General features: G+C 75.3%; 50 protein-coding genes (1 of these 50 cut by a window edge). 21 read left to right on the top strand and 29 right to left on the bottom strand.

What is annotated here, in order from left to right; all coding sequences use genetic code 11:
* Positions 1-2 carry a 2-nt sliver of an anthrone oxygenase family protein gene (locus tag AB0O91_RS33605; protein ID WP_363441369.1) on the bottom strand. It extends 598 nt beyond the left edge of the window, so a 2-nt sliver of its 600-nt coding sequence is all that appears in the window; the start codon is cut by the window's left edge — 2 of its three bases fall inside, at positions 1-2; its stop codon lies beyond the left edge, outside the window.
* A 484-nt stretch (positions 3-486) separates the two neighbouring features.
* Between AB0O91_RS33605 and AB0O91_RS33600 the strand changes: the two genes are divergently transcribed.
* From AB0O91_RS33600 to AB0O91_RS33585, 4 genes are read left to right on the top strand one after another with little or no spacing between them, the layout of a single operon-like run.
* Positions 487-1,884 (top strand): hypothetical protein, encoded by a 1,398-nt coding sequence (locus tag AB0O91_RS33600; protein ID WP_363441367.1) that lies wholly within the window; start codon positions 487-489, stop codon positions 1,882-1,884.
* Between the two features lie 44 nt (positions 1,885-1,928).
* A complete protein-coding gene (locus AB0O91_RS33595; protein WP_363441365.1) occupies positions 1,929-3,194 on the top strand; it encodes a MoxR family ATPase in 1,266 nt (421 codons plus the stop codon).
* Complete coding sequence (locus AB0O91_RS33590; protein WP_363441364.1) at positions 3,194-4,540, top strand: VWA-like domain-containing protein; 1,347 nt, start codon at positions 3,194-3,196, stop codon at positions 4,538-4,540. The genes AB0O91_RS33595 and AB0O91_RS33590 overlap by 1 nt, the downstream gene beginning before the upstream one ends.
* 23 nt (positions 4,541-4,563) lie before the next feature.
* Complete coding sequence (locus AB0O91_RS33585; protein WP_363441362.1) at positions 4,564-5,067, top strand: hypothetical protein; 504 nt, start codon at positions 4,564-4,566, stop codon at positions 5,065-5,067.
* Positions 5,068-5,080: 13 nt separating this feature from the next.
* Here AB0O91_RS33585 and AB0O91_RS33580 read toward each other — a convergent pair whose 3' ends face one another.
* The 8 genes from AB0O91_RS33580 to AB0O91_RS33545 form a co-directional block, all read right to left on the bottom strand.
* Entirely contained in the window at positions 5,081-7,906 is a 2,826-nt protein-coding gene (locus AB0O91_RS33580) for a condensation domain-containing protein (protein WP_363441360.1), read from the bottom strand.
* Complete coding sequence (locus tag AB0O91_RS33575) at positions 7,903-9,690, bottom strand: non-ribosomal peptide synthetase (protein WP_363441358.1); 1,788 nt, start codon at positions 9,688-9,690, stop codon at positions 7,903-7,905. Before AB0O91_RS33575 ends, AB0O91_RS33580 begins: the two co-directional genes overlap by 4 nt.
* A gap of 65 nt (positions 9,691-9,755) precedes the next feature.
* Positions 9,756-11,558: a non-ribosomal peptide synthetase gene (locus tag AB0O91_RS33570; RefSeq protein ID WP_363441356.1), complete on the bottom strand. Its 1,803-nt coding sequence runs from the start codon at positions 11,556-11,558 to the stop codon at positions 9,756-9,758.
* Between the two features lie 26 nt (positions 11,559-11,584).
* On the bottom strand, positions 11,585-12,760 hold the full coding sequence (locus AB0O91_RS33565) for an acyl-CoA dehydrogenase family protein (protein ID WP_363441354.1): 1,176 nt from the start codon (positions 12,758-12,760) through the stop codon (positions 11,585-11,587).
* Positions 12,757-15,846, bottom strand: a complete 3,090-nt coding sequence (locus AB0O91_RS33560; RefSeq protein ID WP_363441352.1) for an amino acid adenylation domain-containing protein — start codon at positions 15,844-15,846, stop codon at positions 12,757-12,759. The genes AB0O91_RS33565 and AB0O91_RS33560 overlap by 4 nt, the downstream gene beginning before the upstream one ends.
* A 214-nt stretch (positions 15,847-16,060) precedes the next feature.
* Positions 16,061-17,323, bottom strand: a complete 1,263-nt coding sequence (locus AB0O91_RS33555) for a non-ribosomal peptide synthetase (RefSeq protein WP_363441350.1) — start codon at positions 17,321-17,323, stop codon at positions 16,061-16,063.
* Positions 17,324-17,363: 40 nt separating this feature from the next.
* Positions 17,364-18,764, bottom strand: a complete 1,401-nt coding sequence (locus AB0O91_RS33550; RefSeq protein ID WP_363441348.1) for an MFS transporter — start codon at positions 18,762-18,764, stop codon at positions 17,364-17,366.
* A 410-nt stretch (positions 18,765-19,174) separates the two neighbouring features.
* Complete coding sequence (locus tag AB0O91_RS33545) at positions 19,175-20,272, bottom strand: PP2C family protein-serine/threonine phosphatase (RefSeq protein ID WP_363441346.1); 1,098 nt, start codon at positions 20,270-20,272, stop codon at positions 19,175-19,177.
* Between the two features lie 351 nt (positions 20,273-20,623).
* On the opposite strand from AB0O91_RS33545, the gene AB0O91_RS33540 reads away from it, so the two are divergent.
* Positions 20,624-21,493 (top strand): SDR family oxidoreductase, encoded by an 870-nt coding sequence (locus AB0O91_RS33540; protein ID WP_363441345.1) that lies wholly within the window; start codon positions 20,624-20,626, stop codon positions 21,491-21,493.
* 96 nt (positions 21,494-21,589) lie between these two features.
* Here AB0O91_RS33540 and AB0O91_RS33535 read toward each other — a convergent pair whose 3' ends face one another.
* Complete coding sequence (locus AB0O91_RS33535; RefSeq protein WP_363441343.1) at positions 21,590-22,252, bottom strand: maleylpyruvate isomerase family mycothiol-dependent enzyme; 663 nt, start codon at positions 22,250-22,252, stop codon at positions 21,590-21,592.
* Positions 22,253-22,323: 71 nt separating this feature from the next.
* Between AB0O91_RS33535 and AB0O91_RS33530 the strand changes: the two genes are divergently transcribed.
* Positions 22,324-23,265, top strand: a complete 942-nt coding sequence (locus tag AB0O91_RS33530) for a LysR family transcriptional regulator (protein WP_363441341.1) — start codon at positions 22,324-22,326, stop codon at positions 23,263-23,265.
* Between the two features lie 120 nt (positions 23,266-23,385).
* Positions 23,386-23,733 (top strand): VOC family protein, encoded by a 348-nt coding sequence (locus AB0O91_RS33525; protein WP_363441339.1) that lies wholly within the window; start codon positions 23,386-23,388, stop codon positions 23,731-23,733.
* Between the two features lie 58 nt (positions 23,734-23,791).
* Here AB0O91_RS33525 and AB0O91_RS33520 read toward each other — a convergent pair whose 3' ends face one another.
* On the bottom strand, positions 23,792-24,943 hold the full coding sequence (locus AB0O91_RS33520) for an erythromycin esterase family protein (protein ID WP_363441337.1): 1,152 nt from the start codon (positions 24,941-24,943) through the stop codon (positions 23,792-23,794).
* Positions 24,944-25,049: 106 nt separating this feature from the next.
* Here AB0O91_RS33520 and AB0O91_RS33515 point away from each other — a divergent pair, with 106 nt between their 5' ends.
* Positions 25,050-25,820 (top strand): MerR family transcriptional regulator, encoded by a 771-nt coding sequence (locus AB0O91_RS33515; RefSeq protein WP_363441335.1) that lies wholly within the window; start codon positions 25,050-25,052, stop codon positions 25,818-25,820.
* Positions 25,821-25,893: 73 nt separating this feature from the next.
* Here AB0O91_RS33515 and AB0O91_RS33510 read toward each other — a convergent pair whose 3' ends face one another.
* The 3 genes from AB0O91_RS33510 to AB0O91_RS33500 form a co-directional block, all read right to left on the bottom strand.
* Positions 25,894-26,352 carry a DUF5959 family protein gene (locus AB0O91_RS33510; RefSeq protein WP_363441333.1) on the bottom strand — a complete coding sequence of 153 codons (459 nt, stop codon included), beginning with the start codon at positions 26,350-26,352 and terminating at the stop codon, positions 25,894-25,896.
* A gap of 273 nt (positions 26,353-26,625) precedes the next feature.
* Complete coding sequence (locus AB0O91_RS33505; protein WP_363441403.1) at positions 26,626-27,471, bottom strand: AfsR/SARP family transcriptional regulator; 846 nt, start codon at positions 27,469-27,471, stop codon at positions 26,626-26,628.
* A gap of 217 nt (positions 27,472-27,688) precedes the next feature.
* The gene (locus AB0O91_RS33500; protein WP_363441331.1) at positions 27,689-28,363 is read right to left on the bottom strand and encodes a ScbR family autoregulator-binding transcription factor; all 675 of its coding nucleotides are present in this window, start codon (positions 28,361-28,363) and stop codon (positions 27,689-27,691) included.
* 462 nt (positions 28,364-28,825) lie between these two features.
* On the opposite strand from AB0O91_RS33500, the gene AB0O91_RS33495 reads away from it, so the two are divergent.
* Both AB0O91_RS33495 and AB0O91_RS33490 read left to right on the top strand, forming a co-directional pair.
* Positions 28,826-29,803, top strand: a complete 978-nt coding sequence (locus AB0O91_RS33495) for a ScbA/BarX family gamma-butyrolactone biosynthesis protein (RefSeq protein ID WP_363441329.1) — start codon at positions 28,826-28,828, stop codon at positions 29,801-29,803.
* A gap of 233 nt (positions 29,804-30,036) precedes the next feature.
* Positions 30,037-30,576: a DUF5959 family protein gene (locus tag AB0O91_RS33490; RefSeq protein ID WP_363441327.1), complete on the top strand. Its 540-nt coding sequence runs from the start codon at positions 30,037-30,039 to the stop codon at positions 30,574-30,576.
* Between the two features lie 7 nt (positions 30,577-30,583).
* Here the strand turns inward: AB0O91_RS33490 and AB0O91_RS33485 are convergent, their stop codons facing one another.
* On the bottom strand, positions 30,584-31,909 hold the full coding sequence (locus AB0O91_RS33485; protein WP_363441401.1) for an MFS transporter: 1,326 nt from the start codon (positions 31,907-31,909) through the stop codon (positions 30,584-30,586).
* A 200-nt stretch (positions 31,910-32,109) separates the two neighbouring features.
* Positions 32,110-32,556, bottom strand: a complete 447-nt coding sequence (locus tag AB0O91_RS33480) for a MarR family transcriptional regulator (protein ID WP_363441399.1) — start codon at positions 32,554-32,556, stop codon at positions 32,110-32,112.
* A gap of 195 nt (positions 32,557-32,751) precedes the next feature.
* On the opposite strand from AB0O91_RS33480, the gene AB0O91_RS33475 reads away from it, so the two are divergent.
* Positions 32,752-33,417: a response regulator transcription factor gene (locus AB0O91_RS33475; RefSeq protein WP_363441325.1), complete on the top strand. Its 666-nt coding sequence runs from the start codon at positions 32,752-32,754 to the stop codon at positions 33,415-33,417.
* 66 nt (positions 33,418-33,483) lie between these two features.
* On the opposite strand, the gene AB0O91_RS33470 is transcribed toward AB0O91_RS33475, so the two are convergent.
* From AB0O91_RS33470 to AB0O91_RS33460, 3 genes are all read right to left on the bottom strand, one after another.
* A complete protein-coding gene (locus AB0O91_RS33470) occupies positions 33,484-34,893 on the bottom strand; it encodes a sensor domain-containing protein (protein ID WP_363441323.1) in 1,410 nt (469 codons plus the stop codon).
* 130 nt (positions 34,894-35,023) lie between these two features.
* Entirely contained in the window at positions 35,024-36,415 is a 1,392-nt protein-coding gene (locus AB0O91_RS33465; protein ID WP_363441322.1) for an FtsX-like permease family protein, read from the bottom strand.
* A gap of 5 nt (positions 36,416-36,420) precedes the next feature.
* Positions 36,421-37,206, bottom strand: coding sequence for an ABC transporter ATP-binding protein (locus AB0O91_RS33460; protein ID WP_363441320.1), 786 nt, complete (start codon positions 37,204-37,206; stop codon positions 36,421-36,423).
* A gap of 333 nt (positions 37,207-37,539) precedes the next feature.
* Between AB0O91_RS33460 and AB0O91_RS33455 the strand changes: the two genes are divergently transcribed.
* The 4 genes from AB0O91_RS33455 to AB0O91_RS33440 all read left to right on the top strand — a co-directional run bounded on the left by AB0O91_RS33455 (position 37,540) and on the right by AB0O91_RS33440 (position 40,517).
* Positions 37,540-38,412: a 2-dehydropantoate 2-reductase gene (locus tag AB0O91_RS33455; RefSeq protein ID WP_363441319.1), complete on the top strand. Its 873-nt coding sequence runs from the start codon at positions 37,540-37,542 to the stop codon at positions 38,410-38,412.
* A gap of 138 nt (positions 38,413-38,550) precedes the next feature.
* Positions 38,551-39,165, top strand: a complete 615-nt coding sequence (locus AB0O91_RS33450) for a DUF6817 domain-containing protein (RefSeq protein ID WP_363441317.1) — start codon at positions 38,551-38,553, stop codon at positions 39,163-39,165.
* 109 nt (positions 39,166-39,274) lie between these two features.
* Positions 39,275-39,673 carry a hypothetical protein gene (locus tag AB0O91_RS33445; protein WP_363441315.1) on the top strand — a complete coding sequence of 133 codons (399 nt, stop codon included), beginning with the start codon at positions 39,275-39,277 and terminating at the stop codon, positions 39,671-39,673.
* A 157-nt stretch (positions 39,674-39,830) separates the two neighbouring features.
* Entirely contained in the window at positions 39,831-40,517 is a 687-nt protein-coding gene (locus AB0O91_RS33440; protein WP_363441313.1) for a transcriptional regulator, read from the top strand.
* 72 nt (positions 40,518-40,589) lie between these two features.
* Here AB0O91_RS33440 and AB0O91_RS33435 read toward each other — a convergent pair whose 3' ends face one another.
* From AB0O91_RS33435 to AB0O91_RS33415, 5 genes are all read right to left on the bottom strand, one after another.
* Positions 40,590-41,258, bottom strand: a complete 669-nt coding sequence (locus AB0O91_RS33435) for a class I SAM-dependent methyltransferase (RefSeq protein ID WP_363441311.1) — start codon at positions 41,256-41,258, stop codon at positions 40,590-40,592.
* A gap of 74 nt (positions 41,259-41,332) precedes the next feature.
* Complete coding sequence (locus tag AB0O91_RS33430) at positions 41,333-41,842, bottom strand: hypothetical protein (protein ID WP_363441310.1); 510 nt, start codon at positions 41,840-41,842, stop codon at positions 41,333-41,335.
* 389 nt (positions 41,843-42,231) lie between these two features.
* Entirely contained in the window at positions 42,232-43,083 is an 852-nt protein-coding gene (locus AB0O91_RS33425; RefSeq protein ID WP_363441397.1) for a helix-turn-helix transcriptional regulator, read from the bottom strand.
* On the bottom strand, positions 43,080-43,598 hold the full coding sequence (locus AB0O91_RS33420; protein ID WP_363441308.1) for a DUF6879 family protein: 519 nt from the start codon (positions 43,596-43,598) through the stop codon (positions 43,080-43,082). Before AB0O91_RS33420 ends, AB0O91_RS33425 begins: the two co-directional genes overlap by 4 nt.
* Complete coding sequence (locus AB0O91_RS33415; RefSeq protein WP_363441306.1) at positions 43,576-43,803, bottom strand: hypothetical protein; 228 nt, start codon at positions 43,801-43,803, stop codon at positions 43,576-43,578. Before AB0O91_RS33415 ends, AB0O91_RS33420 begins: the two co-directional genes overlap by 23 nt.
* Before the next feature lie 69 nt (positions 43,804-43,872).
* Between AB0O91_RS33415 and AB0O91_RS33410 the strand changes: the two genes are divergently transcribed.
* Positions 43,873-44,088 (top strand): hypothetical protein, encoded by a 216-nt coding sequence (locus AB0O91_RS33410; RefSeq protein WP_363441304.1) that lies wholly within the window; start codon positions 43,873-43,875, stop codon positions 44,086-44,088.
* Between the two features lies 1 nt (position 44,089).
* Here the strand turns inward: AB0O91_RS33410 and AB0O91_RS33405 are convergent, their stop codons facing one another.
* Entirely contained in the window at positions 44,090-44,608 is a 519-nt protein-coding gene (locus tag AB0O91_RS33405) for a hypothetical protein (protein ID WP_363441302.1), read from the bottom strand.
* A 284-nt stretch (positions 44,609-44,892) separates the two neighbouring features.
* On the opposite strand from AB0O91_RS33405, the gene AB0O91_RS33400 reads away from it, so the two are divergent.
* Positions 44,893-46,065 (top strand): S1 family peptidase, encoded by a 1,173-nt coding sequence (locus AB0O91_RS33400; RefSeq protein ID WP_363441300.1) that lies wholly within the window; start codon positions 44,893-44,895, stop codon positions 46,063-46,065.
* Between the two features lie 7 nt (positions 46,066-46,072).
* On the opposite strand, the gene AB0O91_RS33395 is transcribed toward AB0O91_RS33400, so the two are convergent.
* Both AB0O91_RS33395 and AB0O91_RS33390 read right to left on the bottom strand, forming a co-directional pair.
* On the bottom strand, positions 46,073-47,293 hold the full coding sequence (locus tag AB0O91_RS33395; RefSeq protein WP_363441298.1) for an ROK family protein: 1,221 nt from the start codon (positions 47,291-47,293) through the stop codon (positions 46,073-46,075).
* Positions 47,294-47,566: 273 nt separating this feature from the next.
* On the bottom strand, positions 47,567-48,439 hold the full coding sequence (locus AB0O91_RS33390; protein ID WP_363441296.1) for an SDR family NAD(P)-dependent oxidoreductase: 873 nt from the start codon (positions 48,437-48,439) through the stop codon (positions 47,567-47,569).
* A 183-nt stretch (positions 48,440-48,622) separates the two neighbouring features.
* On the opposite strand from AB0O91_RS33390, the gene AB0O91_RS33385 reads away from it, so the two are divergent.
* From AB0O91_RS33385 to AB0O91_RS33375, 3 genes are all read left to right on the top strand, one after another.
* Positions 48,623-50,362: a SpoIIE family protein phosphatase gene (locus tag AB0O91_RS33385; RefSeq protein ID WP_363441294.1), complete on the top strand. Its 1,740-nt coding sequence runs from the start codon at positions 48,623-48,625 to the stop codon at positions 50,360-50,362.
* Between the two features lie 230 nt (positions 50,363-50,592).
* Positions 50,593-51,399 carry an SDR family oxidoreductase gene (locus AB0O91_RS33380; protein ID WP_363441292.1) on the top strand — a complete coding sequence of 269 codons (807 nt, stop codon included), beginning with the start codon at positions 50,593-50,595 and terminating at the stop codon, positions 51,397-51,399.
* Between the two features lie 36 nt (positions 51,400-51,435).
* Positions 51,436-52,320, top strand: coding sequence for a helix-turn-helix transcriptional regulator (locus tag AB0O91_RS33375; protein WP_363441290.1), 885 nt, complete (start codon positions 51,436-51,438; stop codon positions 52,318-52,320).
* 92 nt (positions 52,321-52,412) lie between these two features.
* On the opposite strand, the gene AB0O91_RS33370 is transcribed toward AB0O91_RS33375, so the two are convergent.
* Together AB0O91_RS33370 and AB0O91_RS33365 are read right to left on the bottom strand one after the other, a co-directional pair.
* The gene (locus tag AB0O91_RS33370) at positions 52,413-53,612 is read right to left on the bottom strand and encodes an aminotransferase class I/II-fold pyridoxal phosphate-dependent enzyme (RefSeq protein ID WP_363441288.1); all 1,200 of its coding nucleotides are present in this window, start codon (positions 53,610-53,612) and stop codon (positions 52,413-52,415) included.
* Positions 53,613-53,747: 135 nt separating this feature from the next.
* Entirely contained in the window at positions 53,748-54,113 is a 366-nt protein-coding gene (locus AB0O91_RS33365; protein ID WP_363441287.1) for a hypothetical protein, read from the bottom strand.
* A 436-nt stretch (positions 54,114-54,549) separates the two neighbouring features.
* On the opposite strand from AB0O91_RS33365, the gene AB0O91_RS33360 reads away from it, so the two are divergent.
* Positions 54,550-56,016 carry an LCP family protein gene (locus tag AB0O91_RS33360; protein WP_363441395.1) on the top strand — a complete coding sequence of 489 codons (1,467 nt, stop codon included), beginning with the start codon at positions 54,550-54,552 and terminating at the stop codon, positions 56,014-56,016.
* Positions 56,017-56,128 lie beyond the last annotated feature (112 nt).

The following is a 56,128-nucleotide window of genomic DNA, read 5'->3' as shown; positions in this document are numbered from 1 at the left end:
ATCGGTCATCCTTCGGTTCTCCCGGTCCCCACCCCTCGCGGGGACCACCCCGGCGCCCGGGGCGCCGGTGATCAACTGAACTGCCGTGTGGAGAACCACTGTTGAGTGTATTCCCCGCCACGCGTTCGGTACCTCACGCGTTCCGCGCGCCGATGCGGCGACCGCCCGCGCGCAGTCCGCGAAGTCCCTCGGCCCGCGCCCCGGCGCCGCCGAACCCCCGTTGTCCCGGTCGGAGGACATCGGCCACCCGTCGGCCCGGCCGGGCCCCGGACTCGGGGGCCGTACCTCCTCCGCCGTCCACCAGAACACACCGGGGCCGCTCCGGACCACCGACTTCGACCTGCCCTCCAGCACTCCTTGAGCACCCCGGCGGAACGGCGGCCCGAAAGGCGTGGCGCAGGGGCGGCAGCGGGGGCTATGCTCCCCGGCGATGAACACTTTCGCCTCTCACGAATCGGAGGTCCCGTCCGCGCAAGGTGAGTGCTGATGCACTCCCGCACCGCGAACGGGGACGACTCCCGGCTCTCCTTCTGGCGGCGCGTACGCGAGTACGCCGTGCCGCCCTCCATGATCGAAACCGCCACCGCACGCCGCCTCGCAGGCGACTGGGCCGGTGCCTGCGCCGCCGCCAACGTCGAGGTCGACCTCCGGCTGCGGGACGTCGCGCGCAGCCACGGTCGGCAACTGGCCGACCAGGTGGGCGAGGACCTGCGCCGCCTGGCACCGGACCTGCTGCGCTGGCACCTGCCCCGCACCGCGCCCGACGGGCTGGTGCGCGCCGGGCTGACCGTGCCGCTGGCCCGGTACCCCGGTGAGCGGCCGGTCCATCTGGTGGTCCGAACTCCGCCCGCCTGGGCCGAGTTCGGCCAGCGGATCGCCCTGTCGCTCCGGGACGGCTCCGACACCGGACCGGACCGGCACCCGTGCTCCCACCCCAGTCGCCGCTTCCGGCTCGACCTGCACCGGCACCTGTGGGACGCCGAGCGCAGCGGGGAGCTGGCGCTGCGCGCCGGGGCCGGCGTCGAGGTCGGGGCGGCGGACCGGACCGGACCACCCGGCATCCCGACCACCCTGCAGCCCGGCCTGCCCGACGACTCCCGGCAGCGCTGCGCGGTCGACCGGTGGGCTGCCGAGGCCGAGCTGCTGCTGCGGGCCGAGGGGCGCCCGGCCGGGCCCGTCGTGGTGCGGCTCGGGCACCGGAGGCGGTTGCTGCTCGGCCCCGGCCCCTGCCTCGAGGAGGCCACCGGGGACGTCCGGGGACTCCCGTTGCTGCCCGACGCCGCGACCTGGGCCCTGCCCGACCTCGACCTGCTGCGCGCCGGGGCGATCGAGCCAGACCGGCTGCATCCGCTGGTCGCGGCCGCGCTGGCGCCCGGGCACCGGGCCTCACCGGCATCCCAACCACCGCCCGGACAGAGGCTGGTGGACTGCCGGGGCGCCCGGCACCGGATCGCGGTGGTCGACGGGGTGCTCACCCCGCTCGACCACGACCCGGCGGAGCTGCGCCGCGAGGAGCTGCTGGTCGCGCTGTCCGGAACACCGGTGCCCTGCCTGCGCGCGATCGATCAGGCCCACCGGAATCCGGCCGAACTGGCCGGTGTGCGCGAGCGGTTGGACCACGGCGACACCGCCGGTGCGCTGGCCGTGGTCGAGGAACTGCTCGGCCCGCAGGCGGCACTGCGCGGCGGGCCGTTGCGGGACGAACTCGCGGCGGCCGCCGAGCGGCGGATCGCCTACGGCCTCTACCGGTCCGGGCTGACCCTCGACCAGCGGGTCGAGGCCCTCGACAGCAGGTACTCCTACCAGCTCTACCGCTTCGGCCTCCCCCGCCACGGCTCCGGCGGCTACCCCTTTCCGCGGCCCCCGCGTATCGCGACCCGCTGAACCCTCCCGACCTCCGACCTCCTGACCTCCCGAGGTGATCACCCATGCCCGTGTCCGTCACCCTCCCCATGCCCGCTCCCGGGGCCACCGCGCCGACCCGGCTCGACGTCGCCCGTCAACTGCTCGACCTGCTCGGCGACACCCGCACCGAGCCCCGCCCCGACAGCCGGCTGGAGGCCCTCACCCTCGCCGTCGCCGCCGACCTGCCCGTCCTGCTCTGGGGCGAACCGGGCATCGGCAAGACCGCGGCGCTCAACCACCTCGCCGAGGCCCTCGACCTGCCGCTCACCACCGTCATCGCCAGCGTCCACGAGCCCTCCGACTTCTCCGGCCTGCCGATCGTCGGTGACGACCCCGCGCAGCAGGGAGTCCCGCTGGCCCCGCCGGACTGGGCGGTGCGCCTGGTCCGGGCCGGGCACGGGCTGCTGTTCCTGGACGAGCTGTCCACCGCACCGCCCGCCGTCCAGGCGGCGCTGCTCCGCCTGGTCCTGGAGCGGCGCATCGGCTCGCTCCGACTTCCGCCGGGCGTACGGATCGTGGCCGCGGCGAACCCGCGCTCCTCGGCGGCCGACGGGTGGGAGCTGAGCCCCCCGCTGGCGAACCGCTTCGTCCACCTGCCGTGGGTGCACGACCACGAGGTGGTGGTGCGCGGGCTCGGCGGGGTGTGGCCGGTCGCCACCCTGCCGCGGCTCGACCCGGCGCAGCTGCCGGCGGCGGTCCGGCTGGCCCGCCGGGCGGTGTGCGGACTGCTCGCCGCCCGACCGGAGTTGGTGCACCGGCTGCCCACCGACGAGACCCGGCGGGGCGGGGCCTGGCCGTCCCCGCGGAGCTGGGACATGACGCTGCGGCTGATCGCCTTCGCCACCGCGGCCGGCTCCTCCCGGGAGGTGCTGTCGCTGCTGGTCCGGGGCACGGTCGGGGACGGTCCGGGGTTGGAGCTGATGGCGAGCATGGACCGGATGGACCTGCCGGACCCGGAGCAGTTGCTCGCCGACCCGGCGGGCGCGGTCCTGCCCGAGCGCGGTGACCTGCGCCAGGTGGTGCTGGACGGGGTGGTGGCGGCCGTGCGCAACCGGCCGGAGCGGGCCCGCTGGGACGCCGCCTGGGCGCTGCTGGTGCGGGCCATGGCGACCGGCGCGCCGGACGTCCTGGTCGTGCCGGCCACCACCCTGGCCTCGCTGCGCCGGGAGGACTGGGAGGTGCCGGAGTCGATCGAGCACCTCGCCTCCGCGGTGGCCCTGTCCCGCCGGGCCGACCGCGCCGCCGACCGGGCCACCGCGTACGACCGCGCCGCGGCACAGGGCCGCTGATGGGCGCGCGCACGACGCCGCTGGACGTCGGCCGGCGGATCAGGCCGAAGGTCGCCCGGCCCGTCTCCGTCCCCGGGGACTCCGGCCGGCACCCCGGGCCGCGGGCCGGCCGGGCCGACGGGACGGAGCTCCGCGCGCTGGACCGCGACAAGCTGTACGCCGCCCGGCTGCAGGCCGTCCGGGCCCGCCCCTACCTGGCGACCGCGCTGTTCGCGCTGCACCTGGTGGAGTCCCGGGAGGTGTCGACGATGGCCGTGGACCGCTACTGGCGCTGCTACGCCGCACCCGGGTTCGTCGACCGCACCCCGGTGGAGGACCTCGCCTCGGTGTGGGTGCACGAGGTGTCGCACCTGCTGCGCGGCCACCACGCACGCAGCGACCGGCTGGCCCGTGACCTCGGCCTGCGGGGCCCGGAGGACCGGCTGCGGATGAACATCGCCGCCGACTGCGAGATCAACGACGACGCCTTCGGGGACGGACTGGTCGTGCCCGCGGGCGCCGTCCTGCCCCGGCGCCTCAAGCTGCCGGAAGGGCAGCTGATGGAGGACTACGTCCGCGGCTTCGGCGTCGACCTGACCCGGGCGGACCTCGCCTGGCTGGACTGCGGCAGCGGCGCCGACGGCGTGGACCGCCCCTGGGAACTCGGGCCGGACGGCGCCCACGGGCTGACCCCGCAGGAGCAGGACGCCGTCCGCTTCCGGGTCGCCGAGGGCATCCGGGCCCGCCCCGGGAACGCCCCGGCGGGCTGGCGGCGCTGGGCCGAGGAGGCGTTCCACCCGCCGCAGCCGTGGCGGCAGTTGCTGGGCGCGGCGCTGCGCTCGGCGGTCTCCGGGCCGGGAGCGGGCGGGGACTACAGCTACGGCCGGCCGGCCCGCCGCTCGGTCGGCCTGCCGGGCGTGGTGCTGCCGAGCCTGCGGCGGCGCCCGCCCCGGGTCTCGGTGGTGATCGACACCTCCGGGTCGGTCTCCGACCAGGAGTTGGGCAGCGCACTGCTGGAGGTGACGGCGATCGGCCGGGCGATCGGCGGCCGCCACGACCAGGTGACCGTGCTGAGCTGCGACGCGGCCCCGCAGTCCGTCGGCGTGCTCTGCCGGGCGGCGGGCATCCCGCTGGTCGGCGGCGGTGGCACGGACCTGCGAGCGGGCTTCGCGGCGGCGTTGCGGACCAGGCCGCGGCCGGACGTCGTGGTGGTGCTCACGGACGGCCAGACCCCGTGGCCGGAGGTGGCGCCGGCCTGCCGTACGGTGGTGGGCCTGTTCCGGCGAGCGGTCCGGTACGACGAGAACGACGGCGAGTACCGGCCGGACCGGCCGCCGGCCTGGGCCCGGGTCGTCCCGATCGGATGAGCCGGGCAGGAGGAGGCCTTCCCGTGGACCTGCGCGGTGCGACCGCGGATCCCGACGAGCACGTGCGGCTCGCCCACTACCGCCGGGCCCTCGCCGAGGCGGCGCCGCAGGACGCGGCCGCGGTGGTGGCGCGGGTGCTCGCCGATCCCGATCCGGCGATGGCCGGCGGCGCGGTCTGCGAGTACCTGGACCGGCGGGCGGCGGAGCTCCTGACCGGTCCTGAGTTCCCTTCCTGGAAGGACGGGTCGGCCGTGGCGGCGGCGGCCGACGCGTTCGCCGTACGGCGGCTGGACGAGTGGGCGCTGCTGCGGGCGATGACCCTCGGTGAGCCGTGGGCGGAGGAGCGGTTGCTCGCCGCCTCGAACTGGTTGCAACTGCACGCCGCCGGAACGTGCCCGGCGCGGGCCTGCCTGACCGTCCTGGCCGAGCACGGGCGGACCCGCCGGATCCGCGCCCTCGCCGCAGGCCGGCTCGGCACGTCCCGACGGCCGGGCGGAGGGGCGTCGCGCCGCTCCGCCCGGCCGTAGGGGCCGGCCGGGGTCAGCCGACCATGGCCGCCAGCACGCTGTGCCAGTCCTCCCCCGGTTCGGGCCGCAGGGCCGCCGCGAGGGTCTCCGCCCGGTAGTGCCACGGACGCCGCAGCTCGGGGTCGGCGTCCGGGCGCAGGTCCAGGGTGCTCTCCGAGCCGAGCAGGCGGATCAGCTCGGCGCTGAACTCCGCCCAGGAGACGTGCCCGGTGATCGCGTTGACGATCCGCCCGGCGGCCGGGCCGTCGGGCTGGGCGCACGCGGCGAGGGCGCGGGCCAGGGCGGCGGAGTGCACCCAGGCGGCGCCGTTCCACTCGTCCTGCTCGCCCGGGGCGGGCAGGACGACGGGCCGGCCGGCCAGGGCGGCCTGGTAGAGCTCGCCGGTGGAGCCCCAGCGGAGCTGGTCGCGCAGGCGGTGGTGCGGGCCCCAGACGATCGGGGCGCGGACCACGGTGGCCGGGCCGTGGCCGGTGGCCTCGGCGGTCTCGAACAGCATCCGCTCGCAGTCCAGTTTGGCCTGCCCGTACGCGGTGACGGGCGCGCCGCTGGGGCCTCCCTCGGCGACGTCGGTGCCGGCCGGGCGCCCGTAGGCGTCGATGCTGCTGACGAAGACGAACGGGCCGCCGGTCCAGCCGTCCAGCAGGGTGCGCATGGCGGCCGTGTCGACCTCGTGCTCGGTGAAGGTGCAGGCGGCGTGGATGACGGCGTCCACGCCCTTGACCGCGCGCTGGAGGCTCTCCAGGTCGGCGAGGTCGCCCTCGGCGATCTCGGCGCCGTTCAGGGCCGGCAGGTGGGCCGACTCCGGGCGGACCAGGACGCGGACCGGCCGCCCCTGGGCCATCAGTTCCTGGAGCACCGCGGCGCCGACGCCGCCGGTGGCGCCGGTGAGCAGCACGGTGCCGGTGCGGGGCTCGCCGCCCGGCTGGGTGCCGGTGCGGGCGAGGGCCTCCCGGCGCTCCTCCTCGCGGACGGCGAGCAGGGCGGCGAGCGCGCGCGGGGTGCGGTGTTCCAGGACGTCGAGGCCGGTGAGCGGCAGGCCGACCCGGGTGCGCAGGCGTTCGGCGAGCTGGACGGCGACCAGCGAGTGGCCGCCGAGGGCGAAGAAGTCGCCGTCGGCGGGCGGGACGCTGCCGAGCAGTTCGCCGAAGGCGGCGCGGACCACGTCCAGCGGGCCGGGCCGCCCGGCGCCGGGGCGCGCCGGGGCCGGGACGGCGGCGCCGGGCAGCCGGCCGCGGTCGGGAGCCCCGTCGGCGTCGCGCGGGATCCGGTCCAACAGGGTGACGGCGAGCGGCAGTTCGGCGGCGGCCACCGAGTTCCGCAGCCGCGCGCGCAGCTCGGTGCCGGTGGGGGCGACCGCTCCGCGCACCACCGCGTAGGCCAGCGGCGGGCCGTCGGTGCGCTCGACCACCGCCGCGTCGACCACCCCGGGGTCGGCGGTCAGCGCCGCGAGCACCGGGTGCCGGGCGGCGGAGACCAGCAGGTCGCCGGGCAGGTCGGCGAGCGGCCGGTCGGCGTCCTCGGCGACCGCGCGGAGCACGGCGGCGAAGGCGTCGGCCAGCCGGGCGCCGGTGGCCCGGTCCAGCACGGCCTGGTCGTGCTGCACCAGGCAGCGCGGCTCCGGCCCCTCCTCCAGCACCAGGGTGAGGTCGAACTTGGCCATGTCCAGGTCGACGTCGACGTGTTCGGCGTCGAGCCCGGGCAGCGTCAGCCCGGTGGCGGGCTGGACCAGGTCGCAGGTGGCCGACAGCAGCGAGGCGCCGTCGGCGCCGCGGGCCGCCGCGCCGAGCCGCTCGACCACCAGGTCGAAGGGCACCTGGTGGTGCTGCTGGGCCTCCAACAGGGCGCCGCGCACCGAGGCGAGCGCCTCGGCGAAGGAGTCGCCCCCGGCGAGTTCGGCGCGCACCGCAAGGGTGTTGACGCCCAGGCCGACGGTGCGGCGCAGCTCGGGCCGGGCCCGGTGGCCGCTGGCGCAGCCGAGGGTGAGGTCGTCCTGTCCGGCGGCGGTGCGCAGGGTGGCGAAGGCGGCGGCGAGGACGACGGCGAACAGGGTGGCGCCGTGCCGGGCGCCGAGCTGCCGCAGGGCCTCGACGGTGCCGGGGTCGAGCGGGACGGCGTGCAGCGCGGCGCTGCGGTCGCGGCTGCCGGGGGCGACGGCGCGCAGCAGCGGCAGCGGGCGGGCGCCGGCCAGCTGGGCAGCGCGGGCGTCGGCGGCGGCGGTGAGCTCGGCGTCGCGGGCGCGCTCCTGGCGGGCGTACTCGGCGTACGGCATTCCGGGCGGCGGGAGTTGGGGCTCCGCGCCGTCGCGGGCGGCGGTGTACAGCGCGGCGAGGTCGGCGGCGAGCACCGGGAGCGAGCCGCCGTCCACGGCGATGTGGTGGACGGTCAGCAGCAGGGTGTGGTCCTCGGGCGCGTGCCGCACCAGCAGCGCGCGCAGCACCGGGCCGTCGGTGAGGTCGAACGGGCCGGCGGCCTCCGCGGCGAGCTGCCCGGCGCCGTCGCCGTCGGCGTCCACGACCGGCAGCGGCACCGGGCCGGCCGGGTCGATGTGCTGGTAGGGCTGGTCGCCGCGGCGCGGGTAGCGGGTGCGCAGGGCGGCGTGCCGGTCGGTCAGGCCGGTGAGGGCGGCGGCCAGGGCGTCCCGGTCGAGCGGGCCGCGCAGCCGGGTGGCGATCGGGACGTTGTAGAGGGCGCCGCCCTGGCCGAGGTGCTCCATCAGCCACATCCGCTGCTGGGCGTGGGAGAGCGGGGCGGGGCCGGTGTCGGCGGCGGGCTGCTCGGGGGCGGCGGCCGGGCGGCGGTTGCGGGCCCGCCGCAGCAGGTCGTTCTGGTCGCTGGTCATCGCTGTGCTGCTCCCGGGGTGTCGTCGGCGGCCCGCAGGGCGCGCTCCAGCAGGTCGGCCTGTCCGGCCACGGTGGGGTGGCCGAGGAAGTCGGCGAGGGAGAGTTCGACGCCGAGGTCGCCGTTCAGGTCGTCGACGACCCACATGGCGAGCAGCGAGTGGCCGCCCTCGGCGAGGAAGTCGGCGGCCGGGTCGGTGATCCGGCGCTCCAGGGCGCGGCTCCAGGCCTCGGCGACGACCTGCTGGATCGGGGTGAGCGCGACCTGCGCGGTGGTGCGTCCGGCGGCCTGGTCGTCGGCGGCGGCGAGCGCGCGCCGGTCGACCTTGCCGGTGCCGGTGAGCGGCAGGGCGTCGAGGATGCTCCAGGCGGTGGGCACCAGGTGGGCGGGCAGCCGTTCGGCGAGCCGCTTGCGCAGGCTCTCGACGGCGGCTCCGGCACCGTCGGCGAGGACCACGCAGGCGGTGAGCGCGGCGTCGGTGCGGCCGGCCCGGCGCACCACGACGGCCGCCTCGGCGATCTCGGGGAACTGGAGCAGTGCGTGCTCGACCTCGCCGGGCTCGATCCGGAAGCCGCGGACCTTGACCTGGTCGTCGGTGCGGCCGTGGAACTCCAGGGCGCCGTCGGGGCGTTGGCGCACCAGGTCGCCGCTGCGGTAGGCGCGGCCGAGCCCGGGCAGCTCCTGGAAGCGTTCGGCGGTGAGTTCGGGCCGGTCGAGGTAGCCGTGGGCGAGCCGGTCGCCGCCGATCCACAGTTCGCCGACGGTGCCGGGCTCGACGGGGGCGAGCCGCTCGTCCAGGACGAGCGCGCGGGCGCCGCCGAAGGGCCGGCCGATCGGGACCGGGCCGCCCGTGCAGTCGGCCGGGCTGATCCGGTGCGCGGTGGTGAAGGTGGTGGCCTCGGTGGGCCCGTAGACGTTGTACAGCTCCAGCCAGGGGAAGGCCCGCAGCACCGCTCCGGCGTACTCGGGGGCGAGGGCCTCGCCGCCGACGGCCAGGGTGCGCAGCACGCCGAAGATCCGGGACTGCTTGGCGGCCAGGTGGTGGAAGAGCGCGGTGGTGATGAAGGCGGTGGTGACGCCGAACCGCTCGACGTCGCGCACGAGTTCCTCGGCGCTGGGCCGTTCGGCCGGGGAGACGGCGACGGCGGCGCCTTGGGCGAGCGGGGCCCACAGTTCGAAGGTGGCGGCGTCGAAGGAGGGGGTGGAGTGGAACAGCACCCGGTCGTGCGGGCCGAGGGCGAGCCCGTCGGGGGCGGTGACCAGGTCGGTGACGGCGCGGTGCGGGACGAGCACGCCCTTGGGCCGGCCGGTGGAGCCGGAGGTGTAGAAGAGCAGCGCGGGCGCGTCCGGGGCGGCGGCGTCGGGCACCGGGGTCGCGGTGGTGTCGGTGTCGCCGTACTCGGCGACCACCAGGGTGCGGTCGGCGGGCAGCCCGGCCTCGGCGAGCAGTTCCTTGTCGCCGAGGACGAGGCGCACGTCGGCGTCGGCGGTCATCTCGGCGATCCGCGGGCGCGGGTAGGCCGGGTCGAGCGGGACGACCAGCGCGCCGGCCCGCCAGGCGGCGAGCTGGGCGACGGCGAACCGGGCCGAGCGGGCGCAGAGCAGGCCGACGGCGCTGCCGGGGCCGATCCCGCGGGCGGCTAACCGGGCGGCCAACCGGCCGGAGGCGTCCTGGAGTTCGCGGTAGGTGAGGTAGCCGGAGCCGTCGGTGACGGCGAGGGCGGTCGGGTGCTGCTCGGCGCGCCGGGCGATCAGGGCGGGCAGGGTGCCGAGGGTGGTGGTCATGGCTGGTTCCCTTCCGGGCGCCCCGGCCCGGGGCCGGGGCGCCGCTGTTCGGGTGGTCGGGGAGGTCAGGCGGGGGTCGTGCCGGGCAGCCGCTCCTCGACCAGCCGGGCGATCGCCCGCAGGTCGGGCTGGCGCAGCAGCAGCGGGGCCCGCAGCCGTACGCCGTACTCCTCCTCCAGGGACTCCAGCAGCCGGGCGGCGGCGAGGGAATTGCCGCCGGCGGCCAGGAAGTTGTCGGTCGGGCCGAGGTCGGCGCTGCCGATCAGCTCGCGGCAGAGCTTGAGCACGGTGCGCTCGACCGGGGTGTCGCCGTCCTCGCCGACGCTCTGCGGGGCCGGCGGCACGGCGGCGAGCAGCGCCGCGCGGTCCACCTTGCCGTTGGCGTCCAGCGGGAAGCTCTCGACCCGGCGGACGGCCGCGGGCACGGCCTGCTCGGGCAGCCAGGGCCGGACGGCGTCCAGCAGGCTCGCGGGCTTGGCGTCCCCGTCGGTCTGGACGAAGGCGAGCAGGCGCACGCCGCCGGCCGCGGCCGGTTCGGCGGCGATCACGGCGCGGCGCACCCGGGGGTCGCGCTCGAACGCGGCCTCCACCTCGGCGGGTTCGATCCGCACGCCGCTGACCTTGACCTGGTCGTCCAGGCGGCCGTGGAACTCCACCACGCCGTCGGCGCGCATCACCACCCGGTCGCCGGTGCGGTAGACCCGGTCGGTGCCGTCCACGCCGGGCGGCACCTCGACGAAGCGGCGGGCGGTCAGCTCGGGGTCGAGGTAGCCGGCGGCCAGCCCCCGGCCGCCGATCCGCAGCTCGCCGGCCGTCCCTCTGGGCACCGGGCGGCCCTGCTCGTCGGTGACCAGCAGGACGGCGCCGGGGATCGGCAGGCCGATCGGCGGCGCGCCCGCGCCGTGGTCGAGGCCCGGGGCCATGGTGTGCACGGTGGTGGCGACGGTGGCCTCGGCGGGGCCGTAGGCGTTGTGGACGGTCGCGGTGACCTCCGGCCCGGGGGCGCGGCGCAGCCGGTCGCCGCCGACCATCAGGTGGCGCAGGGCCAGCCCGGCGGGCCAGGGCCGGTTGAGGATCGGCTCGGCCAACGGGGTGGGCAGCACGGAGACCGTGATGCCGGCCTCGCGGAACCAGTCGGTGAGCGCGCCGGAGTCCCAGCGGACGGTCTCGGGCGCGATGACCAGCGCGGCGCCGGAGGTGAGGGTGGCCCACAGCTCCATGACGTGCGGGTCGAAGGCCACCCCGACCAGCATGCTGTGCCGCTCGCCGGGGCCGAGGCCGGTCAGCCCGTGGTACCACTGCAGCAGCGCGCCGAGCGCCGGCTCGGTGACGGCGACGGCCTTGGGGGTGCCGGTGGAGCCGGAGGTGAGGACGGCGTAGTGGGTGCCGGCCGGCACCTGCGCCTGTCCGCCGGGGGTCAGCGCGGCGAACACGCCGTCGGTGCCGGCGGGCCGGCCCGGTGCGGGCAGTTCCAGGGCCAGCCGCTCGCCACCGGCGGGCAGCACGGCGGCCTCGCCGACCAGGCAGGCCGGGCGCAGCTGTTCGGCGACGGCCTGGAGGCGCTTCTCGCCGGGGCGCGGGCCGAGCGGCAGGTGGACGGCGCCGAGCTTGGCGATCGCCACGGTGACGGCGACCAGCGCCGCCGAGTGGCCGAGGCAGACGCCGACCAGGTCGCCCGGGCCGACCCTGCCGCGCAGGGCTTCGGCCACGGTGTCGGCGAGGCGGTCGAGTTCGGCGTAGCTGTGGGTGTGCTCGCCGTCGATCAGGGCGGGCGCCTGCGGGGTGCGGTGCGCCCGGTCGGTGAACAGGTCGAGGACCGCGCCGTCCTGGTGCGGTCGGCCGTACCCGATGCTCAGGGATTCCATCATCGTCTCCAAGTCCGTACGAGAAAACGTCAGTTCAGGCCCATGGCGCGGGCGACGATCACCTTCTGGACCTCCGAGGTCCCTTCGATGATCGTGGTCATCCGGACGTAGCGGTACAGGAATTCCAGCGGGTGGCCGCGCACCCAGCCGGTGGCCCCGTGCACCTGGAGCGAGCGGTCGACCGCGCGGACGGCGGTCTCGGAGGCGGTGAGCTTGGCGAGCGCCGCGTTCTCGGGCGCCTCGGTGCCGTCGTCGACCAGCCGGGCGCAGGCGAGGGTGAGCAGCTTGGAGGACTCCACCTCGGCGCGGGTGGCCACCAGGTGCTCCTGGATGTGCTGGTACTCGCCGATCACCCTGCCGAAGGCGCGCCGCTCGCGGGCGTACTCCACGCCGATCCGCAGGGCGTGCTCGGCGATGCCGTTGCACATCGCGGCGACCACCAGGCGGCCGCGGGAGAGGCTGTCCATCGCGAGGGCGGTGGCCGCCCCGATGCCCTCCTCGCCGCCGATGACGGCCTCCGGGCCGACGGTGACCCGGTCGAGCAGCAGCTCGAACAGCGGCTCGCCGGACATCCCCTCGTAGCGCTGGCCGATCCGCAGGCCGGGCTGGTCCATCGGCAGCACGAAGGCGGTGGCCCCGGCGGCCGGGCCGGCGCCGTCACCGAGGTCGGTGGCGGCGACCACCAGGGCGATCCCGGCGTGTTCGGCGTTGCTGACGAAGGTCTTGCGGCCGTTCAGCACCCAGCTGTCGCCGGTGCGCACGGCGGTGGTGGTGAGGTGGAACGCGTCCGAGCCGGCCTGCGGTTCGGTGAGCGCCAGGCAGCGGGTCTGCTCGCCGCGCACCAGCGGGACCAGGTGCTTCTCGATCTGCTCGGGGGTGCCGTGCCGCAGCAGCGGGCTGGGGCCGTCGGAGCCGGCTAGCGCGTACGGGGCGAGCACGCAGCCGCTGCGCCCGGCGGCGTGGTGCAGCAGCACCACGGCGGTGAACGGCATGTCGGCGCCGCCGAGTTCCTCGGGGTAGTCGCCGGCGTAGAAGCCGAGTGCGGCGGAGCGCTTGCGGACGTAGGCCCGCAGGTCGCCCGGGATCTGGTCGGCGGTCTCGGGCAACTCGGCCGCGAGCGGTACGAGTTCGCGGCGGACGAAGCTCTCGAAGGCCTCGACGATCTCGCGGTGGCCGGCTTCCAGCACGGCCGAGGGGGCGGTCACTTGGCCTCCCCGGTGAGGACCCGGGCCTGGTCGGCCAGCACGGCGTGGCGGAACAGGGTGCGCAGCGGCGGGCGGCTGCCCAGGTGCGGCTCCAGGTAGGCGGCGAGCTGGGCGGCGAGCAGCGAGTGGCCGCCGACCTCGAAGAAGTGCGAGTCCGCGCCGAAGCGGTCGTGGCCGAGCACCTCGCGCCAGGCGGCGGCGATCAGCTCCTGGCCGGGGTCGGCGAAGGCGGCGGGCGCGCTCTCCGGCTGCTCCGCGGGCGCCTCCGCGACCAGCCGGGCGAGGGCGGCGCGGTCGGGCTTGCCGCCGGCCACGGTGGGCATGGTCTCGACGGCCGTCCAGGTGGACGGGACGAGTCCGCCGGGCAGCCGGCGGGCCAGCGCGGCGTGCAGGGCGGTCTGGTCGGGGCGCTCGGCGCCCTCCAGGAAGCCGACCAGCCGGGGGCCGGTCTGCGGGTCGGTGTGCAGCACCACGGCGCAGGAGCGGCCGCCGAGTTCGGCGGAGGCGGCGGCCTCGATCTCCTCCAGCTCGATCCGGTGGCCGCGCAGCTTGACCTGGTTGTCGGCCCGGCCGAGGAAGCGCAGCTTGCCGTCGGTGTCGAGGTAGCCGCGGTCGCCGGTGCGGTAGACCCGGGCGCCGTCGAGGGCGGGGACGGCGACGAACCGGGCCGCGGTGGGCTCCGGCAGGCCGACGTAGCCCTCGGCCAGCAGGCCGCCGCTGACGGCGAGTTCGCCGACGCAGCCGTACGGGAGCGGGCGCAGCGTCTCGTCCAGGACGTGCAGCCGCGCGCCGTCGAGGTCGGTGCCGAGCGGGATCTCGCCGTCCGCGGCGACGTCGGCCTCGGTGACCTGGTGGACGGTGGAGGTGACGGTGGCCTCGGTGACGCCGTAGGCGTTGAGGACGGTGGTGGCCTCGGTCAGCCCGGCCAGCGCCCGGGCGGGCAGCCGCTCGCCGCCGAGGACGAGCAGCCTGGGCGTCCAGCGGCCGTCGCGCAGCGCCTCGCGCAGGTCCTCGCGGACGGCGAGCAGGTAGCTGGTGGGCAGGTTGGCGACGGTGACGCCGCGGGCGGCGAGCACGGCGACCAGCTCGGGCCCGGTGGGCACCTCGCGCTGCGGGACGACCAGGGCGGCGCCGGCCGCGAGGGCGGGCAGCACCTCCTCCAGCGACACGTCGAAGGACGGCCGGGCGAACAGCAGCACCCGGTCGGCGGAGGTGAGTTCGTAGCGGGCGGCGATCGCGGCGACGTACCCGGCGAGCGCCTCGCGGCCGACCAGGACGGGCTTGGGCACACCGGTGGAGCCGGAGGTGTGGATGATGTACGCGCCGCCCTCCAGGACGGCGGCGGGCTCGGCCTTCGGGAAGGCGGGGCCGTCCAGCAGGGCCGGGGTGAAGCCCTCGGCGGGCAGCGCGAGGGCGCTCTGCCGGGTGGCCAGGACGAGTGCGGGGGCGAGCCGCTCCAGCAGCAGGCCGAGCCGGGCGGCCGGGTCCTCGGTGGACAGCGGCGCGTGGACGGCGCCGAGCCGCAGGCAGGCCAGCAGGGCGACCACGCTGTCGGTGCCGCGCGGCAGCACGGCGGCCACCGGCTGGCCGGCGGTCACCCCGGCGGCGCGCATCCGGTCGACCAACTCGCCGACACGCCGGTCGAGTTCGCCGTAGGTGAGGCGTTCGGCGCCGGCCAGCAGGGCGAGCGCGGTCGGGTCGTGGGCGGCGGCCGGGTCGAGGTCGGCCGGGGTGAGCGGCGCGGCGGGCTCGGCCTCGGGCGCGGGGGCCAGCGCGGCGAGCACCTCCTCGGGGTGGTCCAGGTAGCAGCGCAGCAGTTCCAGCAGGCGCTCGGACAGCAGCACGGCCCTGGCCTCGCCGAACAGGTCGACGTCGTAGTCCCAGATCAGGGTCATCCCGGCGGCGCCGTGCTTCTCGCCGACCACCCGGCGGTCGTCGGGCAGCAGCACCAGGTCGAGGTCGAAGCGGGTGGTGCCGGTGTTGAAGCCCTCGTACAGCGAGACGTCGAGGTCGGGCGCCTGGACGTCGGGCAGGGCGGCGTCGTGGGCGCTGAACATCACGTTGAACAGCGGGTTGTCGGCGCCGCCGGTGTGCAGCCCGAGGCGGTGGGTGAGCTCCTGCACCGGCAGGTGCTGGTGCGGCAGGGCGCGCATCAGGACGTCGGTGACCTCGTCCACGGCCTCGGTGCCGGAGGCGGTCGGGTCGATCCGCAGGCGCAGCGGCACGGTGTTGACGAACATGCCGACGGTGCCCTCGAAGCCCTCCGGGCGGTTGCCGACGGCGGTGCCGACGGTCACCTCGCGGTGGCCGCTGTGCCGGCGCAGCAGCTCGGTGAACAGGGCGAGCAGGGTGCTGAACGGGGTGTGGCCGTCGGCCTGGCTGCGCTCGCGCAGGCGCACGGCGAGGTCGGCGCCGATCGACTGGCGCAGCTGGCCGCCGCGGTGGCGGCGCTCGACGCCGGGGTGGGCCAGCCCGGGCAGGGTGATCTCGCGCGGGGCGCCGTCGAGTTCCCTGGTCCAGAAGGCGAGGGCGCGCTCGCGGGCCTGCGGGTCGACCTCGGTGCGGGCGTGCTGCTCGTAGGAGGGCGCGGCGGCCAGCTCGTAGGGCTGGTCGAGGACCGTGGCGCGGTAGACGGTGAACAGGTCGCGCAGGAAGATCGCGAAGGAGTGGCCGTCGTGGACGAGGTGGTGCTCGACGTGGATCAGCCGGTGGTGGTCCTCGGCGAGCCGGACCAGGTGCCAGCGCAGCAGCGGCGCCCGCTCGGTGTCCAGCGGCTCCTCCGCCTCGGCGGTCAGCAGCCGGCGGAAGACCGCCTCCGGGTCCGCCTCGGCGGTGAAGTCGCTCTGCCGGAGCTCGGGTTGGCACTCCTCGGCGACCCGCTGGCCCGGGATGCCCTCCGGGCGGGCCACCAACTCCAGCCGCAGGCCCGGGTGCTGGGCCAGGACGGCGGCGAGGCCGGTGTGCAGGGCGTCCCGGTCGAGGGTGCCCCACAGGTCGAGCACGCCGGTGAAGTTGTAGGCGCGGCTGCCCGGCTGCATCTGCTCGTGCAGCCAGACGATCTCCTGCGACGGAGAGAGTGCGAACATGGATGTTTCCCTTGTGTGGTGGGCGTGTTGGCACTGCGGTGGCCGGGCGCGGGCGCGCGGTGGTCCCGGTACGGCCGGGGGGATCCGGGCCGCACCGGGGTGAGGTGCGGCCCGGGGTCCTCGGGGACAGGTGGTCTGAGGGGGCCGGAGCACTCGCCGGGGGCCGAGCGTCGGGGCGGGGCCGGCGGCTCCGGCGGTGGCCGGGGCCGGACGCCTAGAGGTGGCGGCGCAGCACGGCGAGCAGGTCGGCGAAGGCGGCTTCGGCGTCCGCGGCCGGGAAGCGTTCGCTGTCCCAGGCCAGGCGCACCAGCAGGTCGTCGCCGTGGGCGGCGGCGACCGCCAGCGGGGCGGCGAGCGGGCGGCCGTCGACGTGGACCTCGCGGCCGGGGACGCCGCCGAGCACCAGCGCCGGGCGGCGGTGCAGGTCCTCGAAGGTGAGCATCGCGTCCAGCCCGCCCGACCAGGGCGATCCGGCCGTACGGGCGGCCCGGACCACCTCGTCGAAGGGGGTGCCCGCGTGCTCCAGGTCGTCCCACCAGTCGTCGCAGAGCGCCTCCAGGTCCCCGGCGGGCCGGGTGGGGACGGCGTGCACGAGGGTGTTCAGGAAGCAGCCGAGCACGGCGGGCGCGCCGGGCGGGCGGCCGCCCCAGGGGTAGCCGAGCGCCAGTGGCCCGTCCGCGCGGTGCAGCCGCCGGGCGGCCGCGCCGACCGCGTCCAGCAGGGCGGGGAAGATCGCGCTGCGGGCGCTGCCCTCGACGGCGGGCAGCCGTTCGGTGAGCATGCCGGTGGTCCGGGCGGCGCCGCCGCCCGCCCCGGTCAGCCCGCCGAGCCGGCGCCCCCAGTGGGCCCGGGCGGCGGCGCCGGCGGCGGCCTCCTCGGCGGCCAGCTGGAGTTCGACGGCCTCCCGGAAGGCGGCCAGGGCCTGCGCCGACGGGGCGGGCGCGGGCGCGGCCGCTTCGTCGCGCCGGTACGCATCGGTGAGCTCGCCGACCAGGGCGCCGACCGACTGCTCGTCGCAGGCCGCGTGGTCCAGGGCGAGGGCGAGCAACTCCTCGTCGCCGTCCGGCTCCCGGGCCACCAGCAGGCGTAACGCGGGCCCGTCCAGCGGCCAGTCCAGCAGCGCCTCGCGCAGCGCCGCCCCGGCGCTGCCGCCGGGGGCCACCGCGATCCGGGCGACCTCCACGGAAGGGGCGCCGGCGCGCAGCACGGGTGTGCCGCGCACGGTCGTGAAGGCCCCGCAGAGCGCCGGGTGGCCGGCCGCGACGGCGGTGGCGGCGCGGGCCAGCCGGGCCGGGTCGAGGGTGCCGCCGGGGTAGGCGAAGAACAGCGGGGCGACGTCGGAGCGGGTCTGCGGCGCGAGCCGGCGGGTGATCAGGAACCGCCGCTGGGCGCCGGTCAGCGGGAGCAGCTCCACCGGGGAGTCGGCGGCTGCGGAGCGGTACCGGGTGAGGTAGGCGGCGGTGATGCTGGCGTGCACGGAACGGTCTCCGGTTTCCGGTGTCGGCTCGGGTCGGGAGTCAGGAGGTGGTCGGGCTCGCGGCGGCCTGCTCGGTCGAGTGGGCGTCGGCACGGTCCTCGGTCGTCAGGGAGTCGGGGCCGTTCCCGGTCGTGCGGGGGCCCTCGTGGTCCTCGGTCGTACGGGCGTCCGGGCCGTCCCCGGCCCCGGGTTCCGCCGGCGTGGGCATGTCGCGCATCCCCCGCAGCGGCGACAGCAGCAGCGGCACCGGCACCAGCAGGAAGCCCACCGCGCACAGCCACAGCGCGGCGCGCGGACCGGCCCAGTCGGCGACCAGTCCGCCGCCGAGCGCGCCGATCGGCATCGTGCCCCACACCAGGAACCGCATGGTGGCGTTCATCCGGCCGAGCAGCTCGGGCGGGCAGACGCTCTGCCGGAAGCTCACCTGGGCGACGTTGTAGGCGACCGCGCCGAACAGCACCACGCCGGAGGCGAGGCCGAACAGCAGGGCGCCCGCACCGCCGCCGGACAGCGGCCACAGCAGCGCGAACGGCGCGGTCACCACGGTGGCCAGCCAGATCAGCCGGGCCTGCCCGACCCAGCGGGACAGCTGGCCGGCGCAGAGCGCGCCCGCCAGTCCGCCGACCGCCGAGGCGGACAGCAGGGCCCCGATGGCTCCGGGCGACAGGTCGAGGACCCGCACCCAGAAGACGGTCTGAACGGCCATCAGTACGGCGGCGAACAGGTTGGAGGTCGCGGTGGCGGCGGCGATCGCCCGCAGCAGCGGGTGGCCGAGCACGAAGCGCACGCCCTCGGCCACCTCGGCGCGCAGCGAACGCCCGGGTTCCGGCTCCGGCAGGACCTCCTCGACCCGGATCCGGGTGAGCAGCAGCGCGGAGGCGAGGTAGCCGCAGGCGTCGGCGACGATGGCGAGCGGCGCGCCGAGCAGTTGGACCAGCCCGCCGCCCAGGCCCGGCCCGGCGATCTGCGCCGAGGAGCGGACGGTCTCCAGGGCGCCGTTGCCGGCCACCAGTTGCTCGCGCGGCAGGACGGCGGGCAGGAAGGACTGGTGGGCCACGTCGAAGAAGACCGTGGCCACCCCGGTGATCAGCGCGACCAGGTAGAGCTGCGGCATGGTGAGCACCCCGAACGCGGCCGCCGGCGGGATCGAGCCCACCGCGAGGCAGCGCACCACGTCGGCGCGGATCAGCACCGGGAGCTTGCGCATCCGGTCCAGCCAGGCACCGGCGGGCAGGCCGACCAGCAGGAAGGCGGCGGTCTCGGCGGCCGTGAGCAGGCCGACCTCGAACGGGGTGGCGTCGAGCACCACCACCGCCACCAGCGGCAGGGCTACCAGGGTGACCTGACTGCCCGTCTGGGCCGCCGCGGCTCCGGTCAGCAGGAGCCGGAAGTCGCGGTGGCCGAACAGACGGGCCTGGCGGGGGTGAGGCTTCTCGTTCATCGATGCGACTCTCGGTCACCCATTCGACACGGGGCAAGCACCGGGGCCGTTTCCGGACGAAGCACGGGTCGACCGGATCCCGCCACCGCCGTGACCGGCCCTTGCGCCCCCCTTACGGCGCCTTCCGTCCCGGCGCGGAGCCGGCCCACGCCCGTCGCCGCCCGTCCGCCAAGGGTTACCTGACCGTAGGGACGTTCGGCCCCGCCCGTGACCAGCGAGTCCATTTCACCGTCCGGTATCCGGACATCCGTTTTCCGGCCACCGGCCAACAGCCGCCAGATTGGCCGGAATCCACGGAGTGGATGCCTTCCGTAACCCCACCGTGATATCGGCGTGACCGTTCGGAGGCGCGACCGGGCGCTATGCCCGATAGCTCCCCACCCCTCCCCCGCCGGATCCGGCCCCGGTCCTCAGCCCGCGCCGCCCGCGCGCCTGGTCACCGCGAGCACCGCCATGTCGTCGTCCCGCGGCCCACCCGTCCACCGGGCCACATCCGCCACCAGCGCCTCCACCGCCTCCCGCGCCCCCGCGAACGGCCCGAGCGGGGCCAGCCCGCGCACCGGGTCGTAGAACTCCCCCGCCGCGTCCCGGGCCTCGGTCACCCCGTCGGTCACCAGCAGCAGCGTGCACCCCGGCGGGAACGGCCGGCTCGCCACCGCCGGGCGCGCCACCCCCAGCACCCCCATCCCGAGCGGCAGCCCCGGATCGGCCGCGTCCCACCGGCTCACCCCCGCCCCGCCACCGCCCAGCAGGTACGGCCCGGGGTGGCCGCAGTCCAGCGTGCGGGCGACCTCCTCCCCCGGCGGGAACTCCACCAGCAGCGCCGTGATGAACCCCTCCAGCCGCAACTCCTCGCTCAGCTGCGCGCTCTCCCGCGCCAGGGTGCGCTCCAGCGCGTCCGCGAGCGCGACCAGGTCCGGCTCCCGGTGCGCGTCCTCCCGGAACGCCCCCAGCAGGACGGACACCGCCCCCACCGCGTGCAGGCCCTTGCCCCGCACGTCCGCGATCAGCACCCGCACCCCGTACCGGGTGTCCTGGAGCGCATAGGCGTCCCCGCCGATCAGCGCCTCGTCCTGGGCCGCCCGGTAGCAGGCCGCGACCTCCAGCCCGGCCACCCGCCCCGGCGGCTCCGGCAGCACCGCCCGCTGCGCCGCCTCCGCCACCGACCGCACCTGCGCCAGCTGCCGCCCGTGCCGGGCCACCACCCGGTTCACCGCGAGGCCCAGCAGCGCGGCGAAGACGGTGTTCACCAGCTCCAGGTAGCCGTCCTGGGTCCCGGCCGAGCCGTCCCGCAGGGACAGCACCACGATCCCGAGCACGTTCGCCAGCGCGACCGCCACGGCGTCCCGCAGGCCCAGCAGCGCCCCGGACAGCACGGCGGCGGCCGCCAGCATCGGATCGCCCCAGTAGTCGGCCGGATCCAGCGAGTTCCACACCAGCCCGCCGACGATCAGCAACCACGGCGCGGCCCGCACGTACGGCGGCCACTGCACGGACCTCGGGGCCATCGGCGACCTGGCTTCCGTCTCGCCTCCGCACTCGTGCCCTCGGTCGGAGGTCCCTCCGATCGTAGGCACGGGCGGCGGCCGGGCGCAGTCCGGTACGGCGGCGGCCCGGCCCGGCGGCTTCCTCCGGGCGCCTCACCCGTTCGGCGGCCCGCACGGCGGGCAACGCGCTGCGCCCGGGGGCGCCCGCCCCGGGCCGGGTCTGCGCTGGGGGGCCCGGACCGGGCGGGCGGGAGCAGGGCACGGCGAGCCGGAGCCGGCCCGCCGATCGCCGCTCCCGGTCGCCGCCGGCGGCCGATACTGGCGGGACCGGGCACGGCCCGCCGCTTCGGCAGACCACCAGGAGGGTCGGCGATGACCTCACCCGCACCGTCACGGACCGGCCCCGGGGAGCCCTCCGGCCCCGCGAACGGCCCCGACCACGACCCCGACCACGGCCCCGGCCTGGCAGGACGGACCGTCGTGGTCACCGGCGCCGGCCGCGGCATCGGCCTCGCGATCACCGAGGCCTTCCTCGCCGCCGGGTGCCGCGTGGTCGCGGGATCCCGGAGCCGCACCGAGGCCCTGGACGCGCTCGTGGCCGGGGGCGCGGAGCTCACCGTCACCGAGGTCGACCTCGCGACGCCCGACGGCCCGGCCGCACTGGTCGCCGAGGCCGTGGCACGCCACGGCGGCCTCGACGTCCTGGTGAACAACGTCGGCGCGGTGCGCCCGCGGGTCGACGGCTTCGCGAGCGTGACGGACCGGGACTGGGAGTGGACCCTGACCGTCAACCTGATGGCCGCCGTCCGCGCCACCCGCGCCGCCCTGCCGCACCTGCTCGCCTCGGGCGACGGCCGGATCGTCACCGTCTCCTCGGTCAACGCCCGTCTGCCGGACCCGCTGGTGATCGACTACGGCGCCGCCAAGGCCGCGCTGACCAACTTCTGCAAGGCCCTGTCGAAGGAGGTCGGACCGCACGGGGTGCGGGTGAACACGGTCGGCCCCGGACCGGTGGAGACGGCGTTGTGGCGGGGCACCGACGGCGTCGCCGCCACGGTCGGGCGGTCCCGGGGCCTCGACCCCGGCGACGTGGCCCGCGCCGCCGGGGCCCAGGCCGCGACCGGCCGCTTCACCCGCCCCTCGGAGGTCGCGGACCTGGTGGTCTTCCTGGCCGGCCCCGGCGCCGCGAACATCACCGGCGCCGACTTCGTCGTGGACGGCGGCCTGGTGGACTCCCTGTGAGCGGACCGGGAACCGCACCGGTTCCGGCGGCTCCGGGGGTGCCGAAGTCCCTGAGTTCCGGTTTCCCCGGCCTCCGCCCGGGTGGGCGATCCCGGGTCAGCCTCCGCGGGTGAAGCGCTCCGCGCCCGCGCCGGTCAGCAGGCCCGCCGGCAGCCGCCGCCCGTAGGCCACCAGCAGCAGGTGCTCCGCGATCCCCTCCACCCGCGCCGGGCCCGCCCCGTACGACCAGCCGGTGTCCGTCGCCCGCAGCCGCACACCGTCCAGCCGGGCGCCGAAGAAGCGCAGGCTGCGGGGCGAGACCGCACCCAGCAGGGCGTCGGCCCGGGGCAGCGGCAGGCGCGGGGGCAGGCCGAGGGCCACGGTGACGTCGAGGCCGTGGACGGCGTCGTGGGCGAGGGCGGCGATCGGGCCCCCGACCGGCGGGCGCCAGGGGTGGTCGGCGTGTTCGGCCAGGGCGGCGGCGAGTTCGGGCCGGGTGCGGGCGGCCGCGTCGCGGCGGGCGATCCGGTCGGCCATCCGGTGGACGCGGCCGCCGGAGCGGGCGAGCTCCCAGAGGGTCCGTGCGGTGGAGTACCGGAAGCCGGTGCCCAGGTGCGCCACCACCTCGCGGACCCGCCAACCCTCGCACAGCGAGGGCGAGTTCCACTGCTCGGCGGTCAGACCGGCGAACACCTCGGCGAGTTCCCGCCGTTCGGCGGCGATCTGTCCGCGGAGCCATTCCCCGCCCGCGCCCCGCCCGGTGTGCTGCGTGCTGTTCATGGACCCAGCCTGCGGCCGGGGGCGTCCGCCCGTCCAAGACCGGATCGTTCTGGCACCTATGATCACCGGTTATGGAACTCCGGCAGCTCCAGTACTTCGTCACCGTTGCCCACCAGGGCAACTTCACCCGCGCGGCCGAGCTGCTGCACCTGAGCCAGCCCGGAGTGAGCGCCCAGATCCGCCGGCTGGAAAGGGAGTTGGGCCACCAGCTGCTGGACCGCTCCGGCCGTACGGTGCGCCTGACCAGGGTCGGCGAGGCGGTGCTGCCGCACGCCCGGGCCGCACTGGCCGCGGCGGAGGCCGCCCGGCGCGCGGCGCGGGAGTTCGACGGCCTGCGGCGCGGCCGGGTGCGGCTCGGCATGGTGGCGGGCGCGGCCCTCACCCCGCCGCCCGCCCTGGGCACCTTCCCCGGGCTGGCCACCACGCTCGCCGCCTTCCGCCAGGAACACCCGGGCATCGACTTCGCGTTGGCCGAGGACAGCACCGCCCGGCTGATCGGCGCCCTGCGCGAGGGGCGGTTGGACCTCGGCGTGATCGGACTGCCCGCCGCCGCGGGCGGGCGGGCCGACGACGACGGCTGGACCACGCTCTCCGGGCTGGCCCTGCACCCGGTGCTGGAGGTGCCGCTGGTCGCCCTCTGCCCGGCGGGCCACCCGCTGGCCGCCGGGGACGGCCCGCTGCCGACCGCCGCGCTGACCGGACACGACCTGGTGAGCACGCCGCCCGGCACCGGGCTGCGGACGGCGCTGGAGTGCGCGCTTGCCGGGACGGGGGCGGCCCCGACGGTGGCCGTCGAGGCCGCCGCGCCGCCGCAGCTGGCCGAACTCGCCGCGCACGGGCTGGGCGTGGCGGTGCTGCCGGACCCGGGGGCCGTGCCCGGGCTGGTGGTCCGGCGGCTGGTCGATCCCGTGCCCCGGGTGCGGATCGCCCTGGTCTGGCCGACCGGCCGACCGCCGGAGCCGCCGACCGCCGCCCTGCTCGCCCACCTGCGGGCCGCCTACCCCGGACCGTGACGGGCCGCCGGCGGTCCCGGCGGTCCGGGCGGTCCCGGCGGTCCCGGCGGTCCGGGCGGTCCCGGCGGTCCCGGCGATCCGGCACGATGGAGACCCGTTTCCTCTTACCTGGAGTCGTTGATGACTGTTCGTCGAGTCGTTCCCAACCTCGTTTCGGGAGCCGCCCAGGAGAACCAGGAGTTCTACGGCCTGCTGGGCTTCGAGGAGGTCATGAACCACGGCTGGATCGTGACGCTCGCCTCCCCGTCGAGCCCGGCGGCGCAGATCAGTCTCATGACCGAGGACCGGACCGCGCCCGTCAACCCCGACCTGAGCATCGAGGTGGACGACGTGGACGCGGCCTATGCGGTCATGCGGGAGAACGGTGCGGAGATCGTTCATCCCTTGCAGGACGAGGAGTGGGGCGTGCGGCGGTTCTTCGTCCGCGACCCCGGCGGCCGGGTGGTCAACGTGCTGGGTCACCGCTGACCGGCCCCTCCGCGTCCCCGGTGCCGACGCCGGTCACGGCCGTTCTTCGCAGCAGGCCTCAGGTCCGCACCGCCGCCGCGCCGTCGCGGATGTGCAGCACCGCGGCCGCGCCCGCGAAGCTGGCCCGGTCGAAGGCGTAGCCCTGGTGCGGGGCGGTGTCCGTACGGGGCCGGCCCGCGTCGGGCTCCGGCGGCCGCACCAAGGCCCAGGCGGCGTCCGACCGCCGCCCGAGCAGCGCCTCGTACGTTTCGGGCCCGGGCGCGGCCAGGCCCAGCGCCTCGCTGCGCCCGAGGCTGCCGGCCACGTACACGTAGCGGTCCTCCAGCAGCGGGCCGAGGATGCGGCCCGCGCCGTTCCACCGGCAGTCCAGGCCACCACCGGCCCAGCTGCTGGGGGCCTGCTGGAGGTGCGCGTTGTGGGAGAACACCAGGGTCGGGCCGCGACCGGCCTCGGCCGTCCGGATGTCCAGCAGGTTCCGTGCCATCAGCGCGTCCCGCAGGCCGAGCAGGCCGGACACCCGCTCGCTCGGGGCGAGTCCCGGGACCGCCGCGAAGGCGTGGTAGCGCAGCAGCCCGAGCCCGGCCCGCAGGTGCGCACCGGCCCGGAGCCACCCGTCGCGTCCGCCCGCCTCGATCGACTCCGGCGCCCGGAGCAGGAGTCGGGTCCCGAGGTCGTCGGCGATCCGGCGCAGCCGGACGGCCTCGGGGGTCTCCCCCGGCGAGCTCGCCGGGTCCAGTACGGCCTGTTCGCGGCTCCAGCGCTCGTCCTCGCCGGTCAGCGCGGCGATGTCGAGGTCGAGTCCGAGGTGGTCGCGGACGTGTTCGAGGTAGCGGCGCGGGCTGGGCGCCATGGTGTTCTCGGTGGGGAGGTCGAAGCCGTGGCAGGCCAGCTGCTCGCCGGGTTCCCGGTCACGGTTGAACTCGCGCATCCAGGCGATGAGTTCGCGGTTGCCCGGCTGGGCGCCGAACCCGTGGGTGAAGCCGTCGGCGAGCACCGCGTCGAGGGTGCCCCGGCCGTGCCGGACGTAGTCGTCGAGGGCGAGTGCGGCGACCCGGTCGGTCTCCAGGGCGATCGAGCGGTAGCCCTGTTCGACGAGTCGGGCGAACAGACGGTTGCGGACCAGCGCGAAGGCCGGTTCCTGGTGCGTCGGCTCGCCGAGCGCCAGCAGTTCGCAGCGGGGGATGGGGAGGTGTCCGAGGTCCTGGCTCATGGACCTCAAGCGTATCCTTGAAAGAACGGTTGAGACTTTTGCTGTCTCAGCCCGAGGATTCCGATAGAAAGTCTCAAACAGTCTCGAAGCAGGAGGACCCCGCGCCGTGCGACCCGCCGACCTCGCCCGTGAGCACGGCATCTCGACCCAGGCCGTGCGCAACTACGAGCAGGAGGGCTTCCTCCCGCCCGCCGAGCGCACCCCCAGCGGCTACCGGATCTACACCGAGTCGCACGCCGCCGCCCTGCGCGCCTTCCTCGCCCTCGTGCCGGCGTTCGGACACGCGACGGCGGGCCGGATCATGGCCGCGGTGCACGACGGCCGCCCGGACGAGGCGTTCACCGCCGTCGACCGGGGCCACGCCCAGCTGCTGCGCGACCGGGAGACCCTCGCCGCCGTCCGCCGCGCCGTCGAGCTCCTGACGGCGGAGCAGCCCGGTGCGCCGAGCGCGCCCGCTGCCGCGTCACCCCGGCCCGCACCGCCCCTCCCAGCGGTCCCCGGCCCGCTCAGCGTCGGCGAGCTGGCCCGCCGCCTCGACGTCACCCCCGCTACCCTGCGCGCCTGGGAGGCCGTCGGCATCCTGTCCCCGGCCCGCGGCCGCCCCGGCGGCCACCGGCAGTACCGCCCCGAGGACACCCGGGACGCCGAACTCGCCCATCTGCTGCGGCGCGGCGGCTATCCCCTGGAGCAGATCGCCACCGTGGTCCGGCAGATCCGCACGGCCGGCGGGACGGCCGGACTCGCCGGCGCCCTCGACGGCTGGCAGCAGCGGCTCACCGCCCGGGGCCGGGCGATGCTCACCGCGGCCGCCCGGCTCGACGCCTACCTGTCGCCCCCGGCGCCGGCCGACGGCGCCGGGGACGGCTCCGGGGCGTGACGACCTCCGGGGCGTGACGACCTCCGGAGCGTGACGACCTCCGAAGCGTGACGGGGAAGGCCCGCCGGGCCGGTCAGCTCCGGAGCACCCGCGCCAACCGCTCGCGCTGCTCGTCGATCCATCCGTCCGCGAGGTCCACCGGAACCGCCATGGCCGACCCGGAGCCCTGCACGTCCTCGACGGTGACCAGCGGCACCGAGAACTGGCTGTCGAACTCCACGGCGATCTCCGGATTGCGCAGGTCGGTCATCCAGCACACGCTGTGGCCGTCGGCCAGTTCGTCCAGCGCCTCCGCCCAGTCCTCCAGGTCCTCCTGGGAGAGGCGCAGCGGGAGCCTGCCGTTGCAGAAGGTGCTCGCCACCACGACCTCGGCCTCGAGGTACCCGGCGGTCCCGCCCTCGTGGTCGTCCTGGGCGTCGGGCTGCTCGCGCTCCTCGGTCCCGCCGCGTCCCAGCACCCGGATGACGACGCTGTTCTCCCGATCCGCCAGGTGGAGCAGGACGTCGTCGCCGCTCAGGTCTTCGCCGTTCATCTCTTCTCTTCCTCCGTACACGTCGACTGCCCCGAGCGGCACTTCGCGGCGGCGTCGGCGGGCCGTCGACCAGCGCACGACCGGAGCGGGGGCCACGGACAGCGGGGCGGCCGATCGCGGGGCGACAGCGGCACCGCGGCGGCGATCGTCCCGGTCACGAGCACCGGAGTCTACGGCGGGCCGGGCGCCGCTCACCAGTGGTCCGCCGCCGCGGCCCGGCGCCGGGTCGGGACCGGCTCCCGCCCCGGGGCCGGCCCGACCCCGGACCGGTCGTCAGCCGACCCGGCTCAGCCGGGAGTCGGTGGGGTGCGGTGCCGCGACCGGCGCCTCCTGCTCGGGGCGTTCGGGGCCGGCCAGCAGGATGGAGCGCTGGAGGCGGCGCAGTCCGGCGGAGGGCTCCATGCCCAACTCCCGTACCAGGGTGTTGCGCAGGCGCTGGTAGGCCTCCAGGGCCTCGCTCCGTCGGCCGGAGCGGTGCAGGGCCACCATGTACTGGCCGTGCAGGCTCTCATGGGTGCGGTAGCGGTCCACCAGCACGGTCAGCTCGGCCAGCAGCACCCGGTGCCGCCCCAGCCGCAGATCCGCCTCGATCCGCTGGTCCAGCGCACAGAGCCGGGTCTCCTCCAACCGCTTCGCCTCCACCGCGAGTTGGCCGCCCAGCGGCACATCGGCCAGGGCCGGACCGCGCCACAGCGCGAGCGCCTCGCCCAACTGGCGCGCGGCGAGCGGGAAGTCGCCGGCGTCGATGGAGCGGTAGCCGAGGCCCGCGAGCCGTTCGAAGTCCCACAGGTCGACCTGACCGCCGCCGGTGCTCAGTTGGTAGCCGCCGGTGGAGGTGACCAGGACGTCCTTGGCGCAGGACACACCGGCCGCCGCACCGGCTGCGGCGAGCGCCCGGTCGATCAGGTCGCGCAGTTGCAGGACGTAGGTCTGCACGGTGGTGCGTGCGCTGCGCGGGGGCCGCCCGGACCACAGCTCCTCGGCCAGTGCGCCGGCCGGGACCACCTGGTCCGCCCGCGAGGCCAGCAGGGCGAGCACCTGCCGCGGTTTCGGGGCGGTCGGCACCACCGACACCCCGCAGATCTGGACCCCCAAGGCCCCCAGCACCCGGATCTCCATGACGACCACCCCAATCCAGACGGGATCGGCGACCAGGAAGGCCACCGGCCGGGCGAGCGCCCCGCTGTTCACGGTCGGCAGGTTCGCTGTGGACCCTGCCGGGCACCCGACACCCATCCAAAAACAGGACAGACGGTTTGTCAATACAAAACCGAACGGGCTGTTTGTTATGGGATAGAGCGATCGACCACGGATCGGCGCAGCGGACCGCCCGACCTCAGGCGGGGGCCGACACCCCGTCACCGTCGGCCTCCTGACGGGCCGCCAGCTCTGCGGCCACCCGCCCGCCCCGGTCCGCCCCCAGGTCCAGGACGGCCAGGACACCCGGGACGGCGATGCTGGGCATCAGGTGCTGGTAGAGCACCGCGACCCGGCGCTCCAGGTCCGCCCGGCCGGACATCTTCTGGGACTGGATCTGCACGCCCGTCCAGGCCCCGGTGACCAGCCAGGCCGTCTCGGCCGGCACCACGTGCGGCAGGAGTTCGCCGCGGCTGCCCGCCTCCGTCAGCACCGCCTCGCTCCGCCGGATCCATCCGGGGGCGGCGCCGCCGCTGAGGTCGCCGAACACGTCCTGCCCCAGGGAGAGCCGCGCGCCCGCGCTCAACAGCGGGTCGCGCGGCATGAGATGGGCCACCACCATCCCCATGTCCACGAACTCCTGGAGCTTGCAGTGCCGTTCGGGCAGGTCGTCCTGACCGAACTGCTCCTCCACGACCCCCTGGGCGAGTTCCCGCTTGGACGCGAAGTGGAAGTACACCGCACCGCGGGTCACCCCGGCACGCGCCACCACCTCGCCGATCGTCGCGCCCTCGTACCCGTACTCGTCGAAGACCGAGGCCGCCGCCTCCAGGATCAGCCGCCGCGTTCGGACCGCCCGCTCCTGCCGTGCCATCGCAACCACCCCACCCGAAACGCTCGGCAAACAAAACCAAACACCCCGTATCTTACCCGCACCGCAACCGGACGACCCCGGCTTCCCGCAGCGCTTGGAGCCGCCCTCGAGCGCGGAAAAACCGCGTGGACGGTACGCGGCGGTCCGGTGACCGCAGCCCCGACCGGAGCCCCCAGGAGCGGAACCCCCCTTGCGACTTCACCTCGCTCCACCCATCCTCCAGTGGCCTGTGATAATGCACGCGTCAATGGTGATCGTCCACATCTCCGCAGGTCGAAGGCAATGGATTGACCAAGAAGACCAACTCATCGGGCGCGAACGGACACCTCGGGCGTTGACGTGGCCGCGCTCGGCCGCCGACGAACCATTGTCCTGGCGCCTTGAAAACCAAACCGGTAGGTACGTATCTTACGAGCCCTGAGCAGCCCACCCCGCCCGTCACGGCCCTTTGGAGCGCTCCCCATGACTCTGCTTGCCTACCGCACCCCTGCCCCGACCGCGGCCGCCGCGGCTTCCCAGCCGACCCGGCCGCTCGCACCCGTACCCCGGCTGACCAGCACCGTTGCCAAGGAGTACGTCCACCGCGCCTGCCACGCCGAGGTCTTCATCACCGGCAGCGAGCCGCTCAGCGACACCGCCTTCACCGTCACCGCCCAGTGGCCGCGGGCCCACACCTTCTTCAGCACCCCGGACGGCACCCGCCACGACCCGATGCAGGCCGCCGAGACGATCCGGCAGGCCGGGCTCTACCTCGCCCACACCCGGTTCGGGGTTCCGCTCGACCACAAGTTCATGATGTGGAGCCTCGACTACACCACCCGCGCCCGTCAGTTGTTCATCGGCGCCACGCCCACCGACCTCACCATCGAGGCCAGACTCACCCCCCGACCGCGCCGCACCCGCAGCACGATCGACTTCACCTTCACCGCGACCGTCCGCCGCGGCCCGCACCTGGCCGCCACCGGCGAGGCCCGCTTCACCACCGTTCCGGACTCCACCTACCGCCGCCTGCGCGGCGCCCGCCCCGGGGCCGCACCGGCCGCCCCCGTGGTCGGCGAGCCGCTGCCGCCGGCCCGGGTCGGACGGCTGCGCCCCTGCGACGTCGCGCTGACCCCGACCGACGCGCCGGACACCTGGCACCTCACCCCCGACCTCAGGCACCCGATCCTCTTCGACCACGCCGGCGACCACATCCCCGGGATGGTCCTGCTGGAGGCCGCCCGTCAGGCCGCCAACGCGCTCAGCGCCCCGGTCACCGTCACCCCGACCGCCGCGGCCACCACCTTCCACCGCTACGCCGAGCACGACGCGCCCACCACCGTCACGGCCCGGCACACCCCCGGCGAGGACCCGGACGCCCTGACCACCACCGTGACCGGGCACCAGCACGGTGAGGCGATCTTCACCACCGTCCTCACCGGCCATCCCGATCAGCGCTGACCCGTCGGTCCCCGACCGTTCCCGCCGATCCCCGTCCGTCCCCACCGACCCCCGTCCGTTCCCACCGCCCCGGACCGGGTGTCCGACCCGCACGGCCCGTCCGACCGCACGCACCGGTCGACGGGCCGTCGGCTTTACCTTCCCATGACCCAAAACCTCCCCAGGACTGGCCACCGGGCGAACACCTGCGCGAGGATGACAGCCCTTGGATCCGCTGCTACCGGGAGTGCGCAGTGAGTGAAGTCGCTTCGCGTCAGAACGAGTTGATCAGACTGACCGACCGTCCGGGCACCGACGACGCCCCCGGCCACGACGGCCGCAACGGCGGCCGGAGCGTCCGGGCGCGGATCCTCGGACGGCACGCACCGGGCTCGCTGCTCGGCCACGACTGGCTGGACTGCGAGATCACCGTCACCGCCGACTCGGTGCGCGGACAGTTCGTCACCCTGGTCACCGACCGCCACCTCCGCCAGTGGCAGGACGCGCTGGAGCGGCTCGCGCTCGGATTCGCGGTCCGCTGGCTGGACGAGGAGCACGGCCCGGAGCTGCGGATCGAGCCCGGACGGCCCGGCGGCGTCCGGGTGACCGTCTCCGACGCCGAGGAATCCGGCGTCACCCTCCGGGTCGTGCTCTCCCCCGCCCCCGGCTGGCTGGACGAACAGCGCGCCCTGCTCACGCTCGTCCGGGACGCCTACCCGTCCGAGGTGGTCGAGATCGCCCCCGGCGTGCACGCCTGGCGCGACCGGTCGGCCCTCGACGGCGACACGGTCTGACTCCTCGTCAATTCCCCTCGACCGCAGGGGATCCGATCCGGCCGAGCGAACGGTCGGGAAGGACCAGCAGGAACAGCAGGGCGGCACCGCCGAGCATGAACACCGCGAGGTGGTGCAGCCCGCCCGTGGTGGCGCCGTGCGGGAAGAAGGCCGCGTTCGCGGCGGAGGCCGCCATCGCCCCGAGGTACATGAAGGTCCGCAACAGCCCGGCCGCGGCGGCGATCGCGGCCGGGTCGGCCTGGTGGTAGAGCGCCGTCTGGTTGCCGATCCCGATCAGCCCCTGCGGGACTCCCGCCAGCACCCCGACCCCGACCAGCAGCAGAGCCGGACTGCCCGACGTCGTCGCGAACAGGGCCGCACAGGCCAGCATCTGGACCGCCGCGCCGACCACCAGCTTGCCGTGCACCGCCGCGCTGCGCCCGGTCACGGCGGAGACCGTCAGGGCGCTGAGCGAGAGCGGGAGCAGGATCAGCCCGGCCGCGGCGGCGCTCAGGCCGCGCCCCTCCTCCAGCCACTGGGTGTAGCCGTAGAGGAAGGCATAACTCGCCGTGTAGCCGAGCAGTTGACGCAGATAGGTGGCGATCAGCGGGCGGTTGCGGGCGAGCGCCCGCAGGTCGATGAAGGGACTGCGGACCCTGGTCTCCCGGAGCGCGAAGGCCGCCCCGGCCAGCACGGCGAGCACCGGCAGGTACCAGTGCGCGGCGCCCGGTTTCATCACGAACAGCATCAGCGCCAGCAGCAGGACCGCGAACAGCGCGATCCCGACGCGGTCGAGCCGCTCCCCCTCCACGCGGCGCGGCACCGCGGCCGGCAGCCGGGCGGCCCCGAGCACCAGACAGGCCAGCGACAGCGGGATGTTGACGACGAAGATCGCCCGCCAGCCGCCCAGCCCGATCAGCAGACCGCCCAGGGTCGGTCCGACCACGGCGATGGTCTGGTTCGCGACGGCGAGCACGGTCAGCACCCCGGTCGGACTGCTCCGACCGGTCCGCTCGGCCTCGCTGCGGGTGAGGTGCATCGCGGCCGGGTAGGCGGCGGAGGTGCCGATCCCGAGCAGCACCCGGGCGACGACCAGCAGCCCCAGGCTCGGCGCGAGCACCCCGACCAGGCCGGCCAGGCCGACCAGGGCCGTCCCTGCCAGGTACAGCCGGCGCGGGCCGTAGGTGTCCACCAGCCGCCCGATCACCGGCTGGCCGACGGCGGTGGCCAGGTAGAGGCCGCTCACCAGCCAGGCGGTCTCGGCGGGCGGTGCGCCGAAGGCGAGGCCGACGGGGACCAGCGCCACCGCGATCATCGAGGAGTTGATCGGGTTCAGCACCGAGCCCAGCACCATCGGCGCCAGCAGCCGCCGGTTGAACCCGTCGCCGCCGTCACCGCCTGCGCGCACCGCGCCCGCCGCCCTGCGACGGGGACGGAACCGGGCCGGCAGCGCGGACGGCCCGGCGGTCGACGGACCCGGTACGGACGGGCCGGATACGGACGCGCCCGGCGTGGACGGGCCGGATACGGACGGGCCGGGTAGGGAGGCGCCGCTCACCGCCGGTTCAACCGATCGATCAGCGGCAGCGCCGCCAGCACGGTGGCGCGTTCGGCCTCGGTCAGGCCCTCCTGCAGCGCCCGGGCCAGCCACTCCTCGCGGGCCCGACGGCTGTCCGCGATCCACACCAGTCCGGCTTCGCTCAGGTCGACCACCTGGCGGCGCCCGTCCTCGGGGTCCGCCCGGCGCGCGATCAGGCCGTGCTCCTCCAGCCCGGCCAGCGTCGCGGCCATCGACTGCGGCCGGACCCGCTCCGCGACGGCCAGCGCGCTCGGGGAGGCGGGGCCGTCCACGATCAGGCGGTTGAGCACCGCGGTCTGCGAGGGGGTGAGGCCCTCGGTTCCCTGCCCCTTCTCCTGGAGGGTCCGCCGCAGCCGGCTGAAGACGGCACGGAGTTCCCGGGCGGCCAGCGCGGCGGAGTCGTCGGGGACGGTGGGGACGATGGGGACGGCTGGGGCTGCTGGGGCGGTGGCCCGGGTTTCCGGGGCCACCGGGGCGGTTCGCTTCTCGGTCACCGTCCCACGGTAATTTCATCAGTCCAAACTGTCCAGCCTTGCTGTACATCGACCGGACAGCCCCGCCAGCCCCACCACGCACCCTGGGGCTCCGTCCGCCCGAGCTCCCCGGATAATGGCGTCATGATCGACAAGCAGCTCCGCGTCGTCCTCGCCGAGGACTCGGTGATCCTCCGCGACGGGATGGTCGAACTCCTCACCGCCCGCGGCTGCGCCGTGGTGGCCACCGCCGGCACGGCCCCCGAGCTGATCGCCGCCGTGGCCGAGCACCGGCCCGACGTGGCCGTGGTGGACATCCGGATGCCGCCCACCCACACCGACGAGGGAATCCGGGCCGCGGTCGAGATCCGGACCGCCACCCCCGAGGTCGGCATCCTGGTGTTCTCCCAGCACGTCGAAACCGCTTGGGCCGCCCGGCTGTTGGCCGGTGGCGCGGCGGGCATCGGCTATCTGCTCAAGGAGCGGGTGGCCCGCACCTCCGAGTTCGTCGAGGCGCTGCACCGGGTCTCCGAGGGCGGTACGGCGCTCGACCCGGAGATCGTCAACGGGCTGATGCACGGCGGACGGCGCAACCGGGTGGACTCGCTCACCGCCCGCGAGCGCGAGGTGCTGGCGCTGATGGCCCAGGGCCGTTCCAACCGGTCGATCGCCGGCCTGCTGGTGGTGTCGGAGCGGGCGGTGGAGAAGCACGTGGCGGCGGTGTTCACCAAGTTCGACCTGCCCGCGACGGACGCCGACAACCGGCGGGTCAAGGCCGTGCTGGCCTACCTCGCGGACACCGGGGCCTGACGGTCCGGCGCGCCACGGGGGCGCCGGACCGCCGGACCATCAGGGCGCCGGACCATCAGGGCGCCGTCACAACCTGCTCGGCAGCTCGGCGGTGACCACCGTCGGCCCGCCGGGCGGGCTGTCCACCCGCAGCACCCCGTCCACCGCCGCGAGCCGCTCGGCCAGCCCTGCCAGCCCGGTGCCCGCACCGATCACGGCGCCGCCGCGTCCGTCGTCCCGGACCGTCAGCCGGACCCGCCCGTCGACCGCGCTCGCGCTCACCTCGGCCGTGCGCGCCCCGCTGTGCTTGGCCAGATTGGTGAGCAGCTCCGCCGCACAGAAGTAGACGGCCCGCTCGATCACCTCCGACGGCCGCTCCCGCAGGTCCAACCGGAGCGTCACCGGCACGGGGGCCGTGGCGGTCAGCCCGGGCAGCGCCTCGGCCAGGCCGCCGTCCAGCGCCACCGGGTGGATGCCCCTGGTCAGCCGACGCAGCCCGGTGATGGTGGCATCGGTCTGCCCGCGCGCCCGGTCGACCAGGACGCGCAGCCGCCCGAGGTCGGGCCCCGCCCCCCGGGGCCCTGCGGCTCCGGCCCCAGCGGCCTCGACCCCCGCGGTCTCGGTCCCAGCAGTCTCGGCCCCTCCGGCTTCCGAACCCCCGACTTCCGACCCTGCTGCTTCCGACCCTGCCGCTTCCGACCCCGCTTCCGGCCCCGCCGCTCCGGGCCGCGCGCCGCCGGGCCCGGCGGGAGCCGACGCACCGAGGGCGTCGTCCGCCAGCGAGAGGGTGATGGCCAGCGCGACCAGCTCCGCCTGGGTGCCGTCGTGCAGATCGCGTTCCAGCCGCCGCAGCCGGTCGGTGCTCTCGGCGAGCAACGTGGCGCGGGCGAGCTCCAGTTCGCGCACCCGCTGCTGAGACCGCACCGGTCCGAGCAGCGCCCGGGCGAGCGCCCGGTTGGCCCGGCTCAGGGCGCGTAGCGCGGCCGGTGCGACGGCCAGCACCACGAGGCCGGCCGGCGGCGCGGCGACGTCCAGCCAGTCGACGGCGCGCGGACCCGGCTCCAACAGCCGTACCCAGAGCGGGAATCCCGCCAGCCAGAGCGCGCCGAGCGGCAGCCCGACCGCGGCCAGGAAGCCGACCACCCCGAGCGGCAGCCGGAGCAGGAGGTAGAGCAGGGCCCGCCAGGCCACCGGGTCGGTCAGGACCGCCCGCCCCCGGGCCAGCGGCCCCGAGGGGCGCGCCGACCGCGGGGGCGCGGCAACCCGTTCGCCCAGCAGCCGCCCGACCAGCCACCGGTGCAGCCCGCCGATCCGCCGGGCCCCGACCAGCGCGGCCGCGACGAACGGCAGCCCCAGCACCGTGAGCGAGAGCAACGCCCCCGCGTAGAGCACCGCCACGGCGTACACCCCGCCCAGTACTCCGAGCGGCAGCCCGAGGACGGCGAACGCCACCTCGCCGCCCCGCACCGACAGCCCCTGCCGCCACCGAGTCACCACACGCCTCACCATTCACCGATCAACCGGCCCCCAGCATCCCCCAGTCGGCACCGGGCCGCCCCCACCCGCAGGGCCGCCCGACCGCCGCGTCTCCCCCGCCGCGCGCTCCTTCCGCGTCCGCAGGGTCGCCTCACCCCCGCTCCCCGCCCACCTCCTCCACCGCGGGCCCGCCGATCGCCCAGAGCCCCGTGCCCACGATCCCCGGCACGGTCAGCACCGCCGCACCCGCCACCACCCAGCCGCAGGCCGCTCCCGGCACCACCGGCAGCACCGAGCCGGTGACCGCCCGGCTGAACGCCCCGCTCGCCGCACCCGCCACGGCCGCCCCGAGCAGCACGCCCACGGCCGTGGTCAGCGCCGCCTCGACCGAGAGCATCCGGAGCAGCTGCCGCCGGGTCGCCCCGACCAGCCGGAGCAGCGCGAACTCGCGGCGCCGGTCGGCGGTCAGCGCGACCAGGGTGTTGACCGTGGAGACCGCCGCGAAGCAGACCAGCAGGCCGAGTTCCGCCTGCCGCAGCCAGACGTCGCTGGCCTTGGTGACGCTGGTGGTGGCCCCGCTGAGCCGGACCGCCTGCTCCGCGGTGCTGGTCATGGTCAGCAGGGTGGCCGCCAGCCCGACCAGCAGCGCGACCGGGACCACCGCCGAGGAGAGCCGGGCCGCGTAGCCGCGCAGGTTGGCATCCGCCAGCCAGCCGACCCGGGGCAGGAGGACCCGCAGCGGGGCCCCGAGGGCGGCCGCCAGCAGCCGGGCCGCGACCGGGCCGAGCAGGGCGACGGCGACCAGCAGCACCAGCGCACCGAGCAGCGCCGCCTGCCCCGCCTTGTCCAGTTCGGCGACCGGACGGCCGGCGGCCAGCCGCAGCAGCAGCCCGCCGCCCGCGAGCACCACCACACCGGCCAGCAGCCGCAGCACGCCCGTCCGGCGCTGCCCGGCCGCGCTGTCGGTCAGCGCGACGGCCGGGGCCGGCCGGGTGACCCGTCGGACCGTGAGCGCGGCGGCCGCCAGGCCGACCAGCAGCGCCACCGCGAGGGCGATCAGCACCGGCAGCGGCGCCACGGGTATCCGCAGCCCGGGCGCCGCCATCCCACGCTCCTGCAGCGCGGCGAGGAAGGCCCGGGCGGCGAGCAGGCCCGCCGCACCGCCGGGGACGGCCGCCAGCAGCACCGTCGCCGTGACCTGGAGCCGCACCAGCCGCCGGATCTGCCGGGGCGTCGCCGCGACGGTGCGCAGCAGGGCGAGGTCACGGTGCTGCTGGCGGAGGGTGAAGCCCAGCGCGTTGACCACCACGAACAGCGCGACCAGGACGGCGATCTCGCCGAAGGCCCCCGCGATCACCGCCGGGCCGGGCCCGGCCACCACCGCCCGTCGCTGGGCGGCCGGGGCCGTCAGCTGCGCGGCGATCAGGGAGCCGAACAGCGTCACCGCCGCCACCGCCAGGAACAGCGCCACCGCGAGCCCGGCGAAGGCCGCCGGTCGGCGCCGGATCTGACCGACCGCCAGGGGGAGGACGGAACCGCGCATCGCCCTCACCTGCCCAACCGGCTCAGCCGCTCGCCGACCTGCGCCGCCGTCGGCCGGGTCAGCTCGTCGACCAGCAGGCCGTCGGCCAGCAGCAGCACCCGGTCCGCGTAGCCGGCGGCGACCGGGTCGTGGGTGACCATCACGCACGTCCGCCCGTCCTCGTCCACCCCGGCCCTCAGCAGGTCGAGGATGTCGTGCCCGGTGGCGCGGTCCAGCGCCCCGGTGGGCTCGTCGGCGAACAGCACCTCGGGGCGGGCGGCCAGGGCGCGGGCGATCGCCACCCGCTGCTGCTGCCCGCCCGACAGCCGGCCCGGCCGGTCGCGCTCCCGCCCGGCCAGCCCGACCCGGGCCAGCGACTCCCGGACCAGTGCGCGGTCCGGTGGGTGCCCCGCCAGCCGGCCGGGCAGCTCGACGTTCTGCGCGACCGTCATCGCGGGCATCAGGTTGAAGGCCTGGAAGACGAACCCGACCCTGGTGCGCCGGAGTTCGGCCAGCCGTCGTTCCGGCAGGCCGGACACCGGGGTGTCGCCCCAGCGGACGGTGCCCCGGGTGGGGCGGTCCATCCCGGCCAGACAGTGCAGCAGAGTGGTCTTGCCCGAGCCCGAGGGCCCCATCACCGCCGTGAAGGTGCCCGGCGCGAAGGCCACCGAGACCCCGCGCAGCGCCCGGACGGCGGACGCGCCCCGCCCGTACTCGCGGTGCAGCCCCTCGCCGACGAGCGCCGCACCCACCGGCCCGCCCGCCGCCCCGCCCTGTGCCGCCCCGACGGCGGCTGTCGTGATCCCGTTCATGCCCTCCATCCTGGGCGTCCGCCGTCGTCGAATCGATTGTGCTGGCACCCCGATTCGGGGTTCGGAAAACCGAACCCCGCAGGTGGTGCCAGGACGAGTGTCCGGGCGGCGCCCGGCCCGGGGACCCGTCGCAGCACCGCGCCCGGCCCCGGCCGCCCCCGCCGGAACCCGCGCCGTGGAACGCCCTACCATGGCCACGTCGCCCCCTCCGCCGCACCGCCCCGAAGCCACCCGATGACCGCGCCCCCGCGCCTCCGACCGGCCGGCCGCCCGCCCGACGATCCGCTTCCCGTCCCCTCCCACCCCGTCCCCTTCCACCCGTAGGAGTCCGGCATGACCACCACCCCCCTCACCGTCGCCGTCCTCGGACCGGGCGGCGTCGGCGGCCTGCTCGGGGGCCTGCTCGCGCGCGACGGCCACCGGGTCGTCTGCGTGGCCGGCGAGCGCACCGCGGCCGTCCTCGCCCGGGACGGGCTGCGGGTGCGCAGCGCCCGGTTCGGCGGGTTCACCGCCGAGGTCGAGGCCGTCACCGAGCTGCGCGAGCCGGTCGACGTCCTGCTCGTGACCGTCAAGGAGACGGCCCTGGCCGCCGCGCTCGACCGGGTGGCGCCGCAGGCCCTCGTCGGCAGCCTGGTGGTGCCGCTGCTCAACGGCCTGGACCACATGGCACTGCTGCGCGCACGCTTCCCGGCCGCGCGGGTGGCGGCCGGGACGATCCGGATCGAGACCGCCCGGACCGCGCCGGGGCTGATCGAGCACACCAGCCCGTTCGCGGCCGTCGAACTCGCCGGCCCGGCAGAGGAGTTCGCCGAGCAGCTCGGCAAGGCCGGGCTGGACGTCACGCTCTGCGAGGACGAGACGGCGATGCTCTGGAGCAAGCTCGCCTTCCTCGCCCCCTTCGCGCTGCTGACCACCCGGTACGCCGACGTCATCGGCGTCGTGCGCGCCGAGCACCGCGATGAACTCCTCGCCGTCCTGGCGGAGATCGCCGCGGTCGCCGGGGCGGTCGGCGCCCCGGCCGACGCGGCGGCGCTGCTGGATGCCTTCGACCGGCTCCCCCCGGCGATGAAGTCCTCGATGCAGCGCGACGTCGAGGCGGGCCGGCCGACCGAGCTGGACGCCATCGGCGGTGCGGTGCTGCGGGCCGCCGCCGCGCACCACGTCCCCGTCCCGACGCTCACCCGGCTGGTCCGCGAACTGTCCTGAGCCACCGCCACCGCAGCGCCCCCGACCATCCTCCCCCGAATGTTCCCCCGGGCAGCGAACGGCCGTTCGGTGGTGGGCCCCACGGGCGCGGCCGGGCGCGCTTGCGGGGCGGTCCGCCACAGGAGTAGAACTCGTCGGGTGACGTCAGCCGATCACCGCAGCGCTCCCGCGTGGAGCCACGTCGAGGAATTCCTGCGCAGCCACGAGGCCGACCGGATCCCGCACCCGGGCGGCACCCTGCTGGCGCACCTGACCCGGGTGGCGGCCCTGTTGGCGGACTGGGGCACCGACTCCGCCGTCCAGGCCGCCGGGCTCTGCCACGCGGCCTACGGCACGGACGGGTTCGACGGCGCCCTGCTGGGCCTGGACGAGCGGGACACCCTGGCCGGACTCGTCGGCGAACGCGCCGAGGCGCTCGTCTACCTGTACGCGAGCTGCGGCCGGGCCGCCGTCTACCCGCGGCTGGGCCGGGACGAGGAGCCGCTGTTCCACGACCGGTTCACCGGCGCGGACCACGCCCCGCCGGAGGAGGACCTGCGCGCCTTCCTCGCCATCACGGCCGCCAACGAGCTGGACGTGTTCGCCCACGACGCCGCACTCGCCGCCCGCCACGAACCCGCCCTGTACCGACTGCTCCGCCGCACCCGGCCCCTGCTGCCACCCGCCGCCTGGCAGGCGTGGCAGGACCGACAGATCGGACAGGTCGGGCAGCCTCGACCGACCGGCACATCGCCTTCCACAAACGGAACTTGATGGTCACTCGCATACCGGTCGTCACCGCAGGCTTTGCCGACCGTTCACGTGTCATGCCGGAACCACCGTACGAGGACCGGGCGTTCTCGTACGCGGGAGGGAAACTGACATGACAAAGATTCCGTACCGCCTGGCCGCCGCCTCGATCGCCCTGTTCGTGGCGGCGCCCTTGTTCACCGCGTGCAAGAACGCCGATCAGGCCGTCGACTGCGGAAAGCGGGCGATCAGTCTCACCGGCGATGTCCAGGACCTCGGCGACTCGGCGTTCAACGTCGGCCAGATCACCGACAAGAGTCGGCGCGATCACACGGTCGAGGCCCTGAAGAAGATCGTCGACGACATCAAGAAGATCCGCAAGGACGGTGACGGCAGGCTCGACGCCGCCGCCGACAAGCTGTCCAAGGCCGTCGACAACGCCCAGAAGGCCGTCTCCAAGGGCACGGAGCCCGACTTCGGTCCGATCGGCGACGCCGCCGGCGAGCTGACCAAGGCCTGCGCCGGGGCCTGACCCCGCGCGCCCCCGGGGACATCCGTCGCCCGGGGCCACCCGTCGACCCGGGAGCGCCGTCCACCGGCGCTCCCGGCGACCCACCGGCACCCGACCCACCGCCACCCCGCGTGCCACGGCCTGTCGGCACCGCCCGGACGCCCCCGAGGCGATAGGAATGGGCACCGGACCGAACCGCACCCCGGAGGCACCGGTGAACCACCCGATCCTCGACCGGATCCAGCAGCTGCGCGCCGAGTTGGCACCCGGCGACACCGACCCCGCCCTGGTCACGGCACTCGCCGAGGGCACCGCCCCGCTCACCGCGGTGGCCGAACTCGCCGCCCAGCAACACCGGATCATCGCCTCCGACCGGCGCAGCCTGCTCATGCTCGCCACCCGCTGCGCCGACCGGCCGCTCGGCGCCTGGTTCGCCACCCTCGCCGAGGGCGAGAGCGCGGCGCTGCGCACCCTGCCGGCCCTCGCCGCCGCCTGCGGCCTGGACGCCGGGGCGGTGACCGCCCGGGCCCCGCTGCCGGGCTGCCAGGCCTACCCGGCCTACCTCGCCTGGCTCGCACTGAACGGCCGCCCGCCCGCCGCGGCCGTCGCCATGGTGGCCAACTTCACCGCCTGGGGCGGCTACTGCGCCACCATCGGCCAGGCGCTCCGCCGCCACCACGGCTTCTCCGACGAGTCCTGCGCCTTCTTCGACTTCTTCGCCCGACCGGCGCCCGAACTGGAGCAGCAGGCCGCCGACGCCCTCGGCCCGGAGGCCCTGGACGGGCCCACCCTGGCCGCCGCCCGGGAGTACGGCCTGCTGCTCCAGGCCTACGAGCGCCTGTTCTGGAGCACCCTCGGCGGCTGACTCACGCCTGCCAGTGCGGCTTGCCGCTGACCATCCGGCAGTGGATCTCCCGACCGTTGGCGTCATCGACTGTCAGGCCCTCGGGGTCCTGGCCGTAACGATCAGAGTGCCGATGTGTCCCTCGGTCGGGGCGTCGAGCACCGCCGCGTCCACCGACTCGAATCCGCTCCGCCGAAGCAGCCCGGCCCACTTGCGGGGGGTGTAGGAGTAGCGGTAGGTGTACAGCGCTCGTCCGGCGAACCCACCCTTGTACATGCCCTGGGGGCCGTAGGCACCAGGGATGGCCGGGGGTTGTGAGAAGGCCAGGATGCCGCCGGGGTTCAGACGGGAGGCGACGAGGGGGAACAGCTTCAGGGGGTCCGTGAACCAGACCGCTCCGAACACCGAGTAGACCGCGTCCCATGTCTCGTCCGAGTTGCTCAGGTAGTCCAGGACCTCGGCACAGTGGATCCGCACGCCTGTCGGCCCCCAGCGCTCGGTGGCCTTCTCGGCCATGACGGGCGAGAGATCGACACCTGCGGCCTCCACGCCCTGTTCCGCGAGGGTGGCCAATGCTCGGCCGGTCCCGCACCCGATCTCCAGTGCGCTGCCCGGTGATCCGAGCAGTTCCGGGCCGGGCCCGTGGTCGGCGTACTGGGTCCAGCGGAATACCGGCCCAGCGTCGAAGACGTCGTCCTTGATGCCGTCGGCGTACGTGTCCCAGAGTTCGCGCTCGGATTCGATGTTGTGCTGTGCGGGCAACGGGCTTCCCTTGAAGAAGAAGTGGCAGGCGGTGCCTCTGTCCCCGGAAGGGGCGGAGGCACCCTAACCTCCCATCAGTGGCTGTCGGGCACCTTGTTGTCGCACGGGGAGCAGTCCGCCCCGTCGATCGCCCACAGTTCCTCGTCGGCGTCGAAGCCGTTACCGCGCAGGAATTCAGCGGTTCGGGTCACGATGCCGTCGCCGCGCCGCTGGATCAGCGGGGCGTGGTGCTTGTACCGGCCGGCGTTGTACGTGTCGCAGACGGCGAAGTACACCGGCGTGTCCAGGAGGAGCTGGTGCACTCCGATGTCCACGATCCTGCCGACGCCCAGGTGCACCTGCGGGTGTTCCATGGCGGTGATCGTGTACGCGATGGCGTTGTCGAGGATTCGCTCCGCCATGTTGCGGACCATGGTGTTGTCGCGGAGCAGGAGCGCGATCTCCCGCTCGTACAGGTCACCTGTGTTTCCCGGCCCCTCGAACACGTTGTACGTCAGCTCCTTGACGTACGGCCGAACTGCGTTGAGGAGCGCGCGGGGGTCACGGAACTCGGTGTCCGCAGGCGCTTCCAGCACAACGGTCATGATTCGTTCCTCTCTTCTCGGTGGCGCACTGCCTTGCATGACCTGCCCGGAAGGACGGGGGTCTGGGAGGACCCGCCGCCGGGACGGGGCTGTCGAGCCAGGCGGTGTGGCGGTGGCGGGTGACACGGAGCGCACGGCCGCGATCCGGAGCAGCGCCCCAACGCTCGCGGCCCGCTCGGTCGTTGGCCGCCCGGTAGTCGTCCAGCGGGCTCCAATCGGCCAGGAGCCACTGTCGTTCGACCTTCGAGGGGCCGGTCACGTCCGCTCGGTACTCACGCTCAGGGTTGCGTCTCGCCATCGCGCCGCTCCCTCCCTCTCAGGACGCCTGGAAGAGACGGTATGGAGCGGGATGGCGCGCGGTCGACGAACTTGCCTGAGCTTGCCCACATTCACCCCAGCGAGTTGATGGCTCCGGTGATGAGCGCTCTTGCATCGGCACCGTAGACGGCAATGCCGGCCAACTCGGAGAATGCCTGTCCGTACTCCGAGATCTCGGCTGGCTGGGTGATGGTGAGATGGGCGGAGACGAGCTCGACGTTCACCTGTGCGTCGTCATAGACGGTGAAGGATTCAACCGGCCAGCCAGCGCCCCTCGTTGAACCGATGGGGATCACCCCGAGGCTCACGCACGGGAAGGAGCCGACGGTGATGAGATGGCCGAGCTGACCGACCAGGATCTCCGGAGTGCCGATAACGGTCCGCAGCACCCACTCCTCGATCAGAACCGCGAACCGGTGATCTCCCGTGTGCAGCACCTTCTGCCGTTCCATTCGCACGGCTACAGCGTCGTCGACATCATCGGGGGTGCTGCGCAAGGAAACGATCGTGCTCAGTACTTCGCGCGTGTAGGCCGCTGTTTGGAGCAGACCGGGGATGACCCACGATTGGTACATCCGGAATCGTCGCGTGCGCTCGAACAGCGGACCCACGGACTCCTGAGCCCGTTTGAGGCCGGCGCGCTCAAGGCGTCGCCACTCGACGTACATCCCCTCGATGTTCCGGGCCGTCGCAATGAGGTCCGCCACCTGCTCCGGGACGCCGCAGATGACCGTCCAGGTGCGCAGGTCGGCCTCCGAGGGCACCGTCCGGCCGCTCTGGATCTTGGAACACTTCGATTCATGCCATCCCGCAGCTTCGGCCAGCGCCCGCGCGCTGAGTCCGGAATCTCGCCGGATGTCGCGCAGACGCTGGCCAAGGGCCTGCTTGGCCTGCTGAACACTGGACGACGCGGACACGGTCAGCGCAGCCGGAAGTCCTCGTGCGGGACCGCCTGTTCCCAGACGGCCTCGAAGGCGGAGGCGCAGAGCTTCACGGTCTGGGGATCGGTGGTGACCTCATCATCCACGAAGTCGCCATCTCCACTGAAGTGGTGGACCACAAGAAGGTGGCCGTCGATCAGCCAGAAGTCGTTGCCCGGGAGAGCCAGCCCAGTGGCCCGCCGGCGGGGGAGCCACCTGACGTGCTCCCCCGAGGCGATGTTCCGGAACGAGATCTCGTGCTCGAACCGGATGTACTCGCTTGCCGGTTCCGAGACGACCCGCGCACGCCGCACCTCGACGCCGCGGCTCGTGGTCTCCTCGATGAGTTGCAACCACGGACTCCACCACGACGGACGGTCGGCAGGGTCGTCGCGCTGTCCGCTGAGCCAGCGAAGGAACAGCGGGTCGTCCCGCATGTATCCGTCACGCATCTCCAAGTGGAGGGCCGAGCGGGTACAGGTCCGCAGCAGATCCTCAAGCGATCGGGCCGCCGCCACCGTTCACCTCCGGGAAGAACTGCATCATGCGCCTGGGGAATTCGATCACGGTCTCGTGCCCCGGGATGTCCATCTGTGCGAGACGTTCCGGGTCGAGCACCTTCCAGCCCTGAAGGACGTAGTTGCCCGTCGCGTCGTCGAAGTAGACGGTCGGGGACTTGCCTTCGGGGCTGTCGGGGTCCTGTCCGAGCTTGTGCAGCGCCATGGTGGGCCTCCTCGCGAGTCGGAGTCGGTCGCGTCGGACGATCTTGCCCTGCGCGTTGCCCCGCACGCCATGAACGTGCTCGAACTTGCTCGATCCCGGCCCACCGGAGCGCCCCGTCGCGCCTTCTTCGACTTCTTCGCCCAACCGGCCCCCGAACTGGAGCAGCAGGCCGCCGACGCCCTCGGCCCGGAGGCCCTGGACGGGCCCACTCTGGCCGCCGCCCGGGAGTACGGCCTGCTGCTCCAGTCCTACGAGCGCCTGTTCTGGACCACGCTCGGCGGCTGACTCACGCCTGCCAGTGCGGCTTGCCGCTGACCACCCGGCAGTGGATCTCCCGACCGTTGGCGTCGTGGGTGCTCTTGCCGAGGTCGTCGTTGCGGCAGAACTGGCCGGCCGCGTAGCAGTTGCCCGCGTTGGAGCGGATCTCGCAGCCCGCGCCGCCGGCCGCCTGGGTGTGCTGCGGCTCCGGGTCGGTCGGCGGCTGCGCCGTGGTCACCTTGGGCTGCGGCTTGGCGGCCGGGGTCTGCGGGTGGGTGGCGGCCGGGGCGGACGGCGGCGGGGCGACCGCGGTGGCCGGCGGCGGAGGAGGCGTGACCGCCGCCGCGTCGGCCGGGGCGCTCGCCGTGGCCGGGGCGCTCGGCGCGGCCGTGACGGTCGGGCTGGCCGTGACGGCCGGTGTGGCCGAGGGCTTGGTGTCCGCCGCCGACGGGTCGCAACCGGTCAGCGCCAGGCCGACGGTGAGGACGAGTCCGGCGAATCCGGCCAGGCCGGCCGCCCGGCGGCGCCCGGGTATCGGAAAGGGCATGGGGGGAGAACGCTCCGTTCCACAGGGGTGGTCGTGTCTGGGCCGTGCGATTCAAGCAGACTCCGCACACGGACCGTCCACCGTTTCCGCACTCGTTGGCAGATCGAGATCTTCCGCCGGGCGAACACGGCGGCCCCGCCGGACACCCCCGCCCGACACCCCCGCCGAGGGCGGTCCGGCACGGGGGTATAGCGCGGGAGCGCGGGGCTTTATGACATGTTCCGGCCACTCCAAACCGATCGCTACGGTTCCGGCAACCCCCACACCGAACGAGGAGACCCCCCATGCTCCGGTTCCGTTCGCTCGCGGTCGCCGCTGCCCTGGCGACCGTCGCGCTCACCGCCGCACCCGCCGTCAGCGCGCCCGCCGACGACCCCTCCATAGCCGCCGCACTGGCCGCCCCGGCCGGTGCCACCGCCGTGCCGTCCGCCCTGCTGCACGCGATGCAGCGCGACCTCGGGCTGGCCCCGCAGGCCGCCGCCGACCGGATCGCCCGGGAGGGCCGGGCCGCCGCCGTGCAGAGCGCCCTCACCCGGGCGCTCGGCGACCACTGGGCGGGCGCCTGGATCGACGGGTCGCGGGCCGGGCTGACGGTCGCCACCACGGACCCGGCCGCCGCCCGGACCATCACCGCCCACGGCGGCCGGGCGACCGTCGTCCGGCACCCGCTGGCCGTCCTGACCCAGGCCAAGGAGGCGCTGGACCGGGCCTCCGGCGCCGCCGCACCGGACGCCACCCCGCTCTGGTACGTCGACGTCCGCTCCAACACCGTCGTGGTGCAGTCCGCCGACGACGCCCGCACCGCGGCCTTCCTGGACCGCGCCGGGGTGGACCGCGCCCTGGTCCGGGTCGAGCCCGCCACCGCCGCGCCCCGGCCGCTCGCCGACCTGCACGGCGGGGACGCCTACTACATCGACAACGCCGCCCGCTGCTCGATCGGCTTCCCGGTCACCCAGAACGGCCAGCCCGGCTTCGTCAGCGCCGGCCACTGCGGTCAGCCCGGCTCCAACGCGACGACGTCCGACGGCAGTTCGATCGGCACCTTCCAGGGCTCGACCTTCCCGGGCAACGACTGGTCCTGGGTCGCGGCCGGCGCGGGCTGGACCGCCCAGCCGCAGGTGAACGACTACCAGGGCGGCGCGGTGACGGTGGGCGGCTCCACCGAGACCCCGGTCGGCGGCGCGGTCTGCCGCTCCGGCTCCACCACCGGCTGGCACTGCGGCACCGTCGAGGAGCAGAACGCCACCGTCAACTACCAGGAGGGCAGCGTCTACGGCGTCACCCGCACCAACGTGTGCGCCGAACCGGGCGACTCCGGCGGGTCGTTCATCTCCGGCAACCAGGCCCAGGGCGTCACCTCGGGCGGCTCCGGCGACTGCACCTCGGGCGGCGAGACCTACTTCCAGCCGGTCAACCCGATCCTCAGCACCTACGGCCTGACCCTGGCCACCGGCTGACCCCTCCTCACAACCCCGCCGTCCGGCGCTCGAACACCTCGGGACGGGCGGTCTCCAGTGCCGTGGAGACCGCGCCGAGGAGCACCGCCTCCTCCCCCAACAGGCTCGGGGCGAGCGTCGGACACATCGGGGCGAAGCGGCGCAGGGCCTGCTCCAGCGGTTCCAGGAGCAGGTCCGCGCTGCTGCCGATGCCGCCACCCAGGACCAGGAGGTCCGGGTCGAGCACCGCGGACAGCACCGCGACGGCGTAGGCGAGCCGCTCCGCCTCCCAGCGCACCGCCCGCAGCGCCGCGTCCTCCCCGGCCCGGGCCCGCTCGAAGACCTGCTTGGCGGTCAGCCGCCGACCGCCCTTCCCGGCCAGCCCGAACTCCCCGGCGGCCCGCACCACGGCGTCCGCCGCGGCCTCCTGCTCCAGCGTGGCCGCGGTCTCCCCGCCCGGCGGGACGGGCAGCGGCACCAGGCCGATCTCGCCCAGCGCGCCGTGCGCACCGAGCAGCAGCTCACCGTCCTTGACCACGCCCACCCCGAGCCCGGTGCCGACCAGCAGGTAGGCGAACATCCGGCTGCCCCGCCCGGCGCCGAGGGTGTACTCGCCGAGCGCGGCGAGGTTGGCGTCGTTGGCCACCGTCACGGCCGTGCCGAGCCCCTCGCCGATCCGGTCGAACAGCCCCGGCCGGCCCCAGTCGGGCAGGCTGGTCGCGTACCGGACCCCGCGCCGCTCCTCGTCCCAGACCCCCGGCGTGCCGATCACCGCGTGCACGATGTCCGCGGCCGCCAGGCCCGCCTCGGCGGTCGCCTCGTGCGCGGCGGCGACCACCGCGGCCGCGACGGCGTCCGCGGTCCGGCCCCGGTTCGCCACGTCCCGCCGGGCGACGACCGTGCCGGCCAGGTCCGCCACGGCGACCCGCAGCCGGGCCCGGCCGACGTCCACCCCGAGCACGTGCCCGGCCGTCGGGTCGACCTCGTAGAGCACCGCCGTACGGCCCCGCTCGGGGGCCACCCGGCCGGCCTCGCGGACCAGCCCGGCTTGTTCCAGGTCGGCCAGGGCGGCGGACACGGTGGGCTTGGACAGCCCGGTGTCCCGGGCCAGTTGGGCCCGCGAGGTGCCGCCACCGGTGCGCAGCAGCTCCAGCAGCAGCCACTCGTTGTTGCTGCGCAGCCGCTGCCGGTTCCACGGCACCCCGGGGGCCCCGGCCGCCGGGCGACTGGTCGGCTGGTGGGGGCTCATCGGTTCCTCCGGGGCTGGGCTGCGGACGGCTGCTGACGGTGGTCCGGGGCCCGCGAACAGCGCACTGGCACCACCCGCGGCACCCGGTGTCGGGCGCCGCCGCCCAAGTATGACCGGTGATCACTCGCCGCCCCGCCGCGGACCCGCCCCGGCCGCAGCGCCGCCCCGGACCACCGAGACCCGGACCACCGAGACCCGGACCACCGAGACCCGGACCCGCGAGGCCCGGCCCACCCAGGCCCGCACCGCCCCCGGCGTCAGATGCCCCCGGCGTCAGGCGCCCGCGGCCCCGACCCAGCCGCCCGTCATCGTCCGCACCGCCGAACCGTCCAGGTCGGCCAGCTTGACCCCGGCGAAGGCCCGGGCCGCCTCCGAGGTCTGCACCCGCAGCGGCGGCCGCTCGGCGGTCAGCGCCTCGATGATCGGCGCGGCCGCCTGCTCCGGGGTCTGGGCGGTGCCGAAGGCCTTCAGCGTCCGGTCGACGTACGCCGCCAGGGCCGGGCCGTACGGGCCGGCGGCCGCGATCAGCGCGGGCAGGTCGAGGTCCTGGTTGCCGATGAACTCGCTGGCCACCGCGCCCGGTTCGACCACGGTGACGGCCACTCCGACGGTGGCCGCGACGGGCGCGAGCGACTCCATGAAGCCCTCGACGGCGAACTTGGCCGCGCAGTAGGCCTCGTTGAAGGGCTGGCCGACCACACCGCCGACGCTGCTGACGGTGACCACCCGGCCGCCACTGGCCCGCAGGTGCGGCAGCGCGGCCCGGGTCACCTCGACCACGCCGAAGTAGTTGACCTCCATGGCGGCGCGCACCGGCGCCATCCCGTCCTGCTCGACGGTGCCGACGAAGCCCGCGCCCGCATTGTTGACCACCGCGTCCAGCCGTCCGTGCCGCTCGAGCACCACGGCCAGGCAGTCCGCGACGGAGGCCGGGTCGGTGACGTCGAGGCGCTCGACCTCGATCCGGTCGGCGACCCCGGCCCGCTCGGCGGCGCGGAGCAGTTCCCCGGCCCGTCCGGTGTCGCGCATGGTGGCGATCACCCGGTAGCCGGCCCCGGCGGCGGCCACCGCGGCGGCGAGGCCGATCCCGGAGGAGGTGCCGGTGATCAGGACGATCCGGGTGCCGGTGTTAGGGGTGACTGCCATGCGGGCCTCCTCCCGGCCTCCGGTCGGTCGCCGGAGGCCGATAACTGTGTGCGTGTGCACGCACTCTACAAGTACGTGTGCGCGCACGCAACCGGCCGCCGCGCGGATACAACAACGTCTCCGAGCAGTCAAGGTTTCACCCGGTTGTGGGCGTGCCGCGGCGGGGCGCGTGATCATGGGTCCATGCACTTCCGGCACGGCAACCGAGCAGAGGACAGCCCGTCCCCGGACGGGCGCTCGCTGACGGCGACCGCGGCGGCCCTCGCCGCCCACCTCGGTGCCGTCACCGGCGCCGACCACCCCGGCAACGACCCGGACCTGCTCCGCGACGTGCTCGCCACCGCCCCGGTCGCCATCGCCGTGCTCGACGAACAGCTGCGCTGGCGCCACCTCAACGCCGCCTTCAGCGCCGTCACCGGACTGCGCCGCGCCGACCTGCTCGGCCGCGCCGTCGAGACCACCCCCTTCGCCGCCGCCCGCACCACCCTGCGCCGCGTCCTCGCCGACGGACGCGACCGCGAACACCTCACCGGCGGCCCGGACGGCGCCGGCTCCCCCGTCCCGCCCGGCCTGCGGGTGCGCTACCGGCCGCTCCGGCACGCCGGACGGACCACCGGGGTGATCGTCGTGGTGCTGGACGACCCGGACCCGGAGCGCGAACGGCTGCGCGAACTCCAGCAGGCCCGCGCCCGGCTCGCCCTGCTCGACGCCGCCGCCGAACGCATCGGCACCACCCTCGACATCGGCACCACCTGCGCCGAACTCGCCGCCTTCGCCGTCCCCGGCCTCGCCGACCTCGCCACCGTCGACGTGCTCCCGCCCGAGGCCGAACCCGCCCGCCCCGGCCGGGACGGCACCCGGCGGCTGCACCGCGCCGCCGTCCGGGCCGTCCCCGAACTCGACGCCGCGCTCGCCGAATCGGCCCGCCCCGGCGAGTCCGTGCGCCACCGCGAGGGGTCGGCCGCCGCCCGCAGCCTGGCCACCGGCGTCGCCGTGCTCGCCGGGCCCGGCCCCGCCGACGCCTGCCCGCCCGGCACCGCCTCGCTGCTCGCGCTGCCGCTCGCCGCCCGCGGCCGCCTGGTCGGCCTGCTCACCCTCGGCCGCAGCGCCGCCACCCCGGCCTTCACCCCCGACGAGGCCGCCCTGCTCGGTGACCTCGCCGCCCGCGCCGCCACCGGCATCGACAACGCCCGCCGCTACACCCGCTCCCAGGGCATCGCCCTGGAACTCCAGCGGGCGCTGCTCAGCGAGCCCGGCAGCCCGCACCAGAACCTCGCCCTCGCCTCCCGCTACCTGCCGTCCGGCAGCAGCTCGGTGGTCGGCGGCGACTGGTACGAGACGGTCCGGCTGCCCTTCGGCCGCACCCTGCTGGCGATGGGCGACGTGATGGGTCACGGCGTCGAGGCCGCCGTCGACATGAGCCACTACCGCTCGGCGCTGCGCGACATCGCCGGCATGGACCTGCCCCCGCACCGCATCCTGCGCCAGCTCGACAACGTCATCTCCGCCAACGACACCGCCCGCCCCGCGACCTGCCTGCTGGTCCTCGCCGACCCGGGCCGCGCCCGCTGGACCCTCTCCAGCGCCGGCCACCTGCCGCCCGCGCTGATCACCCCGGACCGCCCCACCGAGCTGTTGCGGGTGCCCACCGGTCCCCCGCTCGGCACCGGCCTCGGGGGCTACGAGCAGTCCACCCACCCGCTCGACCCCGGGCAGACCCTGCTCCTGTACACCGACGGCCTGGTCGAGCGCCGCCACGAGGACATCGACGCCTCGCTGGCGCGCCTCGCCGCCCTCCGGCTCCCCGCCACCGGCGACCTCGACGACCTGCTCGACGCCGTCCTGCACGCCCTGGTCCCGCCCCCGGCCCCCGCCGCCGAGGACGACATCGCCCTGCTCGCGGCCCGCCCCCGGGCCCGCTGACGGATCACCGGTCGGATCACCGGTCGGATCACCGGTCGGATCGCGGACCGCGGATCGGCACCGGCAAGGGGGCCCTGGCAGTACCCGGAACACCAGGCCCTGCCGGACCTCCGAAGCACCTGCCAGCCTGGGGACACCCGGCGGCGTCACGCCCCGTCGGGTCGATCCGACTGCCCCGGAACGCGCGACCTCGTCGGCGCGCTCCTCCGCGACCGAGGGAACGGAATCCGATGACGGACGACCGACTCACCGACCACGCAGGACTCTTCGATCTCAGCGGCAAGGACGCCCTGGTCACCGGCGGCACCAGGGGCATCGGGATGATGATCGCCCGCGGCCTGCTCCAGGCCGGCGCCCGGGTGGTCGTCAGCTCACGCGGCGCGGACGCGTGTGCGGAGGCGGAGCGGCAGCTGTCCGCGTTCGGCGACGTACGGGCGATCCCCGCCGACCTCTCCCGGCACGAGGAGTGCCGACGCCTCGCCGAGCTCGTCACGGCCGACTCCGGACGCCTGGACATCCTCGTCAACAACGCGGGGGTGATGTGGCGCGAACCGCTGGCGACGTTCCCGGACGAGGCCTGGGACACCGTGCTCGACCTCAACCTCAAGGCGCCGTTCTGGCTGGTGCAGGCGCTGCTCCCGGCACTTCGCGAGGCGGGCACCGCCGACGATCCCGCGCGGATCATCAACATCGGCAGCATCGCCGCCATCCACGTCGCCCAGGCGCCCAACTACTCGTACGCCGCCGGCAAGGCGGCGCTCCACCAGCTCACCAGGGTGCTGGCCCGGGAGCTGGGCCCCCAGCACGTCACGGTGAACGCGGTGGCCCCGGGAGTCTTCCCGTCGCAGATGATGGCGTCCACGTTCGACGTCCTCGGCGACCGGATCGCGGCGGCGGCCCCGCTGCGCCGGCTCGGCCGCGACGACGACATGGCGGGGGTCGCCGTGTTCCTGGCCGGCCGGGCCGGGGCCTACCTCACGGGCGCCGTCATCCCGGTGGACGGCGGCATCGCGACGACCGCCACGGGCACGCCCTAGACTGCCGGACGGGCTCACGGCGAGGGGACGGCCACGATGGATCTGCGCACCGAGATCAAGGAGTTCCTCGGCTCGCGTCGCGCCCGCATCACACCCCAGCAGGCGGGCCTGCCCGTCTACGGCGGCCACCGCCGGGTCAAGGGCCTGCGCCGCGAGGAGGTGGCGCTGCTGGCGGGGGTGTCCGTCGACTACTACGTGCGCATGGAACGCGGCAGCCTGGCCGGTGTCTCCGACGGCGTGCTCGACGCGTTGGCCTCCGCCCTGCGGCTCGACGAGGCCGAGCGCGACCACCTCCTCCGCCTGGCGCGCCAGTGCCGGGCGCCGGGGGCCCCGCGCCGCCGCAGGCCCGCCGTGACGGTGCGCGCCGCGCTGCGCCAGGTGCTCGACGCGATCTCCGACGCGCCGGCCCTGATCGGCAACGGCCGTTACGACGTGCTCGCCATGAACCGGCTCGCCCGCGCGCTGTACGCACCGGTGCCGGCCGACCCGCGACGGCCCGTGAACCTCGCGCGGTTCATCTACCTGGAGCCCGAGGCGGCCGCGGACTTCTTCGTCGACTACGACCGGATCGCCGACGACGCGGCCGCGAAGCTGCGGATGGCGGCCGGCCGCGATCCGCACGACGAGGAGCTGATCGCCCTGGTCGGCGAACTGTCGACGCGCAGCGGGCTGTTCCGGCGGCGGTGGGCGTCCCAGGACGTGCGGCTGCAGCGGTCCGGCCGCAAGCGGGTGCGCCACCCGGTCGTGGGCCGGCTCGACCTGGACGTCGAGTCCCTGGACCTGCCCGCCGAACCCGGCCTGTACCTCACCGTCTACACCGCGCCCGCGGGCACGCCGACCGCCGACGGCCTGGCGCTGCTGGCGTCGTGGGCGGCCACCCAGGAGGCGCCGGCGACCGGGGTCGACGCAGCCCACGGATAGTCCCGGCCCGTCGGCCGTACCGGTCGGCGGACCGGGACACCCCACCCCGACACCCCACCCCGACACTCAGACCCGGCGCTCAGACCCGGCGCTCAGACCCGGGCGAGGGCCTGCACGACGTCCGCCCAGAGGTCCTCCGGGTGCTCGATGCCCACCGACACCCGGACCGTCCCGGCGCCGATCCCCGCCGCCGTCAACTCCCCTTCCGAGAGCTGCCGGTGCGAGGTGCTCGCCGGGTGGACCACCAGGGTGTGGACGCCGCCGAGCGAGGGGGCCAGCGAAGCCAGCCGGACGGCCTCGGTGAACGCCCGGGCCGCCTCGCGGCCGCCGGCCAGGTCGAAGGCGAGCACTCCGCCTTGGCCCTCCGGCAGGAGGCGGCGGGCGAGTTCGTGGTCGGGGTGCCCGGGCAGGCCCGGGTAGTGGACGGCGGTGACGGCCGGGTGGGCGGCCAGCCGGGTGGCCAGCTCCAGGGCGGTGTCGCAGTGGCGGCGGACCCGCAGGGCCAGGGTCTGGAGGCCGCGCAGGGTCAGCCAGGCCGCGAACGGGTCGGCGGCGGCACCGAGTTCGGTCGCGTACTGCCACACCGTCCGGTGCAGTCCGGCGTCGGCGAAGACGGCGACCCCGGCGAGAACGTCCGAGTGCCCGCCCAGGTACTTGGTGGCCGAGTGGACCACGACGTCCGCGCCGTGCTCGATCGGCCGGCACAGCAGCGGGGTGGCGAAGGTGTTGTCGACCACGCTCAGCACCCCGGCGTCCCGGGCGACGGCGATCAGCCCGGGCAGGTCGGTGACCCGGGTGGTCGGGTTGGAGACCGTCTCCAGGTGGAGCAGCCGGGTGGTGGGGCGCAGCGCGGCCGCCACCTCGTCCAGGTCGTTCCCGGAGACGTGCGTCACCGCCACGCCCCACCGCTCGGCGAGGTCGGCCAGCATCGCGAACGTACCGCCGTACAGGCTCCGTTGGGCGATCACGTGGTCGCCGGAGCGCAGCAGGGCGAGCAGCACGGTGTTGATCGCGCCCATGCCGGAGGCGGTGGCAATGGCACCGGCGCCGCCCTCCAGGTCGGCGACGGCGTCCTCCAGCGCGCGGACGGTGGGGTTCCCGTAGCGGTTGTAGCAGAACGCCCCGTCGGGGCCCGCGAGGGCCGCCGTGAGCGCCTCGCTGCTCTCGAAGGCGAACAGGTGGCTCTGGTGCAGCGGGATGCCCAGCGGTCGGCCGCCGGGTTCGACCGGTGTCGGGTGCACGATCCGGCTCTCGGGGCGCAGCACGTCGGGGTTCACGGAGTGGTCGCTCATGCCGACCATGCTCGGTCCGGCCTCGCGCCGGCGGACAGGGCCAATCGCCGCCGAGTGGCCCGTCCCGGGCGGTGGTCCGCCGCCCGGGACGGCCTCGGGAGCTGAAGAACTCAGGAGTTCAGCGACTCAGGGGCCTCAGCTGCGGCGGAACAGCTTCCGCACCAGGTGAACGATCCCCCAGATCACCAGGATGATGACGAGGATGATCAGGATGACCACGACCAGCAGGAACTTGCCGAGTTTGGCGAAGAACCCGGACTTCTTCTTCTCCGGCTTGTTCGCCAGGTGCTGCGCCGCGGTGTCCTGCGCCCCGGCCTGCCGCACCAAGGCGGGCGCGGCGGCGGGCGCGGCAGCAGCGGGTGCGGTGAGAGCCGGCGCGGCGGCGACGGTCCGGGGTGCGGCCACCGCCGTCGCGCTCGACGCCGCGGCGCTGAGGCCGACGGCGGCCAGCAGTGCCACCAGGGCGCCGGCTATCGAACGTGCGATCCGGTGAGTCATCATGCTCCTCGTGCGGGTACGGAGCGGCGGAGATGAGACCCGGCTGACCATCTCTCATGGTCTGACCAGTATTTTTCTCATCTACGCTTAGTATGCTCCTCTGAAAGTTTTACAGCGGTGTAAAAGTTTAGCGATAGGCCGACCCGGACCGGTTCCGACCCAGGACCACGCAAGCCACCGCTTCGACGGGGGTTCCGTGGCAACTGTGGAGGATGACGCCGTGTCGGGTCGCAGGGGTTCCACCAGCACCGGGAATTCGCCGCACCGCGGCGGCGGACGCCGAGCGGCGGGCCGCACGCCCGGCGCCGGCCAGGGCGGTGCGGACCGGAGCGGCACCGACCAGGGCGGTACCGACCAGGGCGGCAAGGGCGAGGGCATACCCGGCGCCCGCCCCACCGGGCGGGCCAAACCGAAGCCCAAACGCGGCACCAAGGAGAAGGTGCTCTGGGCCACGGCCGGTTGCACCGCCCTCCTGGTACTGGCCGGCGGCGCCGTCTACTACCGGCTGAACGGCAACATCACCACCTTCGACGGCGACGCCCTCAGCAAGGACCGTCCGGCGGCGGCCGCCCCGGACGCCCAGGGCCGGACCCCGGTGAACGTCCTGCTGATCGGCTCCGACAGCCGCGGCAACGGCAACAGCAACCTCGGCGGCGGCGGGGACGACGGCGCCCGCTCGGACACCGCGATCCTGCTGCACATCTACGCCGACCACAAGCACGCGGTCGGCATCTCGATCCCCCGCGACTCCCTGGTCGACATCCCGCCGTGCAAACTCCCCAACGGCACTTGGACCAAGCCGCAGACCAAGGTGATGTTCAACAGCGCCTTCGCGGTGGGCAACACCGACCAGGGCAATCCGGCCTGCACCCAGAACGCCGTCGAGAAACTCACCAATCTCCGGGTCGACCACACCATCGTGGTGGACTTCGGCGGCTTCGCCGCGATGACCAGCGCGGTCGGCGGCGTCGAGGTCTGCCTGCCGAACGCCGTCTACGAGGGGGACCTCAACCCCAACCTCGGCCACAAGGGCAAGCAGATCTTCGCCAAGGGCAAGCAGACGGTCGAGGGCCAGTCCGCGCTGGACTACGTCCGGGTCCGGCACGGCATCGGCGACGGCTCCGACATCGGCCGCACCAAGCGCCAACAGGCCTTCCTCTCCTCGCTCATCAAGCAGGTCAAGTCGCGCGGCATGGACCCGACCACGCTGCTGCCGCTCGCCGACGCCGCGACCAAGTCGCTGACCGTCGACCCCGACCTCGGCTCGGCCGCCAAGCTGATGTCCTTCGCCCTGTCGGTCAAGGACGTCGACCTGCACGACGTCAAGTTCCTCACCGCGCCGTGGCGTTACGAAGGCCCCCGGGTCGCCCTGGTCCACCCGGACGTCGACCAGCTGTGGGCCGCGCTCAAGGCCGACCGCACCATCGACGGCCAGGACGCCAGCGCCCAGAGCGCGAGCGCGACCGACTCCGCCGCTCCCAGCACCCCCGCCGCCCCCTCCCCCACCCCGGCGGCGAAGAACACCGACGTCAAGGTCGCCGTGCTGAACGGCACCGGTGAGACCGGCGTCGGCGGCAAGGGGGCCGAGACCCTCAAGGCCGCCGGATACACCGTCACCACCGTCGGCAACGCGACCGGCAAGGCCCGCAGCACCACCGTGGTCGAGTACGGCACCGGCGAGCGCGCCGCCGCGGAGGAGGTCGCCAAGCTCTTCCCGGGCGCGACCGTCCAGCCCGGCAGCCGGGGCGTGAACGTGGTGCTCGGCCACGACTTCGCCGCCGCCAATCCGGCCTCCGCCACCGCCTCGCCCGGTGCCCCGAACTCCCCGGCCCCGCTGCCGAGCAGCGTCAGCGGCACCGCCCGCTCAGCGGACGACGACCCGTGCGCCAACGTGTCCTACGGCTGAGCCGCGCCGAGGAGCACAACGGAGCACCGAAAGCACAACGGAGCACAACGGAACGGGGCGCCCGCCGGGCGGTGGTGGGCGGGCGGCCCGGTCAGGACCGGGGACCCCCGGG

Source organism: Kitasatospora sp. NPDC089797, assembly GCF_040684795.1.
Taxonomy (GTDB): Bacteria; Actinomycetota; Actinomycetes; order Streptomycetales; family Streptomycetaceae; genus Kitasatospora.
This window is presented reverse-complemented; position numbering and strand designations above follow the sequence as displayed.

What these genes read in the sequence shown, in the direction of transcription:
- AB0O91_RS33600 (WP_363441367.1), top strand. Translation starts at nt 487, where the DNA reads ATGCACTCCCGCACCGCGAACGGGGACGACTCCCGGCTCTCCTTCTGG.
- AB0O91_RS33595 (WP_363441365.1), top strand. Translation starts at nt 1,929, where the DNA reads ATGCCCGTGTCCGTCACCCTCCCCATGCCCGCTCCCGGGGCCACCGCG.
- AB0O91_RS33590 (WP_363441364.1), top strand. Translation starts at nt 3,194, where the DNA reads ATGGGCGCGCGCACGACGCCGCTGGACGTCGGCCGGCGGATCAGGCCG.
- AB0O91_RS33580 (WP_363441360.1), bottom strand. Translation starts at nt 7,906, where the DNA reads ATGACCAGCGACCAGAACGACCTGCTGCGGCGGGCCCGCAACCGCCGC.
- AB0O91_RS33575 (WP_363441358.1), bottom strand. Translation starts at nt 9,690, where the DNA reads ATGACCACCACCCTCGGCACCCTGCCCGCCCTGATCGCCCGGCGCGCC.
- AB0O91_RS33570 (WP_363441356.1), bottom strand. Translation starts at nt 11,558, where the DNA reads ATGATGGAATCCCTGAGCATCGGGTACGGCCGACCGCACCAGGACGGC.
- AB0O91_RS33560 (WP_363441352.1), bottom strand. Translation starts at nt 15,846, where the DNA reads ATGTTCGCACTCTCTCCGTCGCAGGAGATCGTCTGGCTGCACGAGCAG.
- AB0O91_RS33550 (WP_363441348.1), bottom strand. Translation starts at nt 18,764, where the DNA reads ATGAACGAGAAGCCTCACCCCCGCCAGGCCCGTCTGTTCGGCCACCGC.
- AB0O91_RS33545 (WP_363441346.1), bottom strand. Translation starts at nt 20,272, where the DNA reads ATGGCCCCGAGGTCCGTGCAGTGGCCGCCGTACGTGCGGGCCGCGCCG.
- AB0O91_RS33540 (WP_363441345.1), top strand. Translation starts at nt 20,624, where the DNA reads ATGACCTCACCCGCACCGTCACGGACCGGCCCCGGGGAGCCCTCCGGC.
- AB0O91_RS33535 (WP_363441343.1), bottom strand. Translation starts at nt 22,252, where the DNA reads ATGAACAGCACGCAGCACACCGGGCGGGGCGCGGGCGGGGAATGGCTC.
- AB0O91_RS33530 (WP_363441341.1), top strand. Translation starts at nt 22,324, where the DNA reads ATGGAACTCCGGCAGCTCCAGTACTTCGTCACCGTTGCCCACCAGGGC.
- AB0O91_RS33525 (WP_363441339.1), top strand. Translation starts at nt 23,386, where the DNA reads ATGACTGTTCGTCGAGTCGTTCCCAACCTCGTTTCGGGAGCCGCCCAG.
- AB0O91_RS33520 (WP_363441337.1), bottom strand. Translation starts at nt 24,943, where the DNA reads ATGAGCCAGGACCTCGGACACCTCCCCATCCCCCGCTGCGAACTGCTG.
- AB0O91_RS33510 (WP_363441333.1), bottom strand. Translation starts at nt 26,352, where the DNA reads ATGAACGGCGAAGACCTGAGCGGCGACGACGTCCTGCTCCACCTGGCG.
- AB0O91_RS33505 (WP_363441403.1), bottom strand. Translation starts at nt 27,471, where the DNA reads ATGGAGATCCGGGTGCTGGGGGCCTTGGGGGTCCAGATCTGCGGGGTG.
- AB0O91_RS33500 (WP_363441331.1), bottom strand. Translation starts at nt 28,363, where the DNA reads ATGGCACGGCAGGAGCGGGCGGTCCGAACGCGGCGGCTGATCCTGGAG.
- AB0O91_RS33495 (WP_363441329.1), top strand. Translation starts at nt 28,826, where the DNA reads ATGACTCTGCTTGCCTACCGCACCCCTGCCCCGACCGCGGCCGCCGCG.
- AB0O91_RS33485 (WP_363441401.1), bottom strand. Translation starts at nt 31,909, where the DNA reads ATGGTGCTGGGCTCGGTGCTGAACCCGATCAACTCCTCGATGATCGCG.
- AB0O91_RS33475 (WP_363441325.1), top strand. Translation starts at nt 32,752, where the DNA reads ATGATCGACAAGCAGCTCCGCGTCGTCCTCGCCGAGGACTCGGTGATC.
- AB0O91_RS33465 (WP_363441322.1), bottom strand. Translation starts at nt 36,415, where the DNA reads ATGCGCGGTTCCGTCCTCCCCCTGGCGGTCGGTCAGATCCGGCGCCGA.
- AB0O91_RS33460 (WP_363441320.1), bottom strand. Translation starts at nt 37,206, where the DNA reads ATGAACGGGATCACGACAGCCGCCGTCGGGGCGGCACAGGGCGGGGCG.
- AB0O91_RS33455 (WP_363441319.1), top strand. Translation starts at nt 37,540, where the DNA reads ATGACCACCACCCCCCTCACCGTCGCCGTCCTCGGACCGGGCGGCGTC.
- AB0O91_RS33445 (WP_363441315.1), top strand. Translation starts at nt 39,275, where the DNA reads ATGACAAAGATTCCGTACCGCCTGGCCGCCGCCTCGATCGCCCTGTTC.
- AB0O91_RS33440 (WP_363441313.1), top strand. Translation starts at nt 39,831, where the DNA reads ATGGGCACCGGACCGAACCGCACCCCGGAGGCACCGGTGAACCACCCG.
- AB0O91_RS33430 (WP_363441310.1), bottom strand. Translation starts at nt 41,842, where the DNA reads ATGACCGTTGTGCTGGAAGCGCCTGCGGACACCGAGTTCCGTGACCCC.
- AB0O91_RS33415 (WP_363441306.1), bottom strand. Translation starts at nt 43,803, where the DNA reads ATGGCGCTGCACAAGCTCGGACAGGACCCCGACAGCCCCGAAGGCAAG.
- AB0O91_RS33410 (WP_363441304.1), top strand. Translation starts at nt 43,873, where the DNA reads ATGAACGTGCTCGAACTTGCTCGATCCCGGCCCACCGGAGCGCCCCGT.
- AB0O91_RS33405 (WP_363441302.1), bottom strand. Translation starts at nt 44,608, where the DNA reads ATGCCCTTTCCGATACCCGGGCGCCGCCGGGCGGCCGGCCTGGCCGGA.
- AB0O91_RS33400 (WP_363441300.1), top strand. Translation starts at nt 44,893, where the DNA reads ATGCTCCGGTTCCGTTCGCTCGCGGTCGCCGCTGCCCTGGCGACCGTC.
- AB0O91_RS33395 (WP_363441298.1), bottom strand. Translation starts at nt 47,293, where the DNA reads ATGAGCCCCCACCAGCCGACCAGTCGCCCGGCGGCCGGGGCCCCCGGG.
- AB0O91_RS33390 (WP_363441296.1), bottom strand. Translation starts at nt 48,439, where the DNA reads ATGGCAGTCACCCCTAACACCGGCACCCGGATCGTCCTGATCACCGGC.
- AB0O91_RS33385 (WP_363441294.1), top strand. Translation starts at nt 48,623, where the DNA reads ATGCACTTCCGGCACGGCAACCGAGCAGAGGACAGCCCGTCCCCGGAC.
- AB0O91_RS33380 (WP_363441292.1), top strand. Translation starts at nt 50,593, where the DNA reads ATGACGGACGACCGACTCACCGACCACGCAGGACTCTTCGATCTCAGC.
- AB0O91_RS33375 (WP_363441290.1), top strand. Translation starts at nt 51,436, where the DNA reads ATGGATCTGCGCACCGAGATCAAGGAGTTCCTCGGCTCGCGTCGCGCC.
- AB0O91_RS33370 (WP_363441288.1), bottom strand. Translation starts at nt 53,612, where the DNA reads ATGAGCGACCACTCCGTGAACCCCGACGTGCTGCGCCCCGAGAGCCGG.
- AB0O91_RS33365 (WP_363441287.1), bottom strand. Translation starts at nt 54,113, where the DNA reads ATGATGACTCACCGGATCGCACGTTCGATAGCCGGCGCCCTGGTGGCA.